Source organism: Rhodococcus sp. 05-2255-1e (assembly GCF_002259025.1).
Lineage (GTDB): Bacteria > Actinomycetota > Actinomycetes > Mycobacteriales > Mycobacteriaceae > Rhodococcoides > Rhodococcoides fascians.
Genome location: NZ_NOZE01000003.1, coordinates 57,478 through 113,722, shown reverse-complemented (window position 1 = coordinate 113,722; position 56,245 = coordinate 57,478). Strand labels below are relative to the sequence as shown.

The following is a 56,245-nucleotide window of genomic DNA, read 5'->3' as shown; positions in this document are numbered from 1 at the left end:
GGGGTGAGTTTGGGGGCGAGGATCGAGGTGGACGGTCGGTTGCCCGGCATCACCTTGTGCGGCACCACATCTGCGGGTGTGTCCTCGGCGGCGACCTCCTCGGCGGTCTTGCCGAAGGCGAGCACCTTGGTCTGTGCGAAGAAGTTGCTCATCAGCAGGTCGTGCATCGAGCCGCTGCCGTCGCGGGTGGGCAGATCGTCGGTGGGCTCGGCGAAGCCGATGAAGTCGGCAGGCACCAAACGTGTTCCCTGGTGCAGCAATTGGTAGAAGGCATGCTGTCCGTTGGTGCCCGGCTCGCCCCAGAAGATCTCGCCGGTGGAGGTGGTGACGGGGGAGCCGTCGGCCTTGACAGACTTGCCGTTGGACTCCATGGTCAACTGCTGCAGGTAGGCCGCGAAACGGGAGAGGTCGTTCGAATACGGCAGCACTGCACGGGTTTCCGCGCCGAAGAAGTTGCTGTACCAGAGGCCGATGAGGCCGAGCAGAACTGGTGCGTTCTCGGCGAGCGGTGTCGACCGGAAGTGCTCGTCGATCCGATGAAAACCGTCGAGGAATTCGGCGAATGCCTCTTTGCCGACGACGGCCATGACCGACAGTCCGATTGCCGAGTCCACGGAATAGCGTCCGCCCACCCAGTCCCAGAAGCCGAACATGTTGTCGGTGTCGATGCCGAAGTCGGCGACGCGTTCGGCGTTGGTGGACACGGCGACGAAGTGCTTGGCGACGGCGTCCTCACCGAGTGCGTCGACGAGCCAGCGCCGGGCTGCGGTGGCGTTGGTCAGCGTCTCGAGGGTGGAGAAGGTCTTGGAGGCGATGATGAACAGCGTCGACGCCGGGTCGAGTCCGTCGAGCGCGCCGACGAGATCGGCGGGGTCGACGTTGGAGACGAATTTCGCGGAGATCCCCGCGTCGGCGTAGTGACGGAGTGCGTTGTAGACCATGACCGGGCCCAGATCGGATCCACCGATGCCGATGTTGACGACGGTGGAGATCTTCTCGCCGGTGGCACCGACCCATTCGCCCGAACGCACGCGATCGGTGAATTCGCCCATGGCCGTGAGGACTTCGTGCACATCGGCGACGACGTCCTGGCCGTCGACGGTCAACGACGCATCGGCGGGAAGGCGCAGCGCGGTGTGCAGAACAGCGCGATCCTCTGAGGTGTTGATGTGCTCGCCTGCGAACATGGCGTCGCGCTTTCCTTCGACGTCTGCGGTGCGGGCCAGTTCGATCAGCAGGGCGAGAGTCTCGCTGGTGACCCGGTGCTTGCTGTAGTCGATGTGAAGATCCGCGGCGGCGAGGGTGAAGGTGCGCCCTCGGTCGGCGTCATCGGCGAACAGAGTTCGGAGATGAGTATCGGCAATCTCGGAGTGGTGATCGGTCAGTTTCTGCCAGGCATCCGTGCCGGTGATATCGACGCTCATACGAACCAACAGTAATGCGGGCCGGTGCCGCGCGCGCGTCGTTTGTCGTTTGCGACGGGCCTCGCGGAGGCATCATGGACGGTATGGACCAACGTGCATTGATCGAATCGATTCCGGCAAAACTGTGGATCGGCGGTAAGGCCGTCGATGCCGAGGGAGGCAAGACGTTCGCGGTGAACGATCCCGCTACAGGTAAGCCGTTGACCGACGTGGCCGACGCATCACCGGCCGACGCGATGAAGGCCCTCGACGCGGCCGCTGCAGCGCAGAAGAGTTGGGCGGCAACACCTGCCCGCGAACGCAGTGAAATTCTTCGAGCGGCGTTCGAGAAGGTCACCGAACGTGCCGACGACATCGCGCTGCTGATGACCCTGGAGATGGGCAAGGCCCTCGCGGAGTCGAAGGCCGAGGTGAAATACGGTGCGGAGTTCTTCCGGTGGTTCGCCGAGGAAGCGGTGCGCATCGGTGGTCGCTACACCCCGGCCCCGGCGGGCAACGGCCGCATTCTCGTCACCAAGGCTCCGGTCGGCCCGGTACTGGCGATCACCCCGTGGAATTTCCCGTTGGCGATGGGCACCAGGAAGATCGGCCCTGCCCTGGCCGCCGGCTGCACCATCGTGGTCAAGCCGGCCCGGGAGACCCCGCTGACGATGCTGCTGCTCGCGCAGATCTTCGACGAGGTGGGTCTACCGGAGGGCGTGCTCTCAGTGCTGACGACGTCGAAGTCCGGTGACGTCACCGGGCCGCTGCTCGAAGACCCGAGGCTCCGCAAACTCACCTTCACCGGATCCACCGGCGTCGGCAAATCGCTCGTCGAGAAGTCCGCGACGAGATTGCTGCGGACATCGATGGAACTCGGCGGCAATGCCCCGTTCGTCGTGTTCGACGACGCGAACATCGACGACGCGGTGGACGGCGCGATGCTGGCGAAGATGCGCAACGGCGGCGAGGCCTGCACGGCGGCGAACCGTCTGCACGTGCACAACAGCGTGCGTGAGGAATTCACCACCAAGTTGGTGGCGAAGATGTCCGAGATGAAGCTCGGGCCCGGCGTCGACCCCGACACCAAGCTCGGACCGCTGATCAACGCAGACCAGCTCGAGACCGTGCAGGAGCTCGTCGACGATGCCGTGGAGAAGGGCGCGACGGTAGCGCTCGGCGGTAGCGCACCGGGTGGCGACGGCTACTTCTACCCGGCGACCGTACTCACCGACATGCCGACGTCGGCCCGCATTCTGAAGGAAGAAGTGTTCGGCCCGGTGGCCCCGATCGTCGGATTCGATACCGAACAGGAAGGAATCGACGCAGCCAACGCCACCGAGTACGGCTTGGCGTCGTACATCTACACCGAGAGCCTGGATCGCGCGCTACGAGTGGCCGACGCGATCGACAGCGGCATGGTGGGTGTCAACCGCGGAGTGATCTCGGACGCGGCAGCACCGTTCGGTGGAGTCAAAGAATCCGGATTCGGCCGTGAGGGCGGATCCGAGGGAATCGAGGAATACCTCGAAACCAAGTACATCGCACTGAAGTAGAGCATCGGTTGGGCGTGCATCCTGCGCGCCCAACCGGGGTTCGGTCAGTGGCCGAGGCGACCGCGGCCGAGGCGGAGCAGGAGCATGGCCAGCGTGTGGCCTTCCTGACCGAGGCTGCTGAAACGCTCGAGAACTTTCATCTCACGGCTGTGCACGAGGCGCGGGCCGCCGGACGCCATGCGGGTGCGTCCGATGATCTGCGAGACCTCGGATCGACGCCGCACTGCCGCGAGGATCTCGGCGTCGAGACGGTCGATCTCCTGACGCAGGTCGTTGATCTCGGCTTCGCTGGAAGGCAATGCAGTCTCTGAATCGATCTTCGTCGTCATAGCCATCGTCTCTCCTCGGGTCACATCTTGGATCGTTGCGTCGTCCGGCACCGTTACGCCTTTCGTATTCGGAACTGCAGCGGCTGTCGGCTGGGTTTCGTCTCGAAGGACCGAGATCGACGAGATTCCCGCCGGGAAAGCTGGGGCGTTACGACTGTCGACAGGCTCCCGCTCGTCCGGCTGCGCAGTGGCCGATCCGACGCAAGCGATGACGCACGACTTTTTCGATCACTGATCCAGTGTGCCACGGGGTAACCGTCCTGAAAAGTCGGAGATGACGCCGACGACCACGGGATGTGGGTTTGTCGGTACGCGCCGGTAGCCTGGCCAGACGATGAACACATTCCTCCAGGGCCTCGAGTCCCGTAAGAAAACCTCGTCCGACGCGCTGCTGGAGGGGCTCAATCCTCAGCAGCGCGAGGCCGTCGTGCACACGGGATCGCCGCTGCTCATCGTGGCCGGTGCAGGCTCGGGCAAGACAGCGGTGCTGACGCGTCGCATCGCGTATCTGCTCGCGGAGCGGGGGGTGTCGCCGGGGCAGGTCCTGGCGATCACGTTCACCAACAAGGCCGCCGCCGAGATGCGCGAGCGAGTGGCAGGTCTGGTGGGGCCGCGGGCGAACGCCATGTGGGTGTCGACGTTCCACTCCAGCTGCGTGCGCATCCTGCGCGCCCAGGCGGCATTGTTGCCGGGATTGAACTCCAACTTCTCGATCTACGACGCGGACGACTCACGCCGGCTGCTGACGATGATCTCCAAAGACCTGCAGATCGACACCAAGAAGTTCTCGGCTCGTCTGCTCTCGACGGCGATCTCCAACCTCAAGAACGAGCTGATCGGCCCGGACAAGGCCGCCGAGGACGCCGACGGCGACCCCGCCGAGCTGCCCCGACTCGTCGCGAAGGTCTACCGCATCTATCAGCAGCGTCTGCGCGCAGCCAACGCCATGGACTTCGACGACCTCATCGGCGAAACGGTGGGAATTCTGCAGGCCTTCCCGCAGGTGGCGCAGTACTACCGACGCCGGTTCCGGCACGTACTGGTCGACGAGTACCAGGACACCAACCACGCCCAGTACATGCTGGTTCGCGAACTCGTCGGCACGCCCGATGCAGACGGCGCGCTCGAGGGCACCGTCGCGCCGGGTGAACTCTGCGTGGTGGGTGACGCCGATCAGTCGATCTACGCATTCCGCGGCGCGACCATTCGCAACATCGAGGAGTTCGAACGCGACTACCCCGACGCTCGCACCATTCTGCTCGAGCAGAACTACCGATCGACGCAGAACATTCTGTCGGCGGCCAATGCCGTCATCTCGCGCAACATCGGACGGCGCGAGAAGAAGTTGTGGACCGACACCGGTGAAGGCGAACTGATCGTCGGGTACGTCGCCGACAACGAGCACGACGAGGCGTCGTTCGTCGCGTCGGAAATCGATCGTCTCGTCGACAGCGGGGATGTGCGTTTCGACGAGGTGGCGGTGTTCTACCGGACCAACAACTCTTCGCGCGCGCTCGAAGAGATCTTCATTCGGCTCGGTCTGCCGTACAAGGTCGTCGGCGGCGTCCGGTTCTACGAGCGCAAGGAGGTCCGTGACCTCGTTGCGTACCTGCGCGTGCTGTCCAACGAAGACGACACCGTCAGCATGCGGCGCATCCTCAATACCCCCCGACGCGGCATCGGAGACCGCGCCGAGGCGTGTGTGGCCGTCCACGCCGAGCAACGCGACATCAGCTTCTCGCGAGCGCTGCACGACGCTGCCGCGGGCAAGGTGGCGTTGCTCAACTCGCGGCAGCAGAAGTTGATCGCTCAGTTCATGGAACTGCTCGACGAGTTGCGTGCCGTACTGACGGCCACCGACGGAGACGGCAACGACATCGCCGATATCGGTGACGTCGTCGAAGCAGTTCTGGACCGCACCGGCTATCGCGCCGAGCTCGAGGCCAGCAGCGACCCGCAGGACGGTGCTCGCCTGGACAACCTCAACGAATTGGTCAGCGTCGCACGAGAGTTCACGTCCGAGGCGCGTAACCAGGCCGCAGTGGCGGAAGAGGCGCTCGAAACAGGTGACGATCGGAACGACGACGACGGTGGTGTCGACGGTCTGGCCGAGCCCGGTTCGTTGGCCGCTTTCCTCGAACGAGTTTCTCTGGTTGCCGATACCGATCAGATCCCCGACTCGGGCACCGGCGTCGTGACGTTGATGACGCTGCACACCGCCAAAGGGCTGGAATTTCCGGTCGTCTTCGTCACCGGGTGGGAGGACGGCCAGTTCCCGCACATGCGTGCGCTCGGTGATCCGAACGAGCTGTCCGAGGAACGACGGCTGGCGTACGTGGGTATCACTCGCGCGCGGCAGCGGCTTTATCTCACGCGCGCGATCATGAGGTCGGCGTGGGGTCAGCCCATCGCCAACCCGGAATCACGCTTCCTGCAAGAGGTTCCGCAACATCTGATCGACTGGCGTCGCGAAGACCCGGGCACCGGCGGCGGCCGCGCAATCGGCGGCGGTAGATCCGGCAGCTACGGATCGAACAGTTACGGCTCGGGCGGCGGTTACGGCTCGGGCAACTACGGCTCCGGTAGCTACGGCGGGTCGTCGAGTCGTGGCCAGAGTTCGTCCCCGAGCTTCGGTGCCGCGAAGGGCAGAAACTCCAATCTGGTTCTGGCCGTGGGTGATCGAGTCAGTCACGACAAGTATGGACTGGGTACGGTGCTCGAATCCACCGGTGCCGGAGTCAAGGCTATGGTGCTGATCGATTTCGGCTCGGCAGGTCGCGTCAAGATGATGCTCATCGGCGGCGTTCCGATGACCAAGCTGTAGAAGTCCCGACAACGCGAAAGCCGGGCCCTGCGAAAGCGGGGTCCGGCTTTGTTGTGAAGCGGTGGAAAAGGACTCAGTCCATTTCGGGTCCGAGGGAGATTCCTCGGGACGCGAGCCAGGGGAGGGGATCGATCTTGACCTCACCCGGGAGATGAACCTCGAAGTGCAGGTGCGGGCCGGTGGAGAAGCCACGGTTACCCATGGTTGCAATCTGGTCGCCGGCCATGACGTCCTGACCCACGGTGACTGTCGAGGTGTCGATGTGGCCGTAGACGGTGATCGTGCCGTCGGCGTGCTGCAGGCGAACCCACATTCCGAAGCCCGACGCGGGACCGGAATCGATCACCTTGCCGTCGGCGACGGCGTAGATGGGGGTTCCGATGGCATTGGCGACGTCGACGCCGGCATGCAGGACGCCCCATCGAGTGCCGAAGTTGGAGGTGTACGTGCCCTGCGCCGGGAGGGAGAACAGCGGGCGACGGGCTGCGGCCTCGCGTGCGGCCCGCTCTTCGCTGAAACGCTGGCCCTTGGCGAGCAGGTCGTTGAACTGGCTGAGGTCGACCGGTGCGGCGACGCTGAGGATCTGCGGTGCCTGCGAGGGAGTTGCGCTCGAAGCGTCGGCTACCGGCTCGTCGGCCTGCGGTGCGGTGGTGGCTGCGAGTGCTGCGGCGGCCGGTGCTTCACCCGCGGCGAGTGCGTACTCGGAGGTGGCGACTGCGGTGGGCGCATCGTCGTTGATGACGGCTTGCCCTGCGGCAACGACGGCACCGGCGGCCACGGCCAGCACGGCGGCGCGACCCTTCAGTGCAGTCGGAGGAACGGGGATGCGGTGCGCTCCGCCGCGACGAGCCACGGGTGCGGCGTCTGCGGTGGTTGCGTAGGTCGTGACGACGGTCGGTGTCTCGTCGGCTGCTACTGCACCGGCGAAATCGGCTTCGACGTACTCGTACGTGGGGTAGGAATAGGCCTCGTATGCACTCGGCTCGGTGGTGGGCTCGCAGCTGTACACCGTGGTCGCGTCGTCCGCCGTCGGGCGAGAGAATCGGCTGGAAGTAAAGGACGCGCGGTGCTGCTGCAAGACCTACAACCTCCGATATCTGTGACCTGGCCGTTACTGAAAGACTCGGCAGACGGTAACGAAATGGTTGCGGCGCGCGCAAGTTAACAGCCGAAACCTGGGCAATATGTGAGATGGCTCACAGGGTGACCAGGGTTTATGTGGTGACACGCCACATCCGTAATCGGACACGAGTGCGGCACGCACCGTGACCGACGGCTCGGGGCGCGATCGAGCCGATACCGTCCTACGGGTGCCGACCCCCACCTTCGACGACTCGTCCGCCCACGGCTCCGACCGAGCCGAACCGCAACGTATCGCGCCGCAGGATGCCCGCGGCGGCGTGGAGGATCATTCGCCCACGTCGCGCATCGTCGCCGCCGTCGTGCTCGCTGTCGTCGCCGCACTGTGTGCCGCTGCAGCTCCGTTGATCGGCGTCGTCCAGGCCGTCGACGGTTCGCCGGTGGGCGGCGGAGTCTCGTCGGCCGCTGTGCTGGCCGTTGCACTCCCGGTCGTGGTGGCGGTTGCCGGCGCCGTCAGTGCTGCGATGCGACGCGTCGAATTCGGTGCCGCTCTGCTCGCGGGCTTCGGCGCGGTGACGCTCGGAATCGCGATCCTCGATCTCGCTGTGCTGTCCGATCCGATCGATGCGAACCGGCTCGAGCTGTTCCGTCCCCTGAGCGCCGCGATGCTCGACGCCACCCTCGGCTCTCATGTTCTGCTCGCCGGTCACGCTGCGTCGGTTCTGGCGGGTGCGGCGGGGTGGTCGGCAGTGCATCGTGCAGCGCTCGGTGACGGGTACGGACATTCGGTCTACTCGGAGCACGTGGGACGAGCGACAGCGGGCCGGGTGGGTCCGCTGTTGTCGATCCTGCTCGGAGCGTTCGGTGTCGTGGCCGCCGCAGCGGCATTCGCCTCGCTGTACCGGTCGGCCGATCCGGTGGTGATCGTCTCGGCGGTGGTGGAGTCGCCGGTGTTCGTGGCGGTGGGGTCCGCGCTGGTCGGAATCGGCGCACTCGTGGTCACGGCCTCGGCGTTGGCGTCGCTCTCGCCGGTGGTCGCGTCCGGTGCCGCCGTCGGCGCGGGTCTCGGGGTCCTCTCGTTCGCGGGTGTCGGTCTGCTCGCTGGAGTGGCTACCGGTGCTCGGATCGAGGCCGGCCTCGGGGCATACCTCGGCACCGTTGCCGGGCTCGGATTGACCGTCGGAGGCGCTGTACTCGCACCTATTGCCTCCGGCCGTGATCGCCGCGCTCTGGCGGCGGCGCGATCCGTCGCCGAGGGTGGTCGGGGTCCGCGCGGGGTCTCGGGGCCCGGCACGACGAGGTGGCATGCGGCAGCAGGCAGTGCGGGCGTAGTTGCCGGCGTACTGCTGGTGGTGGGGTCGCTGCTGCCGATTCTCGAGACCGACGCCGCGGGAACTGCGCCCACGATCCTGGCGACCCGCGTGGTGCTCATAGCGGGCTTCGTCTCGATTCTGGCCTCGGTGCCGCTGCTGTTCTCCGAGTTCGCTGCGGCGGCTCGTCCGTTCTTGTCCGTCTTCTGGCTCGCCGCGGTGTCGGCCGCGGCGGCCGTGTTGCAGTCGGTGGTGCTGGCCGAGGACCTCGCGGGCGTCGATACCGGGACGGGTGCTCTGCTGATCATCGCGGGCGTCGTGTTCGCGGCCGTCGCCGGACTGCTGGCCCTGTTCGCCGGATCGGCCGAGCGTGACGACGTCGACACGTCCGAGGATGCGGCCACCTACTTCCCGGTGCTGGGAACTGCGCTCGTCGGGGCCCTTCTACTGGCAGTCGGATTGGCCCTGCCCCTGTATCGAGGCAGCGATCTGACCGCGGCGACCATCACCGAGTTTCCGTGGGGTTGGGACACCTGGGGGCAGCTGCTGCTCGCTGTCGGCGTCGTCGTCGCCGCCCTCGTTGCCGCCCGGGCCCGCCCCGCGCGTGGCAGCGTTCTGCTCGCCGGTGCGGCCGTCGCGGGCGTCGTTCATCTCGCGTCGTGGCCACTGACGTCCGCTCGCGCAGCCGACCCGGAGATGGGACCCGGTGTGGTGCCATCGGTCGCCGGAATCGTCGTTCTCGCTGTCGCGGCGGCACTTTCGGCTCGTCGCACCGATCGGTGACGCCGGTTTCACTGCGGCCGCAGCGGTGAGATAGACCACATAGCATCCATGCGCCCGATGCGCCGTCGGGGCACCTGGATAAAGTCCATGCTCAGACCCGCTCACACCCCTGGAGCGGGCGTCAACGTAGACGAGACGGTGAGCTGATGGATCTCTTCGAATACCAGGCGAAGGAATTGTTCGCCAAGCATGGCGTACCCACCTCCGCCGGTCGTGTCACCGACACGGTCGCCGGAGCAACACAGATTGCCGAAGAAATCGGCAAGCCAGTAATGGTCAAGGCGCAGGTCAAGGTCGGCGGCCGCGGCAAGGCCGGCGGCGTCAAGTACTCCAAGGACGTCGCAGCAGCAACCGAGAACGCCGAAGCGATTCTCGGACTCGACATCAAGGGCCATGTCGTCAAGAAGCTTCTCGTCGCAGAAGCCTCCGACATCGCCGAGGAGTACTACATCTCCTTCCTGCTCGATCGCACCAACCGCACCTACCTCGCGATGTGTTCGGTCGAAGGTGGAGTCGAGATCGAGGTGACGGCGGAGGAGAACCCCGACGCACTCGCACGTATCCCCGTCGACGCAGTCAAGGGCGTCGACCTCGCGTTCGCTCGTGAGATCGCCGAGAAGGGCAAGCTGCCCGCCGAGGTGCTCGACGCCGCTGCGGTGACCATCCAGAAGCTGTGGGAGGTCTTCATCAACGAAGACGCTCTCCTGGTCGAGGTCAACCCGCTGGTTCGCACCCCCGACGATCAGATCCTCGCCCTCGACGGCAAGGTCACGCTCGACGCCAATGCAGACTTCCGCCAGCCCGGCCACGCCGAGTTCGAGGACAAGGACGCAGCCGATCCCCTCGAGGCCAAGGCCAAGGAGAACGACCTCAACTACGTCAAGCTCGACGGACAGGTCGGCATCATCGGAAACGGTGCCGGACTGGTCATGTCGACCCTCGACGTGGTCGCATACGCAGGCGAGGCACACGGCGGCGTCAAGCCGGCCAACTTCCTCGACATCGGCGGCGGCGCTTCGGCCGAGGTCATGGCCGCAGGCCTCGACGTCATCCTCGGTGACGAGCAGGTCAAGAGCGTGTTCGTCAACGTTTTCGGTGGCATCACCGCGTGTGACGCAGTGGCCAACGGTATCGTCGGCGCGCTGAAGAAGCTGGGCGACGACGCCAACAAGCCGCTGGTCGTCCGTCTCGACGGCAACAAGGTCGAAGAGGGCCGCAAGATTCTCGCCGACGCCGCGCACCCGCTGGTGACGCTCGCCGGAACCATGGACGAGGGCGCCGACAAGGCCGCCGAGCTGGCAGCGAAGTAGAGGAAACAATGTCTATCTTTCTGAACAAGGACAACAAGGTCATCGTCCAGGGCATCACCGGCGGCGAAGGCACCAAGCACACCGCCCTGATGCTCAAGGCCGGCACCCAGGTCGTCGGTGGCGTCAACGCACGCAAGGCCGGAACCACGGTCAAGCACGTCGACGCACAGGGCAACGACATCGAATTGCCGGTGTTCGCTTCGGTTTCCGAGGCCATGGAGAAGACCGGAGCCGACGTGTCCATCGCGTTCGTGCCGCCGGCATTCTCCAAGGACGCCATCGTCGAAGCGATCGACGCGGAGATCCCGCTGCTCGTCGTCATCACTGAGGGCATCCCCGTGCAGGACTCCGCATACGCGTGGGCCTACAACGTGGAGAAGGGCAAGAAGACCCGCATCATCGGGCCGAACTGCCCCGGAATCATCACTCCCGGTGAGGCATTGGTCGGCATCACGCCCGCCAACATCTCGGGAACCGGCCCCATCGGCCTGGTCTCCAAGAGTGGCACCCTGACCTACCAGATGATGTTCGAGCTCCGCGACTTCGGATTCTCGACGGCCATCGGCATCGGCGGCGACCCCGTCATCGGAACCACCCACATCGACGCCATCGAGGCGTTCGAGGCGGACCCCGACACCAAGATCATCGTCATGATCGGCGAGATCGGTGGCGACGCCGAAGAGCGTGCAGCCGACTACATCAAGGCCAACGTGACCAAGCCGGTCGTCGGCTACGTCGCAGGCTTCACCGCTCCCGAGGGCAAGACCATGGGCCACGCCGGCGCCATCGTCTCCGGCTCGCTGGGAACGGCACAGGCGAAGAAGGACGCACTCGAGGCCGCAGGCGTCAAGGTCGGCAAGACGCCGTCCGAGACCGCTGCCCTCGCGCGCGAAATCCTGGAATCGCTGTCCGTCAAGTAGGACTCGCTTCTGAAAGAGCCCGCCACCGATTCGGTGGCGGGCTTTTTCGTGCGCGCCCCCCAGTTCGCGTGAATGGACCACTGCACACGTCTCGGCGGTGCAATGTCACATTGACGTGGACCGGGCAGCGCTATTCGGTCTCGAACTTGTCCACTCGCCACAGGACGAACACTGTCATCGCTCCGAACAGCGCCGCCGCGAGTGCGTAGTAGAGCGATTCGAAAGTTCCTGCAGCCCAAGCCAGGACGATTGCGGACATCAGAAACAACGCGACTTTGAAGTACTCGAACCTCTTGCGTGTCATGTCTTGCCCTCCCGTTCGGCGATGTCGCTGCCCATTCTTCCTGAAAAGTGTTGTGTTGCATAGTAATTGAAATGCACAATGAAGGTAAAGGGGAGTCAATAGCTGAAGTAACGACACTGTGCAACAATCTCAGCGACACCGTTCGGGGAGGGCTGATGTCGGAATTTCTGCACCGTCTGTATCGACAGGGGTGGCACGCGGACCCCGCTGTACGACCGGTCGGCCGGTTGATGATCGCGGCCATGGTGGTGTCGTGCCTGTATGCACTCGCCTCGGTGGCGCTGGCGAAGTCGCTGGCCGACTTCCAGATGCATCGACAGGGCATGGACGACGGCTCCCTACCGGCCTCGGCGAAAGCGATCGTCTACGGGGCCTACTCGCTGCGGGTGATCACCGTGGTCAGCCTGATCTTCGGCTACTCGTATCTTGTCCAGCGACTCTCCAGGCGCAGTCCATCCGAACATCGGCTCTTGTTGAGCTGGAGCATCTTCGGAGTTGCTGCCTACTCCTACCTGATCTTCACCCCGAATCTTCCGTGGACCCACGTGGTGCAAGCGATTCAAGTGGTCATCCTGCTGGCGGTCGCAGTGCTGCTGTTCACGCCTCGTGTGCGGGCCTACTTCGCGGGCGCGTCGGTGGACTAGATTGGCCCCGTGCACAACATCTTCACCACCGCCTTCGTGACGGTCCATCGGCTCTACATCAACAAGGTGGAGCGAAAGGGCCGCACCGAAGCGGAGGTCGACGAGATCGTCCGGTGGTTCACCGGGTTCGATCAAGCGACACTGAAAAAACACCTCGAGGCGGAGACGACATTCGAGGACTTCTTCGCGGCGGCGAACCTGAACCCGAACGCGACACTGATCACCGGAGTGGTCTGCGGCATCCGCGTCGAGAACGTCGAAGATCCCTTGATGAAGAAAATCCGATTGCTGGACAAGCTGATCGACGAGCTGGCCAAGGGCAAGAAGATGGAGAAAATTCTGCGTGGGTGAGCCCGTTAGAATCACGCTGAATCGAACTGTGGTCATTGCTTCGACGCGGGACTTCACTGTGCGTCATGACAACTACCGAAAATCGTGCACTCGCCAAGAACTGGCCCGACGCTCCGACCACTGCCGCCGGATGGGTTTCTCGCGCAGGTGAGGTAGCGCAGCTTCTCGCTGTCGACGCCGTTGCCCGTGACAAGGGTCGTGAGCTTCCGTCCGCCGAGGTTCAGTTGCTCAAGGACGCCGGGCTCGTCACGCTGCTCGGTCCCGTCGAGCACGGTGGCGGCGGCCAGGATTGGCCCACGGCCTACCAGGTGATTCGCACCGTCTCGAAGGCCGACGGCTCGATCGGTCAGCTGCTGGGCTACCACCTTCTCTGGTTCTGGGCCGCGCGTCTGGTCGGTACTCCCGAGCAGATCGAGGCCGTCGAGGCCGATGCCACGAAGAACAAGTGGTTCTTCGGCGGTGCCGTCAATCCACGCGACAACGACGTGTCGGTCACCGACGAGGGCGACACCATCGTGTTCGACGGTTCCAAGACGTTCTCCACCGGCAGTCGTGTCTCGGACGTGACCGTGCTCGAAGGTGCGCTCGAGGGCAGCACCGATCACGTGTTCGCTATCGTGCCGTCGAACATCGAGGGTCTGTCCTTCCACGACGACTGGGACAACATCGGCCAGCGTCAGACCGAAAGTGGCAGCGTCACGATCGACAAGGTTCGCGTCGACTGGGCAAGTGCAGCGGGGTTCGTGGACAAGGTGTTTCAGCCACGCGTCTACAACACCCTCAACGTGCCGACCATTCAGTTGGTGTTCGTCAACTTCTACCTCGGGATCGCGAGGGGTGCTCTCGAGGAGGCCGCGTCGTACACCAAGGACAAGACTCGCGCGTGGCTGCACAGCACGGTGGACAAGGCCGTCGACGAGCCGTACATCATCGACATCTACGGCGATCTGACCGCCAAACTGTGGGCCGTCGAAGCGCTGGCCGACGCAGTGGCGTTGGAAGGACAGAAGATTCACGACAACGCGTGGAACGTCACCGCCGAGGAGCGCGGTGACCACGAGGTGCGGGTGGCCGCAGTCAAGGCTCGCGCCACCGACGTCTCGCTCGAGATCACCTCGACCGTGTTCGAGGCCCTCGGTGCCCGCGCCACGGCCAGCAAGTACGGGTTCGATCGCTTCTGGCGCAACGTCCGTACCCACACCCTGCACGATCCGGTTGCCTACAAGCGACGCGAAGTCGGCCGCTGGGTGCTCACCGGTGAGCTGCCCGAGCCCACCTGGTACTCGTAGTCCCGACATTTCCGGCCCCGATCCGACCCCCGATTTCCGGATGAATGTGCCATCCACGCCATCTGAGTGCGTGGGTGGCACATTCATCCGATGAAGGATGACGCACACATGAGCACCGAAAAGATCGCCGACGCAATCAAGTTCGCGTACTGGGTTCCCAACGTCTCGGGTGGCCTGGTCACCAGCACCATCGAGCAACGGACCAGTTGGGACTACGAGTACAACAAAAAGCTGGCGCAGACCGCCGAGAACAACGGCTTCGAGTACGCCCTCAGTCAGGTCCGTTACGAGGCGAGCTACGGGGCCGAGTTCCAGCACGAGTCGACGAGTTTCTCGCTCGCGTTGCTGTTGGCCACCGAACGTCTGAAAGTCATTGCCGCCGTGCATCCCGGGCTCTGGCAGCCTGCCGTGTTGGCCAAGCTGGGAGCGACGGCAGACCACCTCTCGAACGGCCGTTTTGCGGTCAACGTCGTCAGTGGTTGGTTCAAGGACGAATTCACCCACCTCGGTGAGCCGTGGCTCGAGCACGACGAAAGATACCGTCGCAGCGCCGAATTCCTGCAGGTACTGCGCAAGATCTGGACCGAGGACGACGTGGATTTCCGGGGCGATTTCTATCGGATCCACGATTTCACGCTGAAGCCGAAACCGCTCAACACCCCGGAACGGCCCAATCCTGAACTCTTCCAAGGTGGTAACTCGTCCGCTGCGCAGGAGAATGCCGGCCGGTACTCGGATTGGTACTTCAGCAACGGCAAGGATTTCGACGGCGTCACCGAGCAGCTCGACAACCTGCGTCGGGTCGCGCGCGATCACCGACGTGAGGTCAAGTTCGGGCTCAACGGATTCATCATCGCGCGAGACAGCGAGAAGGAAGCGCGAGATACGTTGCGAGAGATCATCGACAAGGCCAACGAGCCTGCCGTCGAGGGTTTCAGAGGTGCGGTGCAGCAGGCGGGCAATTCGACGGCCGACAAGAAGGGGATGTGGGCCGACTCGACGTTCGAGGACCTCGTTCAGTACAACGACGGGTTCAAGACGCAGTTGATCGGCACCCCGGAGCAGGTTGCCGAACGCATCGTCGCCTACCGACGCCTCGGCGTCGACCTCGTTCTCGGTGGCTTCCTGCACTTTCAGGAGGAAATCGAATACTTCGGAGCGAAGGTGCTGCCGCTGGTGCGGGAGCTCGAAGCGGCCGAATCGAACGACCACGAGTTGGTCACGTCCCACTGACCTGGAGTTCCTCGAGCGGTCGGGTCCGTGCAGTAGCGTGAGATCTCGGACCCGACCGACCTGGGTACGGCACTATCAGGATGAGGAGACGCGATGACCTACTCGCCCGGCAGCCCTGACAACGGGGGCTCCAACTCTGGCGGCTACGGCGGAGGCGGACCGTCCTACGGCCCCCCGTCCACGCCGAATCAGTCCACGCCCAATCAGCCGTCGTCCGGTGCCTACACACAGCCCGGTCAGAACCAGCCGTTCCACCAGCCGTCGGTATCCAACCCGTTCGGCCCGCCCGTGCCAGGAACGTCCGCACCGAGCGGGTCCGCGCCGGGCACGTCCGGGCACTCGACGAAGTCGTCCGGTACCGGGCTCGCGCAACTGCCGAAGATCCTGACCTTCGTGGTGCTCGGTCTCGGTATCGTCAACTTCCTGCTCGGCCTGCTCGATTTCGTCACCGCCGAAGTGTCGTCGTCCGAGCAACTGCCCAGCGGCATCCAGACCTCGTTCAGCACCAACTTCTTCGAGTCCGGTGGAAGTGCGGCCTCCATCGCGTTTCTGCTCGCCGCGGGTCTGATCGCAGGTGCATCGCTGCTGCAGAAGGACGCCCGAAACCAGGCCGTGGTCGCAGCTCTGGCCATCGCCGGATTCCTGGTGCTCGTCTTCCAATCGTTCAGCCTGCCCAGTGCCGAGGGCAACGAGTTCGCCAGCACCACCAGTTCGCTGGGGATCGGAGCGATCCTTGTGCTCGTGCTGGGCTTCGTGCAGGCAGCGGCCGCTGTGGTTGCGCTGCTGCTCGATGCAGGCATCGTCAAGGCTCCGGCACCCAAGCAGTCCGGCTTCGGGAACCAGGGTCAGCAGTCCGGTTACGGCCAGCAGAATCCGTACAACGCGCCGACGACGTCGTTCGGTGGACCGTCCGGACCGCAGAACTACAGCAACCCGCCGGCCTACGGTCAGGCCCCGTCGAACACAGCAGGCTCGTCGAACTTCGGGCAGGCGCCGAGTGGACAGACGTCCGGCCAGCACTCCTACGGTCCCGGCGCACAGTCGCCGTACGGCAATCAGCCTGCGCCCAACACCGGATCGCAGGGTGGCTACTCACCGCCGCCGTACACCGGTCCGAGCGGTCCGCCCGCTGGGCAGGCGTACCCGCCGAACCAGTACCAGTACGGCGGCCAGCCGTCCGGTTACGGTCAGCCGTCGAGCACACCCGACGAGTCCGAGTCGGGCGCACAGTCGACGCCGTACGGCGCACCGACTCAATCGTTCGGCGCGACTCCCGCGGAAGACGACAACAAGCGCGACTGATTTCGCACGTCACACTCGACTTCGCGGCGCGCCTGACCGGCGTGCCGCGTCGTTGATGCGAATCTCGTAGTGATGAGCGATCTATTGAACCGAGATACTCGACGCGCGGCCGCACGCAGTTCCCGTGTGAGCACCGGGCCTACGCCCGATCAGTCACGAACGCTCGCTGCAGTGGCCTTCAAAACCTCCGGGTTGGTGGTGGTCATCGCCACGACTCTGGTCCTGATCACCCTTGTCTCGGTCAACAGTGATCTCACCGGAACCCTCGGTGCCATCGCCGGTTCCTGGTTCGCGGCGCACCTGGTGCCGCTGAGTATCGGTGGCACGTCGATGGGCGTCGCCCCGATGCTTCCCACCCTCGTCGTCGCCTGGTCCGTCGCACGCACGGTTCACCACGCGGTGGACGAGACCACCGACCGCCGCATGGTCAGGTGGGTGTTCGCCGCGTCGATGGCCGGACCGCTCGCCGTCACGGCCATCGCTCTGGCCGTCGCCAAGGATGCGTCGACGGTCATCGGATTGTCGAGCCCCAACGCACTCGTCGCTTTCTCGTGGGTGGCCGGAGTACACGCAGCGGCTTCGGGCACCGGCTTGGTCCTGGCTCGCTGGGACACTCTGGTGATCGATCGACACCTTCCAGACTGGGTACGCGCACTCGTCGCGCCGCTCGTGCGGTCCGTTTCGGTGCTGACGGCAGGCGGCGCCGCCATCGTGCTGTTGGCTCTGCTCGCCTCCTGGGACACCGCCGGTTCACTGCTCGACAACGGACGCACCCTCGTCGGCATGCTGGGACTGACGGTGCTGTCGGTGCTGTACCTGCCGAACATCGTCCTCGGTGCCCTCGCCGTCGCGACGGGGTCTTCGGCGAGCTTCGGAGACGCAACGGTCAGCCTGTTCTCGACGACCGGCGGGCCGCTCCCGCCGCTCCCGATCCTGGCCGTCCTCCCCGAGGGCTCCGCGCAGACGATCTGGATCGTCATGCTCGTCGTTCCCATCGCAGCCGGGTTACTTCTGGGACGCGACTGCGCGATCCGAAGCGTGGACGTCCAGGTCGCGGTCTCCTCGGTGTGGGCCGTCGCTGCAGTCATGGGAGCACTCGCCGCGGTGTTCGGCTACGCCGCAGGCGGCAACCTCGGCACGTTCGGAACAGTCGAAGTAACCGTGTGGAGCTTCGCACTGTTGACCTTCACCTGGCTCGGCGTCGTCGGATCCGCTTCGGCCGCCCTCGTCGTGTGGCGTCGAGCAGACCCGGAACCCGACCACGAACCCCACGACCGATCCGGTACCGAGCAGCCTGTGCCGGCGACCGTGCCCGCAGCAGAACTGGCCATTCAACCGCCTGCGTCGGAACCGGACGAGGCTGTCGCGGACACCGTCGTCGAGGCCGAGGTCGTCGACGAGAAGCCGGTCGCGACAGTGGAAGCAGACGATCCGATCGCGGCAGACGCCGAATCCGAGGAACCGCTCGAAGCCGAGATCGTCGCTCCGCCCCCGGCCCAGGACGACGCGTCGAGCACTGCGGAGGACGGACCTGCCCGGTAGGGGCGCGGGTCGGAGCGACTAGGCTTTCTGCTGGCTCGAACGATCCCCTCGATACCTCAGGAGTAGTGCGCTGACTGCCTTGCGTGAGACACCCGCGCGGGTCGTCGTCCTCGCGTCGGGGACCGGCTCGCTCCTGCAGTCGCTCGTCGCCGCGACAACTGCCGAGGACTACCCGGCGCGCATCGTGGCCGTCGGAGTCGATCGAGAGTGCGCGGCCGCTCGTCATGCCGACGATGCCGCGATCCCACATTTTCGTATCGGCTTGCGAGACTTCGCCGATCGGGCGGCCTGGGATGAGGCGCTCACCGACGCTGCACTGGGGTTCGAGCCCGATCTGATCGTCACCGCAGGGTTCATGAAGATCCTCGGTCCTCGATTTCTCGACGCGTTCGCCGGCCGAATCGTCAACACGCACCCCGCGCTGTTGCCGTCGTTCCCGGGTGCGCACGCCGTTCGGGACGCGCTGGACCACGGCGTCAAGCTGACCGGTTCGACGGTGCATCTGGTCGATTCCGGTGTCGACACCGGGCCGATCCTGGCTCAGGAAGCCGTGCCCGTTCTCGACGGCGACGACGAAGCGGCATTGCACGAACGCATCAAGACTGTGGAACGACGGTTGCTGGTCGACGTGATCGCAGCGGTCGCAGCCAAAGGTGTCACCTCCGATGGACGAAAGGCTCAGATAATCCGATGAGTGAACGTAAAGCGGTGCGCCGCGCACTGGTCAGTGTCTACGACAAGACCGGACTGATCGAGCTTGCGACCGGTTTGCATGCCGCGGGCGTCGCTCTGGTGTCCACCGGATCGACGGCGAGCAAGATCGCCGACGCCGGAATCCCGGTCACCAAGGTCGAGGACCTCACCGGATTCCCCGAAACCCTCGAGGGTCGCGTCAAGACGCTGCATCCTCGCGTCCATGCCGGGGTCCTTGCCGACACCCGCAAGCCCGAGCACCTGGCTCAGCTGGACGAGCTGGGCATCGAGGCGTTCGAGCTCGTCGTGGTCAACCTGTACCCGTTCACCGAGACCGTCGCCAGCGGTGCGACACCCGACGAATGCGTCGAGCAGATCGACATCGGTGGCCCGTCGATGGTGCGCGCCGCAGCCAAGAATCACCCGTCGGTCGCGGTTGTCGTAGACCCGAGTCGGTACGACGACGTACTCACCGCTGTCTCCGGTGGCGGATTCACGCTCGCCGAGCGCACATCTCTTGCCGCGCAGGCATTTCAGCACACCGCGGCGTACGACGTCGCAGTGGCGTCGTGGATGTCGAGCGTCCTGACCCCCGACACCGAGACCGTTTTCCCGGAGTGGATCGGCGGCACCTGGGACCGCTCCGCAGTACTTCGGTACGGCGAGAACCCGCACCAGAAGGCTGCCCTGTACGTCGACTCCTCCGCTGCTGCCGGCATCGCGCAGGCCGAGCAGCTGCACGGAAAAGAGATGTCGTACAACAACTTCACCGATTCGGATGCCGCCTGGCGGGCAGCGTTCGATCACTCGGAGCCCACCGTCGCGATCATCAAGCACGCCAACCCGTGCGGAATCGCCGTCGGCACCGACATCGCCGAGGCGCACCGAAAGGCGCATGCGTGCGATCCGGTGAGCGCCTACGGCGGCGTCATCGCGGCCAACCGTGAGGTCACCGTCGAGATGGCCGAGCAGGTCGCCGAGATCTTCACCGAGGTCATCATCGCGCCGTCCTACGCCGACGGCGCACTGGGAGTGCTGCAGCGCAAGAAGAACATTCGAGTTCTGCTCGCAGAAGCGCCGCCCACGTCGGGCGTCGAACTCAAGCCGATCTCCGGCGGGGCACTGCTGCAGCAGAGAGACGTCATCGACGCCGACGGCGACGATCCGGCCAACTGGACCCTGGCTGCGGGCGAACCCGCCGACGAGCAGACCCTCAAGGATCTCGAATTCGCTTGGCGCGCAGGACGAGCCGTCAAGTCCAACGCAATTCTGCTCGCTCACGACGGCGCGTCGGTCGGCGTCGGAATGGGCCAGGTCAACCGCGTCGACGCCGCCCACCTCGCAGTCCAGCGTGCCGGGGATCGCGTCGTCGGTTCGGTCGCATCCTCCGATGCCTTCTTCCCGTTCCCCGACGGCTTGCAGGTCCTCGTGACCGCGGGTGTCAAAGCCGTTGTGCAGCCCGGTGGTTCGGTCCGCGACAACGAAGTGATCGCTGCAGCCCAGGACGCGGGCGTGACGCTGTATCTGACGGGTTCGCGGCACTTCGCCCACTAGCTGTTGTTCCGTCGAGATCGCAGTTGTGCAGCCTTTTACACCATTTCCGCTCGCATAACTGCGATCTCGGCGATCTGTGGATGACCGAATCGTTGTCCACAGATTGGCCTGCTGGCCGTTTCGAGGGGCTCGACCCTGCCAGGGTTGAGCGATGGGGATCGAGTCAGGACCGTTTCGTGGGTCGGTTGCAGTGCAGTCCGGTTCGTTGAGCCGTCACCGACTGAGCCGCGACTATGTACGAGTGTTCCGTGACACGTATGTGCCCACGGGAACCACCCTGGATGCGCGGACCCTGGCTGTGGCGGCATCTGTGTGCGTCGGCAACAGCGCAATTGTCGCGGGTACTTCGGCGGCCGCTATACATGGCGCGCGATGGGTCGACGCCTCGGTGCCACCCACTGTGCTTGCGCTGGAAAAATCACATTCATTCCTAGGGCTGATCCTCCGGCGCGATTCGATCGAGCCTGGCGGTGTGCTCGTTGTCGGCGGGGTGGCGGTGACCACCCCGGTGCGGACCGCGTTCGATATCGGGCGATGGGTTCCGCCACCGCAGTCCGTGATCTTCCTCGATTCACTCATGGCCGCGACCGGCCTCGAGCGGGATGCGGTGAGTGCATTCGCGTCACTGCGTCCAGGGTGTCGGGGTATCCGGGTGCTGCTCGACGCCCTCGGTCGGGTGGATGGAGGCGCGGAATCGCCGCAGGAGACGCGCACCCGACTGTTGTTGATCGATGCTGGACTTCCGAAACCCACCACCCAGATCGACATTCGAGATGCGCGTGGTCGATTTGTTGCGCGGATCGACATGGGGTGGGAGAGGTGGCGTGTCGGGGTGGAATACGAGGGGGTGCAGCACTGGCTCGACGAGCGTCAGCGGACCCGCGACATCGAGCGGTACGAGGACTTGCAGCAGTGCGATTGGCATATCGTTCGGGTCAATTCCGAACAACTCCGCCGTCGTCCCGACGAAGTCGTCCGTCGAGTTCGGGCCAAGCTCCGTGAGGCAGGAGCACCGGTCTAGCGAGATCGCAGTTGTGCAGGGGATTTGTCCAGTTCGGGTGGCATAAGTGCGAACTCGGCGGAACCACAACGGACCACTAGATGGCAGCAATCGTCAAACGCTCGTAGCGTGGAGAAGTGACCTCCACCAAACCTGGCATCTCCACTCTCGGCGAACTCAAGGCATCCGGACATCGGCAGCGGTCGATCAAGGAAGAGCTCCGCGAAAATCTTTTGACGGCGTTGCGTGACGGCGAAGATCCGTGGCCGGGGATCCTCGGCTTCGGGTCGACGGTGCTGCCGCAATTCGAGCGCGCGATTCTGGCCGGTCATGACGTCGTTCTGCTGGGTGAGCGTGGGCAGGGCAAGACGCGTCTGCTGCGTACCCTCAATCTGCTGCTCGACGAGTGGGTGCCGGTGATCGCCGGTGCCGAACTGGGCGAGCATCCGTACGAGCCCATCACCCCTGCGAGCATTCGCAGAGCGAAGGAACTGGGCGACGATCTGCCCATCGAGTGGCGGCACCGCAGCGAGCGGTACGCAGAGAAGCTCGCGACCCCGGATACTTCGGTGGCCGACCTCGTCGGCGATGTCGATCCGGTGAAGGTCGCCGAGGGCCGCAGCCTGGGCGACCCGGAGACCATTCACTTCGGTCTGGTTCCGCGGAGTCACCGCGGCATCGTGGCGATCAACGAACTTCCCGACCTCGCGGAGCGCATCCAGGTGTCGCTGCTCAACGTCATGGAGGAGCGCGACATTCAGGTTCGCGGCTACACCCTGCGGCTGCCGCTCGACGTCATGTTGGTGGCGAGTGCCAACCCCGAGGACTACACCAATCGCGGACGCATCATCACTCCGCTCAAGGACCGATTCGGTGCCGAGATCAGGACGCACTACCCGCTCGAGCTGGACGACGAGGTTGCCGTCATCGATCAGGAAGCGGACCTGCAGGCCGAAGTCCCGGCATACCTGCTCGAGGTGCTCGCTCGATTCACTCGACTGCTACGCGAATCGCCGTCGGTCGACCAGCGCTCCGGTGTCTCGGCACGATTCGCGATCGCCGCTGCCGAAACGATCGCTGCCGCAGCGGTTCACCGCGCCGCGATACTCGGCGAAGCGGACGCCGTGGCGCGGCCGGTGGACCTGGGAACGATCATCGAGGTGCTGCGCGGCAAGGTCGAATTCGAGTCGGGCGAAGAAGGCCGCGAAATCGAGGTCCTCGAACACATGCTGCGACGCGCGACGGCCGATACCGTCCGGGCACACCTGGGCGGCCTGAACCTCGCGGCGTTGGTGACGGCCGTCGAGACCGGCGACCCGATCGTCACCGGCGATCGCATCACCGCAAAGGCACTGCTCGACGAGCTGCCCGACGTATCCGTGATCGGCGACATCACCGAGCGGTTGAAGGCGACCTCGGACGGCGAGAAAGCAGCCGCCGTCGAACTGGCACTCGAAGGTCTGTACCTCGCGCGGCGAATCTCGAAGGATCCCGACGACGACGGCCAGACGGTGTACAGCTGATGCGTCGTTCCAGGTACGGGCGCTATCACGAGGGCCCGGATCCACTGGCTCCTCCCGTCGATCTGCGGGAGGCGTTGGATGCGATCGGCGAGGACGTCCTCGAGGGGGCGTCGCCTCGCCGGGCGTTGCAGGAGATGCTGCGGCGCGGGACGAAGAACATGCGCGGGCTCGACGACCTCGCGGCCCAGGCCGCCAAGCGTCGCCGAGATCTGTTGAAGCAGAACAACCTCGACGGCACGCTGCAGGAAGTGCGTGAGCTGCTGGACAAGGCAGTGCTCGAGGAGCGCAAGGCGTTGGCGCGTGCCCTCGACGACGATGCGCGGTTCCAGGAGATGCAGATCGGCGATCTGTCTCCGTCCACCGCCCAAGCGGTGCAGGAGCTCTCGGATTACGACTGGCGTTCGTCGGAGGGGCGCGAGAACTACGAGCAGATCAAGGATCTGCTCGGCCGCGAGATGCTCGATCAGAGATTCGCAGGCATGAAGCAGGCTCTCGAAGGTGCCACCGAGCAGGATCGTCAGGCCATCAGCGAGATGCTGAAGGACCTCAACGAACTGCTCGACGCCCACAACAAGGGCGAGAACACCGACGAGCAGTTCGACGAGTTCATGAACAAGCACGGTCAGCATTTTCCGGAGAATCCGAAGAATGTCGACGAGCTACTCGATTCACTGGCGGAAAGGGCTGCCGCCGCGCAGCGACTACGCAACTCTCTGACTCCCGAGCAGCGAGCCGAGTTGGATGCGTTGGCGCAGCAGGCCTTCGGTGATTCGAACCTGCTGGATCAGCTCGATCAACTGGATCAGAATCTGCAGCAGGCCCGGCCCGGTGAGGATTGGGACGGTTCGCAGAACTTCCGCGGAGAGAACGGAATGGGTCTGGGCGACGGTACCGGGGCCCTGCAGGACATTGCCGATCTCGAGAATCTGGGCAATCAGCTCTCGCAGCAATACAACGGGGCAGCGTTGGACGACATCGACGCCGACGCGTTGCTGAAGCAACTCGGACCGGAGGCTGCGGCCGATGCCCGGATGCTCTCCGAGCTCGAAAAGGCGCTGCAACAGCAGGGTTTCATGGACAAGGGTGCCGACGGTCAGTGGCGTCTGTCGCCCAAGGCCATGCGTCAGCTGGGGCAGTCGGCGCTGAAGGATGTCGCTGGAAAGCTGTCTCGACGCGGCGGCGAGCGAGATACTCGTAAGGCCGGCGCGATGGGTGAGCCGACGGGAGCGTCGCGCACCTGGGAATTCGGCGACACCGAACCGTGGGACGTGACCCGCACGGTCAACAATGCCGTCCTGCGTACGGCTGCACAGGGATCGGGCTTTCCGGTGCAGCTACAGGTGACAGATGTGGAGATCAGCGAGACCGAAACCCGAACGCAGGCTGCGGTGGCGTTGTTGGTCGACACGTCGTTCTCGATGGTGATGGACGGCCGCTGGGTACCGATGAAGCGCACCGCACTGGCTCTGAATCATCTGGTGAGCACTCGATTCCGCGGGGACGATCTGCAGCTGATCGGATTCGGCAGGCATGCACAGACTTTGACGGCCTCGGAGCTCGCCGGCCTGGACGGTGCCTACGATCAGGGCACCAATCTGCATCACGCGTTGATGCTCGCAGTGCGGCATCTGCGTCGTCATCCCAATGCGCAGCCGGTGGTCTTGATCGTCACCGACGGTGAACCGACGGCTCATCTGGAGCCGGACGGCCATGCGTATTTCGATTACCCGCCGTCGTCGAAGACGTTGGGTTTGACGGTGCGTGAGCTCGATACCGTCGCGAAACTCGGTGCGCAGGTGACGATTTTCCGTCTCGGTGACGATCCCGGTCTGGCCCGGGTGGTCGACAAGATGGCCGAACGGGTCGGCGGCAGGGTCATCGCGCCGGATCTGGACGGATTGGGTGCTGCGGTGGTGAGCGACTACCTCAAGCGTCGACGGTCGTAGTCACTTTTCTGCTGCCTTGATGTCCACCGAGACTCCGCCCCAGAAGGCGAGTCCGGTGATCACCACTCGGGGCGCACCGGGGTGAGTGGCGCTGACGTGCTCGAAACCGCCCATGATTCCGGTGCCGCGGACCTCGACGCCGATGCCGGGCGGCACCGTGATCTCGATGCCGCCCATGATCGCGACGCAGTTGATCGTGGTTTCCTGGGCCGAGAACGTCGCTCGACGTAGGTCGAGTTCCACTCCGCCCCAGAAAGCGAGCGCGTCGATGCGTGCGGCGACGGTCCATTCGCCTTTGCGAACCGATCCGCTCATGATCGCGATGGCCCGATCGGTCTGAGGCGCACCGGCGTGCGTCGTCTGCGGAGGTGGGGTGAGGGCCAGATCGTCGGTCAACAGGTCCAAGTCGCCGTAGGTCTTCGCTCGGTACGCCGCGGCCGTCCGCTCGTCGTACTCGGTGACGGTCAGTTGACCGTTGGCGAACGCGTCGCTCAGCAGCTGCGCCACGAGGTTGCGATCGGCATCGGCAGCGCGCACCGTACTTCGATTTCGGTCGGGTAGTTGGTCGCTCACCGGTCGGACATTACCGGCGACCGGGTCAGGCCGCATTCAGGATTGCGCGATGACCCAGCGGCGACGCCAGCGTGATCTGCATGGTGGCGTAGACGGCAACCATGATGCAGGACTTGTCCTCGGCGTCCGGTCTGGTCCCGGTCCGCAGTTCGATCGTGACGGCCGTATCGGTCTCGGTCACCGTCGCGTCGGCTCCGTAGCACTCGGGCGTGCCGGTGACGAAGTGCACCGCGATGGTGTTGGGGGAGACCTGGCTCCACGACTCGAACGGAGTGGTCGTCGCGCGAATCAGATCCGGGGTCGACTCGAACATCGTGCCGACGTCGCCGACGGGAACCTCGTGGGGCACGGGCGGCGCGCTCGGTTGCTGGACGAACCCGATGGGGGTGGTGGAGTTCGTTGTCGGTGTCGTCTCGTCGTCGTCACCGGCGGCGGTGCTGCAGCCGGCCAAGAGCAGGCACAGCATGACACCTGCAGCGAGAAACCTCATGAACCCAAAGTAGCGCTGGGAGCTGAGGAGAACCTTTGTGTTCGTCTCATGCCAGCAGCACCGTGACGAGTGCGATGACGGGTATCGAGACCAGGGTCGTGACGAATGCCGTGTCGCGGGCCAGAACGACCCCTCGCTGGTAACGGCTCGCGAAGACGAAGACGTTCTGCGCAGTGGGCAGTGCCGAGACGACGACGATGGCGAACAGGTCGTGCCCGTCGAGGCCGAAGACGAATCGGGCCATCAGATACCCGAGCAGGGGCTGCAGCGCCATCTTGAACAGGGTCGCCAGAGCCACGTCTCGTCGCGGGCTGATGCCCTTCTGCAGCACCCGCGCGCCGTACAGCGACAGTCCGAACGCGAGCAGTGCACCCGGAACGGACAGGTTGCCGACGAGTTGAAACGGCTGCATGAGCGCCTCGGGGAGCTCGAATCCGGTGATCGACAGTACGAGACCCGCGGCCCCGGCCAGCACGATCGGGTTTCGGAACGGCGTCGTGACCGTCTTGAACAGGGAGACCTCGTCGATCTTGGTGGAGATGTCGAGGACGGTCACGGCGATCGGCGTGTAGATCATGATCTGGAACAGCAGCAGGGGAGCGACGAAGTTGGCGTCGCCCAGAACGAACACGGCGATCGGGATACCGAGGTTCGCGGCATTGACGTAGGAGCTCGCGAGTGCGCCGACGGTCGCGTCGGGCACGGCGCGTTTCAGCGCGAGCTTCGCGATGACGAAGTAGATGGCCCCGACGAGCAGCGCTGTGGAACCGGCGACGGCAAGAACGGGGGACAGGATGACCGACAAGTCCGAATTGGCCAACGTGACGAACAGCAGCGACGGCGTCGCCACGAAGAAGACCAGTCGGCTCAGAACGAATTGGCCGTGTTCGCCGAGGATTTTCAGATGGGCGAGCAGGTAGCCCAGTGCGATGACGACGAAGATGACGGTGAAGCCTTCGAGAACGCCGGACATCGTAGAACTGCTCGTTTCTTGCTGGGAACGACAGAAAGGCCACGTAGCCCAGGGCTACGTGGCCTTTCTCGAAAGCTGATTCAGCGGCTGGTGAACGGCAGCAATGCCATTTCACGAGCGTTCTTCACTGCGACAGCGACCTGGCGCTGCTGCTGCGGGGTGAGCCCGGTGACCCGGCGGCTACGGATCTTGCCGCGGTCGGAAATGAACTGACGAAGAAGGTTGATGTCCTTGTAGTCCACCGTGGTGACCTTGGCGGCGTTCAACGGGTTCTTCTTCGGTCGACGACCCGCCTCTGCGCGGACCTTCTTCGACGGTGCTCTCTTGACTGCCATCTCTACCTTTTCCCTTACCAGCTCGACTTGTGGACGCCTGGCAGCTCCCCGCGGTGAGCCATCTCGCGCATCTTCACGCGGGACAGCCCGAATTTCCGTAGGTAACCGCGCGGACGTCCATCCGCAGCGTCACGATTGCGCAATCGTACCGGACTCGAATCGCGTGGCAGACGCTGCAGTGCCGCCTGGGCCTCCGCGCGCTCGGAATCGCTGCTCGAGGGCTTGCGAATGATCTCTTTGAGCTCTGCGCGACGCGTTGCCCAGCGGGCGACGACGACCTTGCGTTGCTCGTTCTTCGCGATCTTCGATTTCTTGGCCACCGGTCAGCGCTCCTCTCGGAAATCAACGTGCTTGCGGACGACCGGGTCGTACTTCTTCATGACCAGTCGGTCGGGATCGTTGCGACGGTTCTTGCGGGTGACGTAGGTGTAGCCGGTACCCGCGGTCGACTTGAGTTTGACGATGGGGCGGACGTCGGTGCTCTTGCCCATCAGATCTTCTCCCCACGTGCGCGGATCTTGGCCACCACGGCGTCGATGCCATCGCGGTCGATGGTCTTGATGCCCTTGGCCGAGAGCGTGAGGGTGACGCGGCGTCCGAGGCTGGGGGCGTAGTAGGTCTTGCGTTGGATGTTGGGATCCCACCTGCGGCTGGTGCGCACGTGGGAGTGCGAGACCGACTTTCCGAAGCTGGGGGTGCGGCCGGTGACCTGGCAGTGCGCTGACATGAGCACTCCTTTCTTGCCGTTATGACAATCGTTTTCGACAAAGCGTTCAAGCGAATGTAGCGTGCATCCTCAGAGAATGACAATCGTTGTCGAGAAGAAAGGCGCTCGTGAACACATCACCGGACGATCGAACCCCGATGGTCCTCGTCTCCGGCTGGACCGGAGCCATGGACGCTGTCGTGACATCGCTGCTCGCGCCGGGAACTGTCGCAGTCCGCCACGACCTGAGCCGCGTCACCGAGGGCGTCGTACGCCGAACGTTGTTCGTCCTGGGTGAGAACCCGCGCGAGACGATCTTGGAACTGGCGCACGGCTGTGTCTCCTGCACGCTGCGCGAGGACCTGCTGCCGCTGCTACGTGCACTGTCGAGTCGCAGCAGTGTCGATCGCATCGTGCTCGTTCTGGACCCTGCGCTCGAGCCCGAGGCGTTGTGCTGGGCGGTGGACAACGTCATCGTCGCCGACGTGGTGGGGCAGATCGACGGACCGGCCTCGAGGGACGTCCGTATCGAGGCCGTGATCGGCTGCCTCGACGCGGCAACCTGGTTGGCCGACGCCACCGGCGACGACACCTTGGCCGACCGCGGCATCGTCGCCAGCGGTGACGACGATCGAACCGTCGCGCAGCTGGTAGTAGGCCAGGTCGACTACTCCGACGCGCTCGTCGTCACCGCAGGTCCCGAAATCGACGCGTGGGAGCGCGCCAGGCTCGCGGCTGTCCTCGCGCGGTTGGCACCGAACGCACCCGTCGTCTGGGTTTCGCAGGACTCGATGGTCGACGGCCCAGCAGTTCTCGCGGCCGTTCCCTTCGATGCCCGGCGCGGTGAGATCACGGACGCCCACTCTCCGCTGTTGCGCGGCCAGCCGCCCTTGTCCGTCGACTGCGGAGTCGCACTCGTGGAGTTCACCGCAACTCGGCCGTTCCATCCCGAACGACTGCACGAGGCCATCGACGTGTTGCTCGACGGCGTCGTCACCGCCCGTGGACGGGCGTGGGTGGCCACGCAACCCGACGAAGCGCTGTGGATCGAATCGGCCGGCGGCGGACTACGGGTGGCGAGCGCCGGAAAGTGGCTTGCGGCAATGTCTCCAGTGGAACAGGATCGCGTCGACACCACCAGGCGAGCGATGGCTGCGCTGCGGTGGGACGAGCAATTCGGTGATCGAGACACGTCATTGGTGATCTTGGTACATCAGGCCGACCCCACCGAGATCGACCGAACTCTGCAGTGGGCGTTGGTGTCCGACGACGAGATGACCGATCCCGCTCAGTGGACCACGTGGACCGACCCGTTCGGCCAGTGGCACGAAGACCCCTGCGAGAGCAGTGAATCCCCCTACGCAGACCAGTCACGAGAGGCAACAGAATGAAGCCAGGCATCCACCCCGATTACCACCCGGTGGTGTTCCAGGACTCGAGCACCGGGAACAAGTTCCTCACTCGATCCACCGTCACGTCAACCCGCGAAACCGAGTGGGAAGACGGCAACACCTACCCCCTGATCGTCGTCGACGTCTCGTCCGAATCGCACCCCTTCTGGACCGGGGCGACACGCGTCATGGATACCCAGGGACGCGTCGAGAAGTTCGAGAAGCGCTACGGCCGTCGAAGCCGAAAGGAGGCGTGAGACATGGCTGTTCCGAAGAGAAAGATGTCGCGTTCCAACACGCGTAGCCGACGGGCACAGTGGAAGGCCGTCGCCCCGGATCTGGTGACGGTGCGTTTTCAGGGTCGAGAGTTCAGAGTGCCGCGCAGGTTGGTCAAAGCAGTTCAGGCCGGCGTCTACGACCCGAGCTGACCCCCCGCTCGTGCGCGTTGTGCGCCCTTCCAGGTACGCACAACGCGCACGAGGGCGGAGCCCGGTACGTTTGCTCGATGGACGGAACGGAACCTTCGTCGAAGGACGTCAAGCGATGGCGGCAGTACCTCGCCGACGAGCGGGCCGAGGCCGCCGTCTATCGCGACCTGGCGGGTAGGCGCAGCGGTGAGGAACGCGACATTCTGCTCGAGTTGGCCGACGCGGAAGGCCGCCACGAACAGCATTGGCGCAATCTGCTCGGCGATCGCGTCGGGATGCCACTCAAAGGCGACATTCGTACCCGGATCCTCGGCGTGCTGGCGCGCCGCTTCGGATCGGTGTTCGTGCTCGCCCTCGCGCAACGCGCCGAGACCCGCTCGCCCTACGCGACCGACGCGGATGCCACCGACGCGATGACGGCCGACGAGCAAATTCACGCCGAGGTCATCCGGGCATTGGCTGCCCGCGGCCGTAATCGACTCTCGGGAACGTTCCGCGCCGCGGTGTTCGGTGCCAACGACGGATTGGTCAGCAACCTCGCCCTGGTGCTCGGCATCAGCGGATCCGGAGTGTCCAACCAGATCGTGTTGGTCACCGGACTCGCCGGCCTGCTCGCCGGTGCGCTGTCGATGGGAGCAGGCGAATACGTCTCGGTGCGCTCGCAACGCGAACTGCTCGAGGCATCGTCGCCCGACAGCGCCGCGAATGAGGCCGTTCAACACCTCGACGTCGACGCCAACGAACTCGCCCTCGTCTACCGCGCTCGCGGAATGACCCACGAGGAAGCCGACGCGAAAGCCGCGGACGTCATCCGACTGCTCCCCGCCGTCGAAGAACCGGCCACCGACATCGACGAGCACGAATCCATCGGCACCGGACTCGGTGCCGCCGCAGCGAGCTTCTGTTTCTTCGCCTCCGGTGCCGTCATCCCGGTGTTGCCGTACCTGTTCGGTCTCGAAGGCTATGTGGCCCTTGCCGTTGCCGCAGTACTGGTCGGACTGGCATTGATCTGTACGGGCCTGATCGTCGGACTGCTCAGCGGCGGTCCGCCCGTCAAACGCGCACTGCGACAACTCGCCATCGGATACGGCGCGGCCGGGGCGACGTATCTACTGGGACTCGCATTCGGTGGGGGAGTGTAGGTTCCGCTTCTTGGGCCGGAATGCACAATAGCGACGCACATCGACGGGATCCCGTCCGAGCGGCGCACTTCTGTGCATTCTGTCCCGTCTCCCATCCTCGCCCGGCGAATTAATTAGCTCGCGTCGGAGACTTTCAGCTCGATAGGGTCATCGCCATGCGCGCCACTTGTCTGCCCTGCGCGGCTCTCGACACGAGAGCCGGTCTGAGCATTGTGCTGCGCGCATATTCGCCCGAGCTGTGTGCTGCTCTCACCGGCAAACAGCGACCCATCGAATAGCTCTCTCTCGACGAGGGGGCAGAAAGGAACATCATGCCCCCGAACAAGGTGGGCTTACGGCTGCTCAACTGGGCGTCACAGCTCGAGGACAAGACGCTCGAGCAGGCTCGCGAAACAGCATCGATGCCGTTCGTGCATCCGCACGTCGCTCTGATGCCCGACGCGCACAGCGGCATGGGAAGTGCTGTAGGAACAGTCATTCCGACGTTGGGTGCCGTGATTCCCGCCGCCGTCGGTGTCGACATCGGCTGCGGAATGATCGGTGTCCGAACAGAATTCACCCTCGATGACCTCGACGGACGGAACCTGACGGATTTGCGACTCGCCATCGAGGCCAGCATCCCCCTCTCGCCCGGCAACTACAACGTCGGTGTCGATCGATGGCAGTTCACTGCGCCAAAGCTGCTCGAACTCGAGGAGTTGGCGGCCAGGGACGGTGTAGAGCTGAACCACTCACCTCAGTGGCGGGAGCAGCTCGGTTCGTTAGGAGGCGGCAACCACTTCATCGAGTTGTGCCTCGACGAAACCGATCGAGTGTGGCTGTTTCTGCACAGTGGGTCGAGGGGCGTCGGCAACAAGATCGCGAAGAAGCACATCGGGATTGCGCAGCGTCTGTGTGCGCAGTGGTGGATCTCGTTGCCGAACAAGGACTTGGCGTACCTGCCCGAGAGCTCCCGTGAATTCGGGCAGTACGTCCGGGATTTGAAGTGGGCACAGCGGTTCGCGTACCTGAACCGGGCCGAGATGATGGACCGGTTCGGCGCGGTATTTGCCGAATGGATGGGAACGGACGACCATCGCGAAGTAGAGCGAATCAATTGCCATCACAATTACACGGTGAACGAAACGCACTTCGGCAAGGACGTGTGGCTCACCCGTAAGGGTGCAGTGGACGCACACGAGGGTGTGAAGGCGATCATCCCGGGTTCGATGGGGACGCGCTCGTACGTAGTGGTTGGCAAGGGTTCCAAGGCCGGCCTGTGCTCGGCTCCTCACGGGGCCGGTCGGCAGTTCTCTCGGACCGAGGCCAGGAAGCGGTTCACCCACGAGAACCTGCAGGAGCGGATGAAGGGGATCGAGTTTCGCGACAGTGCCGACTTCATCGACGAGATTCCCGACGCCTACAAGTCCATCGATGTCGTGATGGAGGACGCCCGCGACCTGGTGAGCGTCGAGCACGAGCTACGCCAGATTCTCAACGTCAAGGGGACCTGAGGGTGCAGGGCCTGAACCTGCTGAACGACGAAGGACGCGCACCGAGATCACTCTCGATGCGCGTCCTGCGTGTTGTTCAGGGGAGGAGAAGACTCACTCCTCTTCGGGGCACGAGAAGGTGATGGTCACGTTGCTGCGGTCGATGGGCGCGAAGTACACCGAGCGCAGGGCAGTTGCTTCGCGATCTGCGAGTTCGCATCCGTTGATGGGGCCGTCGAGCTTGACCAGCATCAGGTTGCCGCTGTCCTTGATGATTGCTCGCGCGGCGGAGATCGACTTGCCCTCGATCTTGTCCTTGAAATCGGGCACATCGGCGGCCTGCGCCAGCGGGGCGAATCCGACCGCACAGGCAATGGACAGTGCAGCTACGGTCAACGACTTCTTCAGCATGACTTCTCCTCGGTTTTCAACTGTTGGCTCCCGTTGACTGGCTGCAGCCACAGGGGCGCGTGCAATCACCGGAGGTGTATAACTCACGTCGAACTTCAGCCAACGGGCGCTGACCTCAAGTTTCGTGATCAGAGTAACAGCGGATCTCGCGGGCGGCGGGGCAGTTGGCCCCGAACTGGACGTGTTCGTGGCCGCGTACGTCTGTTTCAGTTGGGCGAGCACACCGACATGCGCTCGATTGCTTGTGTTTCGCCCAATCTTTTTCGTGGTCGGCCCCGATACCCGCACCACCGATCGATGGCCGGCGCGGGGCTTTCCTCCCCGACGGGATTGTCCACGTTCGTCCCGTTGTGCCTCGGTGTTCTCCACTTGTTCACCTGAAGTGCTCCGTTCCGTTCAGCGCCCGAGGGGCCTTCACGGTCACCATCGATTCATGACGCTCAATCCCGCAGGCGAGACCGTCGCGACCGGAATTCCGGGGACGCTCGCCGAGAACATGACGATGGCCGAGCAGCACGACTGGCATCGGTCGTTCCTGCGGCGGCACCCGGTGAGTCGACGCAACTTCCTGGTCGGTGCCGCAGCGACGGCAGCCGCGGTGGGCGTCGGTAATTCGGCGTTCACGCGCACCGCCTATGCGCAGGATGCTCCGCTGGCGGTGGCCGGTCGACACATGGGCTTCGGCAACGATCCGGCGACGCAGTTGCGATTCTCCGCTCAGCTTTCTCGTAATCCCGGCATCACCGGTGTCTTTCTCGATCACGGCCCGACGCCTGCACTGGGAGCGACGACCTCCGCCGAGGTGCGCAACCTCGTCAGCCAAGTCCCGCAGACCGATGGCGGCATTCTGTCGGCCGAGCAGTACTACGTGCATGTGCCCGTCGACAATCTGACGCCCAAGCTGCCGCACTATTACCGATGGCGTACCGCAGACGGTTTCGTCAGCGACATTCGCAGTGCATCTCCCGCGCTGCCGACCGGACGCATCGCTCCGTTCCGCTTCACCATGATGGGGGACCAGGGCGTCGACGAAACCCCTTCGCAGCCAGCGGGTCTGGTGGCCGGTGACTACGACGACCTGTACTACAAGGCCGACAACGAACCGTCGGTCAAGCACGCGCGCAACATCAATCGCCAGATCGAGGCGTCGCGTCCGGACTTCCACATTCTTGCCGGCGATATCGCCTACGCGGATCCGTCTGGTGCCGGTCTGCCGCCGCAGTTCGCGGGCCACGGCAAGACGCCGCCGAAGGGATTCGACAAGTTCAATCCCTTCGTCTGGGATGGCTATTTCCAAGCGATCGAGGGAAGCGCGTCGACGGCACCGTGGTTGTTCGCCACCGGCAATCACGACATGGAGGCGCTGTACAGCCCCAACGGATACGGCGGCCACGCGGCACGTCTCGATCAACCCAGTACCGGGCCGAAGGGGTGCCCATCGGCGTATTCGTTCGTGTACGGCAACACCGCGGTGCTCTCGCTCGACGCCAACGACGTCAGTTACGAGATCAAGGCCAACACCGGCTACAGCGGCGGAGCCCAGAACACCTGGGTGGAGCAGACTCTCGCCAAGTATCGGGCAGACCCGAATATCGACTTCATCGTCTGCTTCTTCCATCACTGCGCCTACTCGACCACGTCGACGCACGCGAGCGACGGCGGCGTACGTGACGCGTGGGTATCGCTGTTCGACAAGTACGAGGTCGACGTGGTGCTCCAGGCGCACAACCACGTGTTCGAGCGCACCGATCCGATCCGCTCCAACCGTGCGACGCGGGTCGCCGGCGACAACGCCACGGTTCGCGGAAAGACCGACGGTACCGTGTATTACACCGTCGGCGGGGGTGGTCGTCCGCGTTACACGTTCCAGGATGGCGAGGGCGTCAGCTACCGGGGCCACGAGTTGCCGGACACGGCTGTTCCGAACAGCTATGTCTGGGCACCCGACGGCAGCAAGTCGGCGGAGTCGATCACCTGGTCGCGCGTGAGATTCCTGAACTACTCGTTCGTCAGAGTCGATGTGGTGCCGGGTATTCCGGGTATCAAGGCCAGCACGATGTCCATCGGAGCGATCGACGAATACGGCAACGAATTCGATCGCCTCACCTTCGAGCGCGACATCCCGGTGGGCCCGATCTTCGGTTCCTCCTGAGTGCCCATGTGAGTGGAACTTCGACCCCTGCTACGAACTTCCACTCACGTGCGGCGCAGCCGCTCTACAGCCACTTCTGACGTTTGAACACCACATAGAGCGCGCTGGAGCAGATCACCATGGCGACCAGCGCCAGTGGATAACCCAAGTGCCACTTCAGTTCCGGCATGTCCTCGAAGTTCATGCCGTAGATCGCGGCGATGAGCGACGGCGCGAACAGGATTGCGCCCCAGGACGAGATTCGTTTGACCTGTTCGTTCTGCTCGAGGCTGACCTGCGTCATGTTCCGCATCTCTTCGTTCTGCTGCTGCGCCACCATGGTGGAGTGCACCGTCATCGCGTTCTGCAGATTGGAACGGAATGATTCGATGCGGTCGGAGATGCGGATTGCGTGATCCAACACGTCACGAAGGTTTCGCTGCAGTTCGACGTCGACGTGATACTTGTCGGACCCGCGCTTGAGGGATTCGATCATCTCCACCAGAGGCTTTGCAGCACGGTCGAATTCGGACACCTCACGCAGCAGTGAGTAGATGCGCCGCGATACGCTGGGATCGCCGGTGAACAGCTGATCCTCGATTTCGTCGATGTCGGTCTGCAGTCCCTTCACCACGGGGACGTACTCGTCGACCACTTGGTCGAGGATTCCGTACAGAATGGCTTCGGGTCCGAGCGCGAGCAACTCGGGCGATTCCTCCAGCCGGTGGCGGACGAGGCCGAGTTCGGGTGATTCGGCGTGACGGATCGTGACGACGAAATCGGCTCCGAGAAAAATGTGCAATTCACCGAATTCGACCTTTTCGGTCTCGTCGATGTATCGGGCGGGCCGCAGCACGACGAACAGTTGCTCGGCGTAGCGTTCGAGCTTCGGCCGCTGATGTGCCGCGATGGCATCCTCGACGGCGAGTCGGTGAAGCCCGAATTCCGTAGCTACCGCGTTGATTTCGCTGATCTCGGGACGGTACAGGCCGATCCACGCCATGCCGTGGCGGTCACGCATGCACTCGAACGTGATGTCGAGACTCTCCGGATTCGCGGTCCGCTTTCCCTCGACGTAGACGGCATTGTCGACGATCGGCACTTCGGGTCACCTCGGTTCGAGAACTTCGAATGTGCCGGACGGCACCCGATCGAGACTATCGCCTGAAACAATGGGGCGATGCAGCAGCAAGTTCATTTCACCACTCTGGCCACTGCGGATCTCGATGCAGCCCGAACGTTCTACTGCGACAGGCTGGGGTGGACGCCGTTGCTCGACGTTCCTGGCGAAATCCTGTTCTTCCAGATCGGGCCCTGTGCGGTGCTCGGTCTGTACGACGCCACCGCGTTCGACGGGGATCTGGGACGGCCGCCGCGCGAGCACGACCTCGGCTCGGTCACGTTGGCGCACAACGTGGACGACGCGGCAGCCGTCGACGCGATGTTCGCGGCCACTCTCGCGGCGGGCGCGACACCGATCAAGACACCTCAGCGAACATCGTTCGGTGGCTATCACGCCCACATCGCCGACCCCAACGGAGTCATCTGGGAAATCTGCCACAACCCCGGTTGGAGCGTCGACGACGACGGGACGGTTCGGCTGACTTAGCCGGCACCGACTATCAGTAGGAGGGCGGCGTTCTCGCTGACCTTGTCACCGGCTTGAAAGTTGGTTCCGACGACCGTCGCGTCGGGACGGTCGTAGTCGGAGCTGACGTCGGAGAAGCCTGCATCCGACAACGCCTGCACCGCGTCCGATTCGGTCATTCCGGCCACTGCGGGAAGCGTCGCGCGGTCGGGTGCTGCGTCGGCGATAGCGCCGCCGCCGAGGGTCAGTGCCCCAGCCACTGCGAGGGTGGCGATCGTCTTCTTGAATCCGATACCCATGTCTTCGTCCTTACTCGTCGGCGCTCTCTGACAACGCAACCGTGCTCCTGCAGGCTGTGACAGCGTTTCGACGTTGCTGTGAAGCAGCTGTCAGTCGCATGACATGCTCGTTCGGTGCTTCTCGACCTCCTCGGATACATCGGTATCGCAGTCTTCGCGGCGTCGGGTGCACTGGTCGGGGTATATCGACGACTCGACTTGTTCGGGGTCTGCGTCGTCGGAATCACGACGGGCATCGGGGGCGGCATCGTTCGCGATGTGCTGCTCGGTATCCATCCACCGACGTCGCTGGACACCTGGCCGAACGTCACCGTCGGGTTCTTCGCCTCGCTGGTGGTGTTCGTCGCGCATCGGCAGATGGGCAAGGTGCGCCGGGGTGTGCTCGTGCTCGACGCGTTCGGGATGGGCTTGTTCGCCTCGACGGGCGCGACGATCGCCCTGAGTGTCGGCGGTAGTGCCCTGTCCGGAGCGCTCATCGGGACGACGACGGCCGTAGCCGGTGGCGTCATCCGGGACGTCCTCGTCAACGACGTTCCCCTGCTGCTGCACCGCGACCTGTATGCCCTACCTGCGCTGCTCGGTGCGACGGCCGTCGTGGTGGCCGAGGCGCTCACCCTGCCGGAGAACGTGGGGTTGGTCGCGGGGACGGTACTGGCGACCGGCCTGAGATTGCTCGCTCTGTGGCGTAAATGGAATCTGCCGCAGGCTCGGAACCTACCCACGCTGTGAGCTCCGACTGCCGGAGCGCGTACCGACCGACCACCCCTCTCAGCCGTGTCTCAGTCGACCAGGACAAACTGTACCGATGCGGATACTGGTGGTCGACGACGATCGAGCGGTGCGCGAATCGCTGCGCAGATCGCTCACGTTCAACGGGTACACCGTGGACCTGGCGGTCGACGGCCTCGATGCCCTGGAACAGGTAGCTGCGGCGCGTCCCGATGCGTTGGTGCTCGATGTGATGATGCCGCGTCTCGACGGCCTCGAGGTGTGTCGGCGATTGCGCAGCGTGGGCGACGACCTACCGATCCTGGTGCTGACGGCGCGTGATTCGGTGTCCGAGCGCGTAGCCGGTCTCGACGCCGGTGCCGACGACTACCTGCCCAAGCCGTTCGCGCTCGAGGAGCTCCTGGCTCGGCTGCGGGCATTGTTGCGGCGCACAGCGATGGAAGCCGGCATCGACTCGGAGACCATGACGTTCGCGGACCTGTCGTTGGACCCGGTCACCCGTGAGGTCTCGCGCGGCGAGCGTTCGATCAGCCTCACCAGGACCGAGTTCTCGTTGCTCGAGATGCTCATGACCAATCCGCGCCGAGTGCTCACCAGAAGTCGCATTCTCGAAGAGGTCTGGGGCTACGACTTCCCGACTTCCGGCAACGCGCTCGAGGTGTACGTCGGGTATCTGCGGCGCAAGACCGAGGCCGAAGGGGAGTCGCGGCTGATCCATACCGTTCGCGGTGTCGGATACGTCCTGCGCGAGACGCCCCCGTGATAGGCAGTTCGTTCGGGCGCAAGACGCCCGACGGTGTTCCACCTCCGCCGGCACCGATGCGGCCACCGACGCCGTTGACGAGATCGGTGTCGTTACGGTGGCGGGTGACGCTGTTGGCTGCGTCCGTCGTGGCGATCGCGGTGGCCGTCATGGCCATCGCTGCCTACACCGTGGTCTCGCGCGCGCTGTACGGCGACGTGGACACGCAGTTGCGTTCTCGCGCATCGGCATTGGCTGAATCGGACCTGGTGTCCTACGACCCACGGTTCGTGGCCGGTGCCACGTTGTATAGCACCGACGTCAGTGTGGCGTTGATCTACCCCGACATGACCAGCTACAACCCGCCCGGACCCAAGGTGCCCGTCGGCGATTCGGAACTTGCTGTGGTGCGCGGAGAGCAGGCTTCGTCGCTGCGCACACTCGACGATCAGCGAGTGCTCGCACTGCGTACCAAGGACGGCAGCACTCTGATCGTGGCGCAGCGACTGCTGCCCACCGGAGAAGTGCTGGATCGTTTGGCCTGGGTTCTGCTGATCGTCGGTGCGTGCGGTGTCGTGCTGGCGGCGGGTGCCGGCATGGCCGTGGCGCGCACCGGTTTACGGCCTATCGCACGATTGACTGCGGCCGCAGAGCGAGTGGCGCGTACCGACGATCTGACGCCGATTCCGGTGACGGGCGACGACGAATTGGCCCGGTTGACCGAGAGTTTCAACACGATGCTCCGCGCGCTGGCCGAATCTCGGGGCAGGCAGAGCAGATTGGTCGCCGACGCCGGGCACGAACTTCGGACGCCGTTGACGTCGCTGCGCACCAACATGGAACTGTTGATCGCGGCCGGGCGTCCGGGCGCACCGTCCATTCCCGACGAGGACATGGCCGAGCTGCGAACCGACGTGGTGGCGCAAATCCAGGAATTGTCCACGCTGGTGGGTGATCTGGTGGACCTTGCACGCGAGGATGCACCCGAGACGGTGTTCGAGCGGGTCGACCTGGCCGATGCCGTCGAGCGCAGCCTCGAACGAGCTCGCAGGCGTCGCAACGAGATCGACTTCGATGCCACGCTCATGCCGTGGTTCGTCTACGGAGATCAGGCGGGCCTGTCGAGGGCAGTGCTCAATGTGCTCGACAACGCGGCCAAGTGGAGCCCCAGCGGCGGAGAAGTCCGAATTGCCATGCGGCAGATCGGTGAAGGCCTGCTCGAGCTGACAGTGGACGATGCGGGCCCCGGCATTCCGGAGGAAGACCGCGAACTCGTCTTCGAGCGTTTCTATCGCTCGACGGCATCGCGTTCGATGCCCGGATCCGGTCTGGGACTTGCCATCGTGCGACAGGTGGTCGTCAAACACGGCGGCACGATTGCCGTCGAGGTGTCCGAGCGGGGTGGAGCGCTCATTCGAATCGTGTTGCCCGGTGAGGGTGCCGCGGACCACGAGACACTCTCGGCAAACTGATAGGCGAGTCTCAGCGCGCTCTCAGTACCGCCCTGCACAGTGAGTAGCAAGAAGGCGGGCGACCTCGAAGCCGAGGTCTCTATCGAAGGAAGCAACAGCGATGAGCGACGACCGTAACGAACCAGAACAGCCCGGACGGGATGCCGGTGCACAGCATCATCCTGCGGACCGGGCTTCACACGGCGGCGAGCACGATCCCTCGACTCAGCACCAGCCCACCCAGCAGCAGCCGGCTCAGCAGCCCAGCCAGCAGAATCCCACGCAGCAGTTCCCACCCCAGCAGGCGCATCCCCAGCAGAGCTACCCCCAGCAGTACGCGGGCTACGGGCAGAATCAGTACCAGCCCGGCTACGGCCCCTACGGTCAGCACGGCGACTCGCAGGCCGGTCAGCACAACCCCGGTCAGCACAACCCGGGCCAGCATGCGCAGCCCCAACAGGTTGCGCCGCAACCGCATTCGACGTCCGGCACCGTCAAGTCCCGGCCGGGTCGGTCTGCTCTGGTGGCCGGAGCGATTGCTCTCGTTCTCGTGGGCGGCGGAATCGGCGGCGCGGTCGGTGCCATCGCGACCAACAACGCCAACGGCAACAACGCCGGTGTCACCAATTCGCTGAACTCACCGATCACCGCCGCTCAGCCGGCCGCCAATTTCCCCGACGGTTCCGTTCAGGCCGTCGCGAACAAGGTGCTGCCGAGTGTCGTGCAGATTCAGGTGAAGGGCTCGCAGCAGGAAGGTGAGGGCTCCGGCGTCATCCTCAGCAGCGACGGACTGATCCTGACGAACAACCACGTCGCCACCGGCGCCGGTGCCAACGGCAAGCTCTCCGTGGCCTTCGCGGATGGATCCGTGGCCGACGCCACCATCGTCGGTGCCGACTCCGTCTCGGACATGGCCGTCATCAAGGCCGAAGGAAAGACGAATTTGACGCCGATCGAGTTGGGCAGCTCGTCCAACCTCGAGGTCGGCCAGCAGGTCGTCGCCATCGGCTCGCCACTGGGCCTGGCCGGCACCGTCACCACCGGCATCGTTTCCTCGCTCAACCGCCCGGTATCGACGTCCGGTGAGTCCGGCAACCAGAACTCGGTGATCGACGCCATTCAGACCGACGCGGCCATCAACCCCGGTAACTCCGGCGGCGCTCTCGTCAACACCGATGGCCAGTTGATCGGCATCAACACCGCCATCGCCACGCTCGGCGGCAGTGAGGGCTCCGGCGCGCAGAGCGGATCGATCGGTCTCGGATTCGCGATCCCGGTCGATCAGGCCAAGCGGATCGCCGATGAGCTGACCACCACCGGCAAGGCCACCCAAGCGATGATCGGTGTGCAGGTGCCGTCGAAGGACGATGCCAACGGCGCAACCGTCGTCGAGGTCACCGAGGGTGGCCCGGCTGCGGCGGCAGGCATTCCGAAGGGCGCGGTCATCACCAAGGTCGACGATCGGATCGTCGCCAGCGGTGACGCGCTGATCGCCGCAGTGCGCTCGCATGCACCCGGCGATTCGGTGAAGATCACCTACACGGACGGTGGCAGCGAGAAGACCGTCGACGTGACGCTGGGCACGGCCGAGCCGGCTGCGGCACCCGCCGCGCAGGTCCCGTCACTGCAGATCCCGTCGTTCCCGGGCGGTCGCTGATGCTCAGGGAAGCCGGTAGGCACGGAACCATTGCAACTATTTACGCACAGCGTGAGCCGGGTACGGGCCTTACTACTACGGTGAGCGGTATGGAACTCGACGCACCTTTGGCCGGCCGCGCGTTGGTCGTCATCGTGGACGACCGCACTGCTCACAGCAACGAGAAGGATTCGACGGGTCCGCTGGTGACCGAACTGTTGACCGAGGCCGGTTTCTTGGTCGACGGTGTGGTGGCAGTGACGGCCGACGAAGTGGACGTGCGGAATGCGCTGAACACTGCGGTGATCGGCGGTGTCGATCTGGTGGTGTCCGTCGGCGGCACGGGTGTCTCGCCTCGCGACGTCACTCCCGACGTCACGGCCGAGGTGCTCGATCGCGAAATACCGGGAATCAGTGAGGCGCTGCGCTCTTCCGGCCTGGCAGCCGGATCGTTGGACGCAGGCCTGTCGCGGGGACTGGTCGGAGTATCGGGCAGCACGCTGGTGGTCAACCTGGCGTCGTCCCGTGCGGCCATCCGTGACGGTATGGCGACGCTGACTCCGCTGGCGAGTCAGGTCATTGCCGAACTGTCGGGATTGGACGCGTAGTCACTGCGATGAACGACGAGCCGATCGAGAATCGACCGGACGACGAAGCGAGCCGGGCCCGAGCAGAACGGGCCCGGCTCGCTCGTATCTTCGGAGACGTGCTGCCGGAGACCACGGGAGACGACCGGGCCGACGGGCCCGATGGCGACTCTTTGTCGGTCGATTGGTTGAAGCAGCAGCGACCACCCCATTACTTTTAATGTGATCCACAACACATTTTGTTGGCTGGAATGACAGCTCTGTTAGTTAGTCGTTTACCTGTCGTTAGCGACCTACCCGGCGGTAGTGCCGGGCGAAGCCGCCGAAAACGGACACCACAGGCGGGGTGTGGAACGGTCCAATCGTTCAATCCGGACAGGACTCCCGCTGCGTCTTCCCATATCAGGGTCGTTTTACTCCTGATCGGCGCGTGTAACGGTTTCCACTTCTCGGGAGATGCTGTGACGCAGGTTATCGCTAACACGGGTGTGAAAGATGTTCACGCCGACGAAACACATCACGAGATGGCAACGTTTGGGCGTCGATCGTAGGGATTGTCACGGTCAGGCATCTCCTCTAATGTTCCCCTCAGCTTCCAAGGGATCAGGGCGTGGGACCAACCGGTGCCGCGCCCTTCATCTCGGAACTGAACAATCGAGGATGTGGCCTTCAGGCTCCATCCGGCTCGGGCTCGCACACACTGACGCGTGCGATTCAGTTCGAGGGTGAAAGCCACAAGCTTCCCCGTGCGACACCGCGCTGGGACTGAACATGATGAGGAATAAATGACGGAGATCCAGAAGTCGCGGCGCAGCCGGGGACTCAAGTCCATGAGCGTCGCAGTTGCTGCCAGCGCTTCGGTAGTCGGCCTGGTGCTCGGTACCGGAACCGCTTCTGCCGCTGTCGACAGCGCGAAGTCCATCGTCGACGCCGATGGCAACACCGTGACGTTGACGCTGTCCGACTCCTTCGTCAGCGGCGTTGCGCCTCTCGACGGAAACCCGCTCACCCGTGAGTGGTTCTACGACGGCCGCGCATCCTTCGACGTTCAGGGCCCCACGGCTGACGACTTCGAGGGCACCCTCACCGCCGGCCTGCAGATCGGCTACCCGTTGAGCCTCGACGGCGGCGTCTCGGTCGAGTGGGCTTCGCCTTCGGCCAACCTGGGCATCGGCAGCGGCAACGAGTCCAGCATTGGTGCCACCGGCACGGTTGCCGATCTCGCGGGAGTCGACCCCCTGGCGATCCCGATCACGACGAAGGCAACCTCTGACAGCAACCTCGACATCGGCGTTCAGCTGATCCCGCAGGCAACTGCGACCATCGATCTCGCTCCCGGCGGCGGCGTCGTTCAGTCCGAGAGTGCAATCGCCACCTTCAACGAAGAGGCGAACATCTCCAAGACCGAGGGTGACGCTGCAGGCGCTCAGGGCTCCATCCAGCTCGCCGGCGTCCACGGCACCGCTACGGGCATCCTGGGCAACGTCACGGTTCGTCCGTACGTCACCCTGCTCAGCGCAAAGGGTGACTCGATCACCACGTACGGCCCGGCAACTCGCCTCAACTGATCTCGATCGGTTGATTCTGGTTTCCTAGTTCTTCCGGTTCAGGCCCGCACGGATTCTCCGTGCGGGCCTGAACTATGTTCGGCTCGAACGTAGTTCGACATGTAGAGAGGCGCAGAAGCAGTGACCTACCCGAAAGCCCGTTTCACAGTGTTCGCCGCCGGAGCCGTCGTTGCTCTCGGGTTGCTCACCGGTTGCAGTGGTGGTGACGATTCGGCAGCCACCGGTCAGAACACCGACGTGTGCAACTCTTTCGCAGCCGACCACAATGCGTTCGTCGGTCTGGTGAAGGCGGGCCCGGGGTCGGCAGCCAACATCGAGCAGTGGACTGCGGAGAAGCAGGCGGCCGTCGACAAGGTGAAGTCATTGTCCGGCACCGCGTCCGGTGATGTGGCCAGCGCGATGACGACGTTCGCGGACGCCGTTCCGGCCGACACGCTCGAACTGTCGGAGCCCGACAGCGAGTCGGGCAAGGCGTTCGTCGACAACGGCGCAGCAGTGAAGTCCGCCTGCGAGGCGGATGGCACCTCGATCACGCTCGACGAGCTACCGCTGACCACGTTCACCAACTGATCGCCTGACGGGCCCTCACGGCCTGTCGCACGCCCCACAACGAATGAATGCGCCATTCACGCCGTCTGACAGCGTGAATGGCGCATTCATTCGTTGAAGCAGACCGGTGTCAGTCCTTCGAGTGCTTGCCGAGGTCGGGGGAGGAGGAATCGATAGCTTCGCCGCTGCCGCCGGTGGTGTCGGCCGCCGTCGAAAGCTTCTGTCCTGCAGTGGTTCCACCCGCGAGAATGTCGCGGATCTGCACCAGCACGTCGACGTCGCTCAGTTCCTTCTCCGGCTGGCTGACGAAGCGCTTCTTCGCGGTGTTGACCGGCAGGATCAGGACGAAGTACACGACCGCCGCGATGATGATGAAGTTGATGATCGCCGTGATGACCGCGCCGATATTGATGAATGTGGCGTCGTTACTATTGAGGATCTTGATTCCCCACCCCAGTTCGTTGCTGCCACCGACAGCGGCGACCAACGGGTTGATGATGTTCGTGGTGAACGCGGTGACGATTGCCGTGAATGCTGCGCCGACGACGACCGCGACCGCGAGGTCGACCACGTTGCCTCGCAACAGAAAGTCCTTGAATCCCTTCAGCATGAGCCGCTCTCCGATCTCTTGGTATGTTTCGGTCTCGCCAGACGTTAACCCAGATCGATCGACTTCGGACCCCGTGAATCGCCCGGGCACCGGCTCAATGCAATGTCACCGTCAAAGCGCTCACCAGCGACGCGGCTGCCACCGTCGTCGCATCCTCGGTCGGTAGGGCGAGCAGCACCACCCGATCTCGTTGCCGACCCCCGCCGGCCTCGGCGGAAACGAGCACCACCATCGCCCCCGACGCCAGTATCCGAGCTGCAGGTGGGGCTTCGGAGTTCTCCTGAGTTTCGACGGTCAGGACGTCCACCCGATCGCCTTCTCTGAGCAGGTCGGTCACGCCTGCGTCGGCGAGATGCACCGGTACGACGCGTGCCTCGGCCCCCAGCGCCGCGGTGGCTGTTCGAGAGCCCAACAGCCGGACGTCGGTGAGCAATTCGCCTGCTCGAACCGGGCCGGTCAGCGTTCGTCCGTCCACGTCGGCGGAATCGAGCACTGCGCCGTTGGGCACCGTGGCCGAATCCCATTCGGCGACGGCAACATCGGCCGGCGTCAGTATCGTTCCCGGCGTCAGGTCGCGGCCGGCCGTGACGACGCGGACGCGATCGTCGCCTGCGGCGTCGTCGACGAACAGCAGGACTGCGACGGCCACCAGAATGCCCGCGGCGATGCGTCGAACTTTCACCGATCCCACCCACGCGGGACGCTGAGCGAAGCGGTCGAGCAGCGTCGAGTCCAGTCGGTTCTTGCGGGCAGCCATGACCGGAACGGTAGCGGTCCCAACTGGCCTGAAGAGACCGAAAAGGCCGGCCTGTGGATAACAGACCGGCCTGTGGATGGATCCAAAAACTACTGGCTGGCAGCAGCTTTCGTGGTGGAGGATGATGAGGAGCTGCTCGACGAGGACGAATCCGACGACTTCTTCTCGACCGGCTTCGAGTCGCTCTTGGTCTCCGACTTCGTGGCCGCGGCGTCGGACTTCTTCTCGCTCGCGCCTTCGCTGGCGGTGCCGGAGTTGCCCCGACTGTCGGTGCGGTAGAAGCCGCTGCCCTTGAAGACGATGCCGACCGAATTGAACAACTTGCGAAGCTTGCCGGAGCAGGCCGGGCATACCGTCAACGTGTCGTCGGTGAAGGACTGGACGATGTCGAAGCGGTTGTCGCACTCGGTGCAGGCGTATGAGTAGGTGGGCATCGTGTTTCCTCCGCGCTGGTCACCGAGGAGGTTCGCGCTCTGCTGGCCGAGGCCGAACACCGCCGGTGTCTTGTCTGTTCGTCGAAACTGGGGAGAGTATTAGCACTCTACAGTCAGGAGTGCCAACGAATCGAATCGTAGCGTTATTCCGTACCCAAGCGTACGAGCCCGCCGCCGGGAGTCAGCGCGTGCGTCACGCGGCGGTCGTGCGGTTCGGCCGGCAGCCGGGAGAATAGCTCCTCGTCGCGCACGATGGCGACCAGCATGGCCTCGGGACTGCACAGGTCGAGAGTCCGGTCGTAGAACCCGGCTCCACGGCCCAGCCGGACACCGCGGCGATCGACGGCCAGCGCAGGTAGCAGCACCATCGGGCATTGCCCGACGGCGTCGGGCTCGAGTAGTGGACCCGACGGCTCGAGCAGCCCGTACGGTGCCCGCACCAACGCATCGCGACCCTCGTAACGCGCCCACTTCAGCGGCCCCGGCTCATGGGCACTCGGTAGCAGAACCGTGGCTCCGGCCGCGGCCATCGCGTCGAGCATCTCGATCGACCCCGGCTCCCGGCCGATCGGGACGTACGCCGCCACGACCGAGTGTTCGGCCGCCAATTCGCCGACGGCATGGCAGAGTGCGGAGGACTCCATCGCGCGTTGCGCATCGTCGAGCAGTCGGCGTTCGGCGAGGACATGCTCCCGCCACAGATCCTTCGGCGTGTTCTCCGAAAATTCGGGAACGCTCACAACGGTTCACTCTCCCTCTCGTGCTGTCGTTCAACGATATGCACTCGGGGGTCGAACGGGGCACACGCCGAGCCAATCTCCAGAAACCACGGATAGGGTGAGCACCATGACAGAAGCCGCTTCAGCGACGACCGCCGCCACGCCTGTGCACTTCCGCACGGCCATCGTCCCCGCCGCAGGCATGGGTACCCGGTTCCTGCCGGCCACGAAAACCGTTCCGAAGGAACTACTTCCGGTCGTCGACACTCCCGGTATCGAGCTCGTCGCCGGAGAAGCGGCAGATTCCGGTGCACAACGGTTGGTCATCGTCACCTCTCCCGGCAAGGACGGCGTCGTCGCCCACTTCGTCGAGGACCTCGTTCTGGAAAAGAAGCTCGAAGCGAGCGGAAAGCTCGAAATGCTCGAGAAGGTACGCGTCGCCCCCAAGCTTCTGGACGTGCAATCGGTCATTCAGCACGAACCGCTCGGACTCGGTCACGCCGTCGCATGCGCCGAGGAAGCACTCGACGACGACGAGGATTCGGTCGCGGTGCTGCTGCCCGACGATCTGGTGATGCCGCGGGGCGTGCTGGACGTCATGGCCCGGGTGCGCGCCAAGCGCGGCGGCTCGGTGCTGTGCGCCATCGAGGTTCCCGACGACAAGGTCTCGTCCTACGGCGTCTTCTCCGTCGAAATCGTGCCCGATGCCGTCAATCCGAACGTCCTCAAAGTCACCGGCATGGTCGAAAAGCCCAAGAAGGAAGAGGCACCGTCCAACTTGGCTGCCGCGGGCCGCTATCTGCTCGACCGCGCGATCTTCGACGCGTTGCGACGCATCGAGCCCGGTGCCGGCGGCGAATTGCAGCTGACCGACGCCATCGCACTTCTGATCGAGGAGGGCCATCCCGTTCACGTGGTGGTGCATCGTGGATCGAGACACGACCTCGGAAATCCCGGGGGATACCTACGCGCTGCGGTTGACTTTGCTTTGCAGCGCGACGACTACGGTCCCGCGCTGCGTGAATGGCTGAACGAACGCTTGAGCGACAGCTGGGCACCGGAACTGACGACGTACGAATAGCATCGCGGGTCGATGCCATAGAGGAAGGGCCAGATGCGCTCGGTCGAAGATCAACAGACCAGGGTGACCGCAGCGGCGGTGGCTCCACGGCCTGTTCGGGTCGCCATCTCGGAAGCGCAGGGTCTGCTCTGCGCCGAGGAAGTGGTCACCGAGCGTCCCCTTCCCGGCTTCGACCAGGCCGCGATCGACGGTTATGCCGTACGCAGTGTCGACGTCGCCTCCGCGGGTACCGACCTGCGTAACGAGGAAGACGAGCGCATCGACCTGACGCTGCCCGTCGTCGGCGAGGTCTCCGCGGGTTCGCGTCAGCCCATCCGGCTGCAGCCGCGTCAGGCCGTGCGGGTCGATACCGGCGCGCCGCTGCCCACGTTGGCCGACGCAGTCCTGCCGCTGGATCGCACCGACAACGGCCGCGCCCGTGTCAAGGTGTTCCGTCCGGTTCGCTCGGGTGACTACGTGCGCAAGATCGGCGACGACGTTCAACCCGGCGACGTGGCCGTGCGGGCGGGAACGATCATCGGTGCCGCGCAGGTCGGCCTGTTGGCCGCCGTCGGACGCGACAAGGTGCTGGTGCACCCGCGTCCGCGGTTGTCGGTCATCTCGGTGGGCGGGGAGTTGGTCGATACCGATCGGACCCCCGGGCCCGGCCAGGTGTACGACGTCAACTCCTACGCCCTCGCTGCTGCAGCACGCGATGCCGGAGCCGACGTGAACCGCGTCGGCATCGTGAGCACCGACCCCAAGCGACTGCGTGAAGTGGTCGAAGGCCAGCTGATCCGCTCCGAGATCGTCGTCATCGCAGGCGCGGTCGGCGGAGGCGCGTCCGATGGCGTCCGTGAGGCGCTGGGCGAACTCGGGGACATGGAAGTCGAGCGGGTTGCCATGCACCCCGGCTCGGTGCAGGGATTCGGCCAGCTCGGACGCGACGAGGTGCCCACGTTCCTGTTGCCTGCCAACCCCGTCAGCGCGCTCGTGGTGTTCGAGGTGATGGTCCGTCCACTCATTCGCATCGCACTCGGCCGTCGCCAGCCACTGCGCCGGACCGTCACCGCGCGGACCGTCGCACCGATCACATCGATCGAGGACCGCAAGGGATTCCTGCGAGGGCAACTGATGCGCGACGAGGGCACCGGCGAATATCTCGTCCAGGCTCTCGGCGGTGCTCCGGGCTCGTCGTCTCATCTGCTCGCGACACTCGCGGAGGCGAACTGCCTGGTCGTCATCGATCCCGACGTCACCGAGATCCGAACCGGCGAAGAAGTGAAGGTCTCGTTCCTCGCTCAGCGCGGCTGACGCACGCGCTCACACGCGCAGCGCATACGATCGACTGATGCCGCGAACGTGGTCGAGCCACCCGGGTTGGCCGGCGAAATTGGGTCCAGTCCGAGTGGCCGGGGGAACGGTGACCGTCCGGCCCGTCCGCATGCGCGACGCAGCCTCCTGGAGTCGAATCCGCACCCAGGACCGCGCACACCTCGAGCCGTGGGAGCCGAGCGGTGAGGGCAGTTGGAATTCCCGACACCACATCTCCTCGTGGCCCACACTGTGCTCGGGCCTGAAGTCCGAGGCACGCAAGGGGCACATGCTGCCGATGGTGATCGAGGTCGACGGCGAATTCTGCGGGCAGATCACCACCGGGAACATCGTGCGGGGCGCGCTCCGGTCGGCGTGGATCGGGTACTGGGTGTCCAAGGAAGTCAACGGCAAAGGTGTCGCCACCGCGGCGCTGGCGCTCGGACTCGATCATTGTTTCGGACCGGTCGGGTTGCACCGCGTCGAGGCAACGGTGCGTCCGGAGAACCTCGCCAGCCAGGCCGTGCTGCGCAACGTCGGCTTCCGCGAAGAGGGCCTGCTCTACAAGTACCTCGACGTCGACGGCGAGTGGCGCGACCACAAACTCGTCGCGATCACCTCGGGAGAGGTGCAGGGATCGGTCGTCGATCGATTGGTCCGCGCGGGCAGGGCGGCGTGGGCATAGCGCTCGCTCCAGGATTTCGGTGGCGGATGTTGTCAAAGTGACAGGAGTGTAATTTGGGTCGGCGCGTCTGCGGGGTTCTCGCACCTGCTCCACATAACCTGAGGGCGTCTCGACTGTCGCTGTCGCCTGAGGAAGGAGAACATCGCCGATGCCGAACTCGATCATCTGGATCGGTCTCGTGGCCGTCTGGCTCTTCGTTCTTCTTCCCATGCTGATGACCAAGCGTCCGCAGATCATGCAGACCACGGACGCAGCACTCGCCACGCGCGTGTTGCATCGGGGTGGCACCAAGCGCAAGCAGCGCGGCCCCGCGACCGGCCACCGCAGTGATCCCGACTGGCGGCCGGAGGACGACCTGCGGGTCTCCGCGCCCGCCAGCGAGATCTTCGGCCCGAAATTCGCGTCGATTCGTTCGGACTCACCCGATCTACCCGGTACCGCGGAGGACCCCATGGACACTCACGCAGAAGAAGAAAACGACCTCGAACGCGACGAACCGGTCCACGACGCACCTCGCGCGAGCTCTCCCGCACACGAGCCGGGAGTCGTCGACGACGACTTCGTGCCTCGCCGACGCGGCCGCGGCGGATTCGATCCCGAGGCCGACGCCATCGCCCGGGCCGCCCGATACGCCTTCCGTCAGCGCGCGGTTCTCGGCTTGGTGTTCGCCGCCATCACGACCGCGGCACTGGCGTTCATCATCTCCCCGACGGTGTGGTGGCTGTGCGGACTGTCCGTCGCAGTCCTCGTCGGATACCTGTACTACCTCCGCAGGCAGGTGCAGATCGAAGAAGAGATTCGTCGACGACGACTCACACGCATGGGTCGCTCGCGCCTCGGTGTGGAATCGGAGACCGACGAAGAGCTCGAACTCGTGCCGCAGCGTCTGCGTCGACCCGGAGCCGTGGTGCTCGAGATCGACGACGAGGACCCGGAGTTCGAGCATCTTGATCATTACGAGGAGCCGTTCCAGGCACGCCGCGACGATGACGGCGATTTCCGTCGGGCACAGGGCGCGTAACAGCGGTCCCGAGGGGCTTTGCTAGAGTTGCCCAGCCGGTCGAGACGACGGCAAACGGGGCTGTGGCGCAGTTGGTAGCGCGTCTCGTTCGCATCGAGAAGGTCAGGGGTTCGATTCCCCTCAGCTCCACCCGAAACGAAAGCCGCCACTCACCTCGAGTGGCGGCTTTCGTTGTGAATCAAGGCAATACAGAGCTCAGAGTGGCGTTACGTCGCCGGCGCTTGTGTCACACTTCATACGGTGACCAGCCAGATGACCGTCCATGTCGAGGACACCGACGCTCATCGAATTGCGGCCCGGATAGTGACGCCTCTCGGCAAAGAGGCTGTGGTGACCACCGCGTCGAATTACGAGTTGGACCATTCGGCGACTCCGTGGCTTCCTCCGATGCTGGTAGCGGGAATGCGAAAGAAGTGGAGTATCGCTTTCGACGGCCCGGTGGATTCGACGGCACTTCGAGGCGCTCCCGAGGCGCAGAAAGTGCTTCTCGACTGGTATCCCAGACGGTTTCATGGGATATCGGTATCGGCTGAGCCTTCCGATGCACTGTCCGACGGCCGAGGGGTGGGTTGCTTCTTCAGTGGAGGTGTGGACAGTTTCTATTCGGCAATCACCGAATCCGATCGCATCACCCATTTGATATTCGTTCACGGTTTCGACATCTCCGCCGGGAACGAGGAATTGGCGGGTCGAGCACTGGCCAGTGCCCGAGACGCGGCCGCGGAGCTCGGCAAGCCGCTGATCGAGGTCAAGACCACGTTGAGGTCGGCGTTCGGAGACCGATTGCCGCTCGATTGGGGATACGACCTTCACGGAGCCGCACTGGCTCACGTGGGGCTGGCGTTGTCGCAGCATGTGAGCACCGTCATGATTCCGTCGTCCAACAGTCGCTGGGATCTGCTGCCGTGGGGTTCCCATCCCGATCTGGACCCGCTGTGGTCGAGTAGCAGTGTCACGTTCGATCACCACGAGTTGGAGGTGGATCGGCTCGGCAAGCTCCGGCGGATAGGCCTGGACGAGACGGCGATGAAGCATCTACGGGTGTGCTGGGAGAACCGCGACGGTCGATTCAACTGCGGAGTGTGCTTCAAGTGCATCAGGACGAAGATCGGGTTGGCCGCTGCAGGTGCGGAGAGCGAGGCCCTTCCAGGACCCATCGATCTCCATGCGGTCAGGTCCCTGACGTTGACGAACCGTCAGTGCCACCACCTGCGAAACGGGCTTGCTGCCATGGAGGAAGCAGGCGTGACCGACGATGGTGTGGTTGCGGCAGTAGACACGGCGATCCGCCGAAGACACTGGCGACAGGCTGCGTCGTATTTACGACGCGCACGATCGATATCCACAGACTTCATACGTCGTCGCGTGAGCTGAGGCATTTCCGGCAATATGGCGTATTCGGACAACATTCGATCATTAACGGGAATCGAATTCTTTCGAACGTCTTATGAGCACCATTGACCTGAAACGGTCTTTTGGATTGCTTAGCACCCGCGGACGAGTCACGCTGCCGTTTTCGGCGCTCTGAGCTGGGGCTACTTCTTCGGCTGACTTTAGTGTTCGCGTGGCTGATGTCGTATCTTTATACGCGTGCCTGCGCGTTCGGTAGGTGTCGAATTCAATCAGGGGATCGAAATGAACACTCTCAGTGTGGTAATTCCGGTGCTCGACGAGGTCGACCACATCGGCGAATGCTTGAATCTGCTGCTCGATCAGGGAAACTACATAGACCGTATCGTCGTGGTGGACAACGGCTCGACCGACGGGACGCTCGATCTGGTCGAGACCCTGTGCGAGGTCAATGACAAGGTCCAGTTGGTGCACGAGCCGAATCGGGGCGTCGTGCATGCCCGGAACACAGGCTTCGATCTCGTGCAGTCGTCCATCATCGGGCGCATAGACGCCGATACGCGCGTCCGGCCCGGGTGGGCACGCTCCATCATCGAATTCTTCGAAGAGCACTCCACGGTTGCGGCAGCGGGCGGGCGGACCTACTTGTACGAGTCGCCGTGGGCCCGGCCTCTGGCGTGGCAACATGCTCGAGCGGAGCAGCGCGACCCGTCGGTGCGCAGCGCCTTGGCGGTATCGGGCAACAATTTCGCAATCCGCGCATCTGCTTGGCACGAGGTTCGGGATGTCGTCAGCGACAAGACCTGCGTGCACGAGGACATCGATCTGTGCTTGTCGTTGGTCGGCAAGAAGTTGCCGCTTGCTCAGAACGGCCGTATGAAGGCTGCGGTCTCCGGCCGGCGATCGGCTACCTCTCCGGTGAAGTACGTGAACTACGCGATCGCGGGCTACCGCTCCTACAAGGAGCACGGGCTCGCATCGGCCAAGCTGGCCCGGATCGTTGCGATCGATTGGCTCCTGCACACGCTGCGCTGGCCCATCTCGAGAATGTTCTCGGCGGTGCCCTCGCGCGCGCTACCCGTCGACGACCGTGCGCTGTCCGACGAACGGATGCGAGAGGCCGCGTGAACCTGCGCTCCCTGATCCCGACCTGGGCGAGCGACTCGTCGAACGTCAAGTGGGCCCTCTTTCAGATGCGTCAGGCAACCCTCGTGTCGGTGGCGAACCTGCCGTTCGTTCCGGCGGTACTGCGGGCGACCTTGCTGCGGCCGGCGGGAGTCCGGACGGACGGGCCGTGCTTGATATACGGCGGCGCGATGATCCAGGGTCGCGGGTCGGTACGGATGGGCACCGGGGTCTTCGTGAATTTCGGGTGCCACTTCGACACGGTTGCCGACATCGTGATCGGTGACGATGTGTTCCTGGCGGACCACGTTCGGATCATCACCAGTACCCATGACGTCGGACCGTCGTGGCGACGGGCAGGCCTGCTGCGGGGCGAGTCGGTCACCATCGGGCGAGGCACGTGGATCGGGTCCGGTGTGGTGATCATGCCCGGGGTCCGCATCGGTGAGGGATGCATCATCGGGGCGAATTCGTTGGTGACCAAGGATTGCGAACCGGACGCGGTGTACGTCGGCAGCCCAGCCGCTCGTCGCCGGGAGTTGAACGATCTAGCCGACGCGCGAGCCATAGCGGGCGCGACGCCTGATTTCGAGAGCAATACTCTGACGAACGATCGATAAAGCACTTGCCGATATCGACAAAAGACTATTATCGATCCGAAATTGGACGACTTATTTCGTCGAATTGATGATGTAGCATCATCTGCGTCAGAGGCTCGGCACTCTTTGCATTCGCTTCGGAAATTGTCGAGCTACGCATTGCCAAAAAGGTGTCAGGGGTTGGCGTTGTGAACACTCTTTCTGTTGTTGTGCCCGCATTCGACGAACAGGCGCATTTGGGTGGATGCCTGGACGCTTTATTGGCGCAACGTGAACACATTCACGAAATAATCGTGGTGGACAACAATTCCACCGACGATACCGTCGGCGTGGTAGCGAGCTACAGCCGACGGTTTCCGGAGATAGTTCTGGTCCGGGAGTCGAAGCGAGGCGTCGTTCATGCGCGCAACGCCGGTTTCGATCGGGCCGAAGGATCCATCATCGGACGTATCGATGCGGACACTCGGGTAGCTCCGGATTGGGCCGAGTCGATTCTGGATTTCTTCGACCGCAGACTGGACTACGCGGCGGTGACCGGGCCGATCCACCTGTACGACTCCCCGTGGACTGCACCGTACGGCGCGTACATGGACTACTCCACCAAGCGCAAACCCGACGAGTTACGGGTCTCGGCGGCCTCGGGTAACAACTTCGCCATTCGCCGCTCCGCTTGGGAAGCCGCCCGCGACCGCGTGAGTCTGCGTACCGACCTGCACGAGGATATCGATCTCTCGCTGTGCCTGTACCGCGTCGGTCTCCAGATCGCGCTGATCAAAACGATGTGCGTCGAGGTGTCCGGTCGGCGGCTGCTGACTCCGCCCCTCGAATATCGTCATTATGTGCTGAGTTCCTACCGAACATGGGCTCACCACGATTTGGCGAACAAGGCGCTACGTCGACTGTTGATCGCGGACATGATTCTGCATACCGTGCATTGGCCGTTGACTCGAATTTTGTCCGGATGCGAGTCGCGAATTCTGCCGGTGTCGCATTCGAACGAGGGCGTGACATCGCAACAATATTCGTCACCTGTTCGCGATGGCGAATATGCCACCACGGCGTCGGCCGAGTAAATTCACGGCTGATTCGAGCGGTACGCGACGATTGTCCGATCGGTAGCGCCGATAGACTCGCTGTATCTGCTGCCACCCCCGGAACCGGCCCCACGGTTCGATACAGGCCCGCGTGATCGCCGACGCGGTGTTACTGTCTCGTAGTTCTTCGACCCGCGGGTATCCGAGAGTCGAGTCGGGGTGGGCCGGTCGGGCGGCCGCATAGCAGGCGGGGGCGTGTCGTGCGCTTCGATGTTCGGATGTTCGTCGTCGGTCTTGCGGTGTCTCTGCTGACGGGACAGCTCGTCGGGACTGCGTCGGCGGACGTCGTCGACCACCCCGTCCAGGACCCGGTGCATTACGTCGCTCTGGGCGACTCCAGGGCTGCCGGGCCCGCGTGGTTGTCCTATGCCGGCGGAGACGGTTGTGGACGATCCGACGCGGCGTATCCGGCCATGATCGCGAGCGCACTGCACCCTGCGTCCTTCGCCAGCGTCGCGTGCAGTGGGGCGACGAGCGCACACGTCGTGTCCACGCCGCAGAGCACGTTCACGCCACTGCCTCGTCGTGTCCCGGTTCAGATCGATGCACTGCGGCCTCATACGACGCTGGTGACCCTCTCGATAGGCGGCAACGACCTGAATTGGGCGCAGTTGATCGGGCCGTGCCTGCAACCTGTGCCGCAGGAAGATCCTCGGTGCCGGAACAACCCCGTGGTCCTCCAGGAGATCGATCAGAGGCTCGGGCAGCTGGGGCCGGTGTTGGACGGGGTACTCGACGCCATTACGCAGCGTTCGCCACTCGCCGTCGTCGTGCTGGTCGGTCACGGTGGTTACTTCGACCATCAGGGCTGTTTCCCGGACTCGAATCTGCACGGTGCCGACGCGGCGTTCGTGCAGGATTTCTTCGTCCGGTTCGATTCCGTGCTTCGAGACAGTGCCGTCAGGCATGGGGCGACGTTCGTCGATGTGGCGGGGCCGGCCGTCGGCCACGACGCATGCGCACCGATTTCCGAGCGCTGGTTCATGGGCTCGATGACGTTCGGTCCGACACCGTTCTTGCATCCGACCCCGCTGGGCAGCGCTGCGATGGCGGGATTGGTGCTCGACGCAATCGGTCGGTGATGTCGCGTCGTCGGTGACAATGCGCGGGGACAACGCCCGGTGACACATCCTGTTGAACAAACGATCATCTGCGTACCGGTCGGCCCGGTAGATTGACGGGTTATATCGTGAACCGACGATCCGAGCGCTGGATCTGCCCCTGCAACTTCCATACGGAGTGTGAATGTCGTTCGAGATCGTCGACCTCCCCGAAACGTGGGTCGCCGGTCTCCCCGTTCGCAGTCCCAAACGAGCACTCGGGCGGTTGAACGATCCTGCCCTCAACCAGGCGTGGTCCGCAGTGCTCAATCAGGAGACT

The 56,245-nt window shown here is 64.2% G+C and carries 58 protein-coding genes and 1 tRNA gene (2 of these 59 running past the window's edge); 41 read left to right on the top strand and 18 right to left on the bottom strand.

Translation table 11 applies throughout. The features are described 5' to 3' along the window. Positions 1–1,424, bottom strand: the 5' portion of a protein-coding gene (gene pgi / locus CH262_RS00600) for a glucose-6-phosphate isomerase (protein WP_094716663.1). 226 nt of this gene lie to the left of the window's left edge; only the first 1,424 of its 1,650 coding nucleotides appear in the window; it begins with the start codon at positions 1,422–1,424; the stop codon falls past the left edge of the window. A gap of 83 nt (positions 1,425–1,507) precedes the next feature. Between pgi and CH262_RS00595 the strand changes: the two genes are divergently transcribed. After that, positions 1,508–2,959, top strand: a complete 1,452-nt coding sequence (locus CH262_RS00595) for an NAD-dependent succinate-semialdehyde dehydrogenase (protein ID WP_094716710.1) — start codon at positions 1,508–1,510, stop codon at positions 2,957–2,959. A gap of 44 nt (positions 2,960–3,003) precedes the next feature. Here the strand turns inward: CH262_RS00595 and CH262_RS00590 are convergent, their stop codons facing one another. Next, positions 3,004–3,294, bottom strand: a complete 291-nt coding sequence (locus CH262_RS00590) for a chorismate mutase (protein WP_027496010.1) — start codon at positions 3,292–3,294, stop codon at positions 3,004–3,006. A gap of 328 nt (positions 3,295–3,622) precedes the next feature. On the opposite strand from CH262_RS00590, the gene pcrA reads away from it, so the two are divergent. Beyond that, on the top strand, positions 3,623–6,112 hold the full coding sequence (gene pcrA / locus CH262_RS00585; protein WP_032371252.1) for a DNA helicase PcrA: 2,490 nt from the start codon (positions 3,623–3,625) through the stop codon (positions 6,110–6,112). Between the two features lie 73 nt (positions 6,113–6,185). Here pcrA and CH262_RS00580 read toward each other — a convergent pair whose 3' ends face one another. Continuing rightward, positions 6,186–7,190 carry a M23 family metallopeptidase gene (locus tag CH262_RS00580; protein WP_094716662.1) on the bottom strand — a complete coding sequence of 335 codons (1,005 nt, stop codon included), beginning with the start codon at positions 7,188–7,190 and terminating at the stop codon, positions 6,186–6,188. Between the two features lie 232 nt (positions 7,191–7,422). Between CH262_RS00580 and CH262_RS00575 the strand changes: the two genes are divergently transcribed. From CH262_RS00575 to sucD, 3 genes are all read left to right on the top strand, one after another. Continuing rightward, a complete protein-coding gene (locus CH262_RS00575; protein WP_256988599.1) occupies positions 7,423–9,285 on the top strand; it encodes a hypothetical protein in 1,863 nt (620 codons plus the stop codon). 146 nt (positions 9,286–9,431) lie between these two features. Next, on the top strand, positions 9,432–10,595 hold the full coding sequence (gene sucC, locus CH262_RS00570) for an ADP-forming succinate--CoA ligase subunit beta (RefSeq protein ID WP_027496014.1): 1,164 nt from the start codon (positions 9,432–9,434) through the stop codon (positions 10,593–10,595). 8 nt (positions 10,596–10,603) lie between these two features. Further along, positions 10,604–11,515 (top strand): succinate--CoA ligase subunit alpha, encoded by a 912-nt coding sequence (sucD, locus tag CH262_RS00565; RefSeq protein ID WP_027496015.1) that lies wholly within the window; start codon positions 10,604–10,606, stop codon positions 11,513–11,515. Between the two features lie 130 nt (positions 11,516–11,645). Here sucD and CH262_RS27430 read toward each other — a convergent pair whose 3' ends face one another. Next, positions 11,646–11,819 carry a hypothetical protein gene (locus tag CH262_RS27430; protein ID WP_155288490.1) on the bottom strand — a complete coding sequence of 58 codons (174 nt, stop codon included), beginning with the start codon at positions 11,817–11,819 and terminating at the stop codon, positions 11,646–11,648. A 155-nt stretch (positions 11,820–11,974) separates the two neighbouring features. Here CH262_RS27430 and CH262_RS00560 point away from each other — a divergent pair, with 155 nt between their 5' ends. The 11 genes from CH262_RS00560 (at position 11,975) to CH262_RS00510 (ending at position 24,896) form a co-directional block, all read left to right on the top strand. Continuing rightward, a complete protein-coding gene (locus CH262_RS00560; RefSeq protein WP_094716661.1) occupies positions 11,975–12,463 on the top strand; it encodes a hypothetical protein in 489 nt (162 codons plus the stop codon). A 9-nt stretch (positions 12,464–12,472) separates the two neighbouring features. After that, a complete protein-coding gene (locus tag CH262_RS00555) occupies positions 12,473–12,814 on the top strand; it encodes a DUF2200 domain-containing protein (RefSeq protein ID WP_094716660.1) in 342 nt (113 codons plus the stop codon). A 65-nt stretch (positions 12,815–12,879) separates the two neighbouring features. Next, positions 12,880–14,103, top strand: a complete 1,224-nt coding sequence (locus tag CH262_RS00550; RefSeq protein ID WP_027496018.1) for an acyl-CoA dehydrogenase family protein — start codon at positions 12,880–12,882, stop codon at positions 14,101–14,103. Positions 14,104–14,211: 108 nt separating this feature from the next. Then, on the top strand, positions 14,212–15,336 hold the full coding sequence (gene sfnG / locus CH262_RS00545; RefSeq protein ID WP_094716659.1) for a dimethylsulfone monooxygenase SfnG: 1,125 nt from the start codon (positions 14,212–14,214) through the stop codon (positions 15,334–15,336). Positions 15,337–15,429: 93 nt separating this feature from the next. Beyond that, the gene (locus CH262_RS00540) at positions 15,430–16,638 is read left to right on the top strand and encodes a DUF5336 domain-containing protein (RefSeq protein WP_094716658.1); all 1,209 of its coding nucleotides are present in this window, start codon (positions 15,430–15,432) and stop codon (positions 16,636–16,638) included. Positions 16,639–16,710: 72 nt separating this feature from the next. Then, a complete protein-coding gene (locus CH262_RS00535; RefSeq protein ID WP_179274879.1) occupies positions 16,711–18,180 on the top strand; it encodes a cell division protein PerM in 1,470 nt (489 codons plus the stop codon). Between the two features lie 79 nt (positions 18,181–18,259). Further along, positions 18,260–18,874, top strand: coding sequence for a phosphoribosylglycinamide formyltransferase (gene purN, locus CH262_RS00530; protein WP_032371247.1), 615 nt, complete (start codon positions 18,260–18,262; stop codon positions 18,872–18,874). Continuing rightward, positions 18,871–20,427 carry a bifunctional phosphoribosylaminoimidazolecarboxamide formyltransferase/IMP cyclohydrolase gene (gene purH / locus CH262_RS00525; RefSeq protein ID WP_094716656.1) on the top strand — a complete coding sequence of 519 codons (1,557 nt, stop codon included), beginning with the start codon at positions 18,871–18,873 and terminating at the stop codon, positions 20,425–20,427. The genes purN and purH overlap by 4 nt, the downstream gene beginning before the upstream one ends. 472 nt (positions 20,428–20,899) lie before the next feature. Further along, positions 20,900–21,448, top strand: a complete 549-nt coding sequence (locus CH262_RS28000; RefSeq protein WP_256988598.1) for an endonuclease domain-containing protein — start codon at positions 20,900–20,902, stop codon at positions 21,446–21,448. A gap of 116 nt (positions 21,449–21,564) precedes the next feature. Then, the gene (locus CH262_RS00515; protein ID WP_094716654.1) at positions 21,565–22,950 is read left to right on the top strand and encodes a sigma 54-interacting transcriptional regulator; all 1,386 of its coding nucleotides are present in this window, start codon (positions 21,565–21,567) and stop codon (positions 22,948–22,950) included. After that, positions 22,950–24,896: a vWA domain-containing protein gene (locus tag CH262_RS00510; protein WP_094716653.1), complete on the top strand. Its 1,947-nt coding sequence runs from the start codon at positions 22,950–22,952 to the stop codon at positions 24,894–24,896. Before CH262_RS00515 ends, CH262_RS00510 begins: the two co-directional genes overlap by 1 nt. On the opposite strand, the gene CH262_RS00505 is transcribed toward CH262_RS00510, so the two are convergent. The 7 genes from CH262_RS00505 to rpmB form a co-directional block, all read right to left on the bottom strand. Beyond that, positions 24,897–25,469, bottom strand: coding sequence for a DUF1707 SHOCT-like domain-containing protein (locus CH262_RS00505; RefSeq protein WP_048319430.1), 573 nt, complete (start codon positions 25,467–25,469; stop codon positions 24,897–24,899). Between the two features lie 25 nt (positions 25,470–25,494). Then, complete coding sequence (locus tag CH262_RS00500; protein ID WP_027496026.1) at positions 25,495–25,959, bottom strand: hypothetical protein; 465 nt, start codon at positions 25,957–25,959, stop codon at positions 25,495–25,497. A gap of 46 nt (positions 25,960–26,005) precedes the next feature. Further along, positions 26,006–26,932 (bottom strand): AEC family transporter, encoded by a 927-nt coding sequence (locus CH262_RS00495; RefSeq protein WP_032381729.1) that lies wholly within the window; start codon positions 26,930–26,932, stop codon positions 26,006–26,008. Positions 26,933–27,012: 80 nt separating this feature from the next. After that, a complete protein-coding gene (gene rpsR / locus CH262_RS00490) occupies positions 27,013–27,267 on the bottom strand; it encodes a 30S ribosomal protein S18 (protein WP_008719028.1) in 255 nt (84 codons plus the stop codon). Positions 27,268–27,281: 14 nt separating this feature from the next. Beyond that, the gene (rpsN, locus tag CH262_RS00485) at positions 27,282–27,587 is read right to left on the bottom strand and encodes a 30S ribosomal protein S14 (protein ID WP_027496028.1); all 306 of its coding nucleotides are present in this window, start codon (positions 27,585–27,587) and stop codon (positions 27,282–27,284) included. Positions 27,588–27,590: 3 nt separating this feature from the next. Further along, entirely contained in the window at positions 27,591–27,761 is a 171-nt protein-coding gene (gene rpmG / locus CH262_RS00480) for a 50S ribosomal protein L33 (protein WP_170944568.1), read from the bottom strand. Beyond that, positions 27,758–27,994: a 50S ribosomal protein L28 gene (gene rpmB, locus CH262_RS00475; RefSeq protein ID WP_032365915.1), complete on the bottom strand. Its 237-nt coding sequence runs from the start codon at positions 27,992–27,994 to the stop codon at positions 27,758–27,760. The genes rpmG and rpmB overlap by 4 nt, the downstream gene beginning before the upstream one ends. A 137-nt stretch (positions 27,995–28,131) precedes the next feature. Between rpmB and mrf the strand changes: the two genes are divergently transcribed. The 5 genes from mrf to CH262_RS00450 all read left to right on the top strand — a co-directional run bounded on the left by mrf (position 28,132) and on the right by CH262_RS00450 (position 32,427). Continuing rightward, positions 28,132–29,364 (top strand): ribosome hibernation factor-recruiting GTPase MRF, encoded by a 1,233-nt coding sequence (gene mrf, locus CH262_RS00470; RefSeq protein ID WP_094716652.1) that lies wholly within the window; start codon positions 28,132–28,134, stop codon positions 29,362–29,364. Then, positions 29,361–29,621 (top strand): type B 50S ribosomal protein L31, encoded by a 261-nt coding sequence (locus CH262_RS00465; protein ID WP_032385686.1) that lies wholly within the window; start codon positions 29,361–29,363, stop codon positions 29,619–29,621. Before mrf ends, CH262_RS00465 begins: the two co-directional genes overlap by 4 nt. A 3-nt stretch (positions 29,622–29,624) precedes the next feature. Then, the gene (rpmF, locus tag CH262_RS00460; RefSeq protein ID WP_027496033.1) at positions 29,625–29,792 is read left to right on the top strand and encodes a 50S ribosomal protein L32; all 168 of its coding nucleotides are present in this window, start codon (positions 29,625–29,627) and stop codon (positions 29,790–29,792) included. Between the two features lie 77 nt (positions 29,793–29,869). Beyond that, positions 29,870–30,934 (top strand): VIT1/CCC1 transporter family protein, encoded by a 1,065-nt coding sequence (locus tag CH262_RS00455; protein WP_048319434.1) that lies wholly within the window; start codon positions 29,870–29,872, stop codon positions 30,932–30,934. Positions 30,935–31,245: 311 nt separating this feature from the next. Further along, entirely contained in the window at positions 31,246–32,427 is a 1,182-nt protein-coding gene (locus CH262_RS00450) for an RtcB family protein (RefSeq protein ID WP_094716651.1), read from the top strand. Between the two features lie 93 nt (positions 32,428–32,520). Here CH262_RS00450 and CH262_RS00445 read toward each other — a convergent pair whose 3' ends face one another. Next, entirely contained in the window at positions 32,521–32,817 is a 297-nt protein-coding gene (locus tag CH262_RS00445) for a hypothetical protein (protein ID WP_032371238.1), read from the bottom strand. Between the two features lie 433 nt (positions 32,818–33,250). Here CH262_RS00445 and CH262_RS00440 point away from each other — a divergent pair, with 433 nt between their 5' ends. Then, positions 33,251–34,969, top strand: a complete 1,719-nt coding sequence (locus CH262_RS00440) for a metallophosphoesterase (protein ID WP_094716650.1) — start codon at positions 33,251–33,253, stop codon at positions 34,967–34,969. A 64-nt stretch (positions 34,970–35,033) separates the two neighbouring features. On the opposite strand, the gene CH262_RS00435 is transcribed toward CH262_RS00440, so the two are convergent. Next, a complete protein-coding gene (locus CH262_RS00435; protein WP_027496037.1) occupies positions 35,034–36,050 on the bottom strand; it encodes a magnesium and cobalt transport protein CorA in 1,017 nt (338 codons plus the stop codon). A gap of 78 nt (positions 36,051–36,128) precedes the next feature. Between CH262_RS00435 and CH262_RS00430 the strand changes: the two genes are divergently transcribed. Next, on the top strand, positions 36,129–36,557 hold the full coding sequence (locus tag CH262_RS00430; protein ID WP_094716649.1) for a VOC family protein: 429 nt from the start codon (positions 36,129–36,131) through the stop codon (positions 36,555–36,557). Here the strand turns inward: CH262_RS00430 and CH262_RS00425 are convergent. Beyond that, entirely contained in the window at positions 36,554–36,835 is a 282-nt protein-coding gene (locus CH262_RS00425) for a PASTA domain-containing protein (protein ID WP_032371235.1), read from the bottom strand. The genes CH262_RS00430 and CH262_RS00425 overlap by 4 nt on opposite strands. A gap of 114 nt (positions 36,836–36,949) precedes the next feature. Here CH262_RS00425 and CH262_RS00420 point away from each other — a divergent pair, with 114 nt between their 5' ends. The 7 genes from CH262_RS00420 (at position 36,950) to CH262_RS00385 (ending at position 44,118) form a co-directional block, all read left to right on the top strand. Next, positions 36,950–37,564, top strand: a complete 615-nt coding sequence (locus CH262_RS00420) for a trimeric intracellular cation channel family protein (RefSeq protein ID WP_094644506.1) — start codon at positions 36,950–36,952, stop codon at positions 37,562–37,564. A gap of 76 nt (positions 37,565–37,640) precedes the next feature. Next, positions 37,641–38,327: a response regulator transcription factor gene (locus CH262_RS00415; RefSeq protein ID WP_027496041.1), complete on the top strand. Its 687-nt coding sequence runs from the start codon at positions 37,641–37,643 to the stop codon at positions 38,325–38,327. Between the two features lie 56 nt (positions 38,328–38,383). Beyond that, positions 38,384–39,778, top strand: coding sequence for a HAMP domain-containing sensor histidine kinase (locus CH262_RS00410; protein WP_094666207.1), 1,395 nt, complete (start codon positions 38,384–38,386; stop codon positions 39,776–39,778). A 100-nt stretch (positions 39,779–39,878) separates the two neighbouring features. Next, the gene (locus CH262_RS00405; protein WP_094716648.1) at positions 39,879–41,414 is read left to right on the top strand and encodes a S1C family serine protease; all 1,536 of its coding nucleotides are present in this window, start codon (positions 39,879–39,881) and stop codon (positions 41,412–41,414) included. 89 nt (positions 41,415–41,503) lie between these two features. Beyond that, a complete protein-coding gene (locus tag CH262_RS00400) occupies positions 41,504–42,001 on the top strand; it encodes a MogA/MoaB family molybdenum cofactor biosynthesis protein (protein WP_197077495.1) in 498 nt (165 codons plus the stop codon). Positions 42,002–42,765: 764 nt separating this feature from the next. Beyond that, on the top strand, positions 42,766–43,548 hold the full coding sequence (locus tag CH262_RS00390; RefSeq protein ID WP_094716647.1) for an MspA family porin: 783 nt from the start codon (positions 42,766–42,768) through the stop codon (positions 43,546–43,548). Between the two features lie 120 nt (positions 43,549–43,668). Then, positions 43,669–44,118, top strand: coding sequence for a hypothetical protein (locus CH262_RS00385; RefSeq protein ID WP_094716646.1), 450 nt, complete (start codon positions 43,669–43,671; stop codon positions 44,116–44,118). A gap of 109 nt (positions 44,119–44,227) precedes the next feature. Here CH262_RS00385 and mscL read toward each other — a convergent pair whose 3' ends face one another. The 4 genes from mscL to CH262_RS00365 form a co-directional block, all read right to left on the bottom strand. After that, positions 44,228–44,707 carry a large conductance mechanosensitive channel protein MscL gene (gene mscL, locus CH262_RS00380; RefSeq protein ID WP_094716645.1) on the bottom strand — a complete coding sequence of 160 codons (480 nt, stop codon included), beginning with the start codon at positions 44,705–44,707 and terminating at the stop codon, positions 44,228–44,230. Positions 44,708–44,801: 94 nt separating this feature from the next. Beyond that, positions 44,802–45,464 (bottom strand): RcpC/CpaB family pilus assembly protein, encoded by a 663-nt coding sequence (locus CH262_RS00375; RefSeq protein WP_032364080.1) that lies wholly within the window; start codon positions 45,462–45,464, stop codon positions 44,802–44,804. A gap of 89 nt (positions 45,465–45,553) precedes the next feature. Further along, positions 45,554–45,898, bottom strand: a complete 345-nt coding sequence (locus CH262_RS00370) for an FmdB family zinc ribbon protein (RefSeq protein ID WP_094716708.1) — start codon at positions 45,896–45,898, stop codon at positions 45,554–45,556. 143 nt (positions 45,899–46,041) lie between these two features. Next, the gene (locus CH262_RS00365; protein ID WP_094716644.1) at positions 46,042–46,638 is read right to left on the bottom strand and encodes a 5-formyltetrahydrofolate cyclo-ligase; all 597 of its coding nucleotides are present in this window, start codon (positions 46,636–46,638) and stop codon (positions 46,042–46,044) included. Between the two features lie 106 nt (positions 46,639–46,744). Between CH262_RS00365 and CH262_RS00360 the strand changes: the two genes are divergently transcribed. The 11 genes from CH262_RS00360 to CH262_RS00310 form a co-directional block, all read left to right on the top strand. Next, on the top strand, positions 46,745–47,698 hold the full coding sequence (locus CH262_RS00360; protein ID WP_027496052.1) for a UTP--glucose-1-phosphate uridylyltransferase: 954 nt from the start codon (positions 46,745–46,747) through the stop codon (positions 47,696–47,698). A 33-nt stretch (positions 47,699–47,731) separates the two neighbouring features. Next, positions 47,732–48,991, top strand: coding sequence for a molybdotransferase-like divisome protein Glp (gene glp / locus CH262_RS00355; RefSeq protein WP_027496053.1), 1,260 nt, complete (start codon positions 47,732–47,734; stop codon positions 48,989–48,991). Positions 48,992–49,028: 37 nt separating this feature from the next. After that, the gene (locus CH262_RS00350) at positions 49,029–49,676 is read left to right on the top strand and encodes a GNAT family N-acetyltransferase (RefSeq protein ID WP_032364078.1); all 648 of its coding nucleotides are present in this window, start codon (positions 49,029–49,031) and stop codon (positions 49,674–49,676) included. A 148-nt stretch (positions 49,677–49,824) separates the two neighbouring features. Beyond that, positions 49,825–50,697, top strand: a complete 873-nt coding sequence (gene sepX / locus CH262_RS00345) for a divisome protein SepX/GlpR (RefSeq protein ID WP_032371228.1) — start codon at positions 49,825–49,827, stop codon at positions 50,695–50,697. Between the two features lie 56 nt (positions 50,698–50,753). Next, a tRNA-Ala gene (locus tag CH262_RS00340) sits at positions 50,754–50,826 on the top strand. 111 nt (positions 50,827–50,937) lie between these two features. Then, positions 50,938–52,071: a hypothetical protein gene (locus CH262_RS00335; RefSeq protein WP_179274878.1), complete on the top strand. Its 1,134-nt coding sequence runs from the start codon at positions 50,938–50,940 to the stop codon at positions 52,069–52,071. A 261-nt stretch (positions 52,072–52,332) separates the two neighbouring features. Then, complete coding sequence (locus CH262_RS00330) at positions 52,333–53,175, top strand: glycosyltransferase family 2 protein (RefSeq protein WP_094716643.1); 843 nt, start codon at positions 52,333–52,335, stop codon at positions 53,173–53,175. Next, entirely contained in the window at positions 53,172–53,792 is a 621-nt protein-coding gene (locus CH262_RS00325) for an acyltransferase (protein ID WP_256988596.1), read from the top strand. The genes CH262_RS00330 and CH262_RS00325 overlap by 4 nt, the downstream gene beginning before the upstream one ends. A 167-nt stretch (positions 53,793–53,959) precedes the next feature. Beyond that, on the top strand, positions 53,960–54,844 hold the full coding sequence (locus CH262_RS00320; RefSeq protein ID WP_179274877.1) for a glycosyltransferase family 2 protein: 885 nt from the start codon (positions 53,960–53,962) through the stop codon (positions 54,842–54,844). A gap of 221 nt (positions 54,845–55,065) precedes the next feature. Continuing rightward, positions 55,066–55,947, top strand: a complete 882-nt coding sequence (locus CH262_RS00315) for an SGNH/GDSL hydrolase family protein (RefSeq protein WP_143547038.1) — start codon at positions 55,066–55,068, stop codon at positions 55,945–55,947. Positions 55,948–56,110: 163 nt separating this feature from the next. Further along, positions 56,111–56,245, top strand: partial view of a GyrI-like domain-containing protein gene (locus CH262_RS00310; RefSeq protein ID WP_027496057.1) — the 5' end (the start) only. The gene runs 318 nt beyond the window's last position; the window shows 135 of its 453 coding nt (coding positions 1–135); it begins with the start codon at positions 56,111–56,113; its stop codon lies beyond the right edge, outside the window.

What these genes read in the sequence shown, in the direction of transcription:
- CH262_RS00595 (WP_094716710.1), top strand. Translation starts at nt 1,508, where the DNA reads ATGGACCAACGTGCATTGATCGAATCGATTCCGGCAAAACTGTGGATC.
- CH262_RS00590 (WP_027496010.1), bottom strand. Translation starts at nt 3,294, where the DNA reads ATGGCTATGACGACGAAGATCGATTCAGAGACTGCATTGCCTTCCAGC.
- pcrA (WP_032371252.1), top strand. Translation starts at nt 3,623, where the DNA reads ATGAACACATTCCTCCAGGGCCTCGAGTCCCGTAAGAAAACCTCGTCC.
- sucC (WP_027496014.1), top strand. Translation starts at nt 9,432, where the DNA reads ATGGATCTCTTCGAATACCAGGCGAAGGAATTGTTCGCCAAGCATGGC.
- sucD (WP_027496015.1), top strand. Translation starts at nt 10,604, where the DNA reads ATGTCTATCTTTCTGAACAAGGACAACAAGGTCATCGTCCAGGGCATC.
- CH262_RS27430 (WP_155288490.1), bottom strand. Translation starts at nt 11,819, where the DNA reads ATGACACGCAAGAGGTTCGAGTACTTCAAAGTCGCGTTGTTTCTGATG.
- CH262_RS00560 (WP_094716661.1), top strand. Translation starts at nt 11,975, where the DNA reads ATGTCGGAATTTCTGCACCGTCTGTATCGACAGGGGTGGCACGCGGAC.
- CH262_RS00550 (WP_027496018.1), top strand. Translation starts at nt 12,880, where the DNA reads ATGACAACTACCGAAAATCGTGCACTCGCCAAGAACTGGCCCGACGCT.
- sfnG (WP_094716659.1), top strand. Translation starts at nt 14,212, where the DNA reads ATGAGCACCGAAAAGATCGCCGACGCAATCAAGTTCGCGTACTGGGTT.
- CH262_RS00540 (WP_094716658.1), top strand. Translation starts at nt 15,430, where the DNA reads ATGACCTACTCGCCCGGCAGCCCTGACAACGGGGGCTCCAACTCTGGC.
- CH262_RS00535 (WP_179274879.1), top strand. Translation starts at nt 16,711, where the DNA reads ATGAGCGATCTATTGAACCGAGATACTCGACGCGCGGCCGCACGCAGT.
- purH (WP_094716656.1), top strand. Translation starts at nt 18,871, where the DNA reads ATGAGTGAACGTAAAGCGGTGCGCCGCGCACTGGTCAGTGTCTACGAC.
- CH262_RS00510 (WP_094716653.1), top strand. Translation starts at nt 22,950, where the DNA reads ATGCGTCGTTCCAGGTACGGGCGCTATCACGAGGGCCCGGATCCACTG.
- CH262_RS00500 (WP_027496026.1), bottom strand. Translation starts at nt 25,959, where the DNA reads ATGAGGTTTCTCGCTGCAGGTGTCATGCTGTGCCTGCTCTTGGCCGGC.
- CH262_RS00495 (WP_032381729.1), bottom strand. Translation starts at nt 26,932, where the DNA reads ATGTCCGGCGTTCTCGAAGGCTTCACCGTCATCTTCGTCGTCATCGCA.
- rpsR (WP_008719028.1), bottom strand. Translation starts at nt 27,267, where the DNA reads ATGGCAGTCAAGAGAGCACCGTCGAAGAAGGTCCGCGCAGAGGCGGGT.
- rpmB (WP_032365915.1), bottom strand. Translation starts at nt 27,994, where the DNA reads ATGTCAGCGCACTGCCAGGTCACCGGCCGCACCCCCAGCTTCGGAAAG.
- mrf (WP_094716652.1), top strand. Translation starts at nt 28,132, where the DNA reads ATGGTCCTCGTCTCCGGCTGGACCGGAGCCATGGACGCTGTCGTGACA.
- CH262_RS00465 (WP_032385686.1), top strand. Translation starts at nt 29,361, where the DNA reads ATGAAGCCAGGCATCCACCCCGATTACCACCCGGTGGTGTTCCAGGAC.
- rpmF (WP_027496033.1), top strand. Translation starts at nt 29,625, where the DNA reads ATGGCTGTTCCGAAGAGAAAGATGTCGCGTTCCAACACGCGTAGCCGA.
- CH262_RS00455 (WP_048319434.1), top strand. Translation starts at nt 29,870, where the DNA reads ATGGACGGAACGGAACCTTCGTCGAAGGACGTCAAGCGATGGCGGCAG.
- CH262_RS00450 (WP_094716651.1), top strand. Translation starts at nt 31,246, where the DNA reads ATGCCCCCGAACAAGGTGGGCTTACGGCTGCTCAACTGGGCGTCACAG.
- CH262_RS00445 (WP_032371238.1), bottom strand. Translation starts at nt 32,817, where the DNA reads ATGCTGAAGAAGTCGTTGACCGTAGCTGCACTGTCCATTGCCTGTGCG.
- CH262_RS00440 (WP_094716650.1), top strand. Translation starts at nt 33,251, where the DNA reads ATGACGCTCAATCCCGCAGGCGAGACCGTCGCGACCGGAATTCCGGGG.
- CH262_RS00430 (WP_094716649.1), top strand. Translation starts at nt 36,129, where the DNA reads ATGCAGCAGCAAGTTCATTTCACCACTCTGGCCACTGCGGATCTCGAT.
- CH262_RS00425 (WP_032371235.1), bottom strand. Translation starts at nt 36,835, where the DNA reads ATGGGTATCGGATTCAAGAAGACGATCGCCACCCTCGCAGTGGCTGGG.
- CH262_RS00415 (WP_027496041.1), top strand. Translation starts at nt 37,641, where the DNA reads ATGCGGATACTGGTGGTCGACGACGATCGAGCGGTGCGCGAATCGCTG.
- CH262_RS00410 (WP_094666207.1), top strand. Translation starts at nt 38,384, where the DNA reads ATGCGGCCACCGACGCCGTTGACGAGATCGGTGTCGTTACGGTGGCGG.
- CH262_RS00405 (WP_094716648.1), top strand. Translation starts at nt 39,879, where the DNA reads ATGAGCGACGACCGTAACGAACCAGAACAGCCCGGACGGGATGCCGGT.
- CH262_RS00400 (WP_197077495.1), top strand. Translation starts at nt 41,504, where the DNA reads ATGGAACTCGACGCACCTTTGGCCGGCCGCGCGTTGGTCGTCATCGTG.
- CH262_RS00390 (WP_094716647.1), top strand. Translation starts at nt 42,766, where the DNA reads ATGACGGAGATCCAGAAGTCGCGGCGCAGCCGGGGACTCAAGTCCATG.
- mscL (WP_094716645.1), bottom strand. Translation starts at nt 44,707, where the DNA reads ATGCTGAAGGGATTCAAGGACTTTCTGTTGCGAGGCAACGTGGTCGAC.
- CH262_RS00375 (WP_032364080.1), bottom strand. Translation starts at nt 45,464, where the DNA reads ATGGCTGCCCGCAAGAACCGACTGGACTCGACGCTGCTCGACCGCTTC.
- CH262_RS00370 (WP_094716708.1), bottom strand. Translation starts at nt 45,898, where the DNA reads ATGCCCACCTACTCATACGCCTGCACCGAGTGCGACAACCGCTTCGAC.
- CH262_RS00360 (WP_027496052.1), top strand. Translation starts at nt 46,745, where the DNA reads ATGACAGAAGCCGCTTCAGCGACGACCGCCGCCACGCCTGTGCACTTC.
- glp (WP_027496053.1), top strand. Translation starts at nt 47,732, where the DNA reads ATGCGCTCGGTCGAAGATCAACAGACCAGGGTGACCGCAGCGGCGGTG.
- CH262_RS00350 (WP_032364078.1), top strand. Translation starts at nt 49,029, where the DNA reads ATGCCGCGAACGTGGTCGAGCCACCCGGGTTGGCCGGCGAAATTGGGT.
- sepX (WP_032371228.1), top strand. Translation starts at nt 49,825, where the DNA reads ATGCCGAACTCGATCATCTGGATCGGTCTCGTGGCCGTCTGGCTCTTC.
- CH262_RS00330 (WP_094716643.1), top strand. Translation starts at nt 52,333, where the DNA reads ATGAACACTCTCAGTGTGGTAATTCCGGTGCTCGACGAGGTCGACCAC.